Origin of the sequence: Streptomyces sp. NPDC093598, assembly GCF_044764825.1 — a bacterium.
GTDB lineage: Bacteria > Actinomycetota > Actinomycetes > Streptomycetales > Streptomycetaceae > Streptomyces.
Genome location: NZ_JBIWIV010000009.1, coordinates 113,835 through 170,303 on the forward strand (window position 1 = coordinate 113,835; position 56,469 = coordinate 170,303).

General features: G+C 70.7%; 57 protein-coding genes, 1 tRNA gene and 1 pseudogene (2 of these 59 running past the window's edge). 41 read left to right on the forward strand and 18 right to left on the reverse strand.

Annotated elements, in window-relative coordinates; translation table 11 throughout:
• Together ACIRDU_RS25035 and ACIRDU_RS25040 are read left to right on the forward strand one after the other, a co-directional pair.
• Positions 1-1,111: the 3' portion of a class I adenylate-forming enzyme family protein gene (locus ACIRDU_RS25035; RefSeq protein WP_403582877.1), read on the forward strand. 554 nt of this gene lie to the left of the window's left edge; only the last 1,111 of its 1,665 coding nucleotides appear in the window; the start codon falls outside the window, past its left edge; the stop codon is at positions 1,109-1,111.
• A gap of 28 nt (positions 1,112-1,139) precedes the next feature.
• On the forward strand, positions 1,140-1,733 hold the full coding sequence (locus ACIRDU_RS25040; protein ID WP_403582880.1) for a TetR/AcrR family transcriptional regulator: 594 nt from the start codon (positions 1,140-1,142) through the stop codon (positions 1,731-1,733).
• On the opposite strand, the gene ACIRDU_RS25045 is transcribed toward ACIRDU_RS25040, so the two are convergent.
• From ACIRDU_RS25045 to ACIRDU_RS25055, 3 genes are all read right to left on the reverse strand, one after another.
• A complete protein-coding gene (locus ACIRDU_RS25045; protein WP_403583231.1) occupies positions 1,672-1,911 on the reverse strand; it encodes a hypothetical protein in 240 nt (79 codons plus the stop codon). The genes ACIRDU_RS25040 and ACIRDU_RS25045 overlap by 62 nt on opposite strands.
• A gap of 162 nt (positions 1,912-2,073) precedes the next feature.
• Positions 2,074-3,288: an acyl-CoA dehydrogenase gene (locus tag ACIRDU_RS25050; protein ID WP_403582882.1), complete on the reverse strand. Its 1,215-nt coding sequence runs from the start codon at positions 3,286-3,288 to the stop codon at positions 2,074-2,076.
• Positions 3,289-3,293: 5 nt separating this feature from the next.
• A complete protein-coding gene (locus tag ACIRDU_RS25055; protein WP_403582885.1) occupies positions 3,294-4,328 on the reverse strand; it encodes a phosphotransferase family protein in 1,035 nt (344 codons plus the stop codon).
• 218 nt (positions 4,329-4,546) lie between these two features.
• Between ACIRDU_RS25055 and ACIRDU_RS25060 the strand changes: the two genes are divergently transcribed.
• Complete coding sequence (locus tag ACIRDU_RS25060) at positions 4,547-5,491, forward strand: NADP-dependent oxidoreductase (protein ID WP_403582888.1); 945 nt, start codon at positions 4,547-4,549, stop codon at positions 5,489-5,491.
• Between the two features lie 21 nt (positions 5,492-5,512).
• On the opposite strand, the gene ACIRDU_RS25065 is transcribed toward ACIRDU_RS25060, so the two are convergent.
• Genes ACIRDU_RS25065 through ACIRDU_RS25080 form a run of 4 tightly spaced genes read right to left on the reverse strand, consistent with a single transcriptional unit; the run spans position 5,513 to position 7,742 of the window.
• A complete protein-coding gene (locus tag ACIRDU_RS25065; RefSeq protein ID WP_403582891.1) occupies positions 5,513-5,848 on the reverse strand; it encodes a DUF202 domain-containing protein in 336 nt (111 codons plus the stop codon).
• Positions 5,845-6,237, reverse strand: a complete 393-nt coding sequence (locus ACIRDU_RS25070; protein ID WP_403582893.1) for a YidH family protein — start codon at positions 6,235-6,237, stop codon at positions 5,845-5,847. Before ACIRDU_RS25070 ends, ACIRDU_RS25065 begins: the two co-directional genes overlap by 4 nt.
• Before the next feature lie 37 nt (positions 6,238-6,274).
• Positions 6,275-6,790 carry an NUDIX hydrolase gene (locus ACIRDU_RS25075; protein ID WP_403582896.1) on the reverse strand — a complete coding sequence of 172 codons (516 nt, stop codon included), beginning with the start codon at positions 6,788-6,790 and terminating at the stop codon, positions 6,275-6,277.
• Positions 6,791-6,836: 46 nt separating this feature from the next.
• Positions 6,837-7,742, reverse strand: a complete 906-nt coding sequence (locus ACIRDU_RS25080) for a DMT family transporter (RefSeq protein WP_403582898.1) — start codon at positions 7,740-7,742, stop codon at positions 6,837-6,839.
• A 363-nt stretch (positions 7,743-8,105) separates the two neighbouring features.
• Between ACIRDU_RS25080 and ACIRDU_RS25085 the strand changes: the two genes are divergently transcribed.
• The 4 genes from ACIRDU_RS25085 to ACIRDU_RS25100 all read left to right on the forward strand — a co-directional run bounded on the left by ACIRDU_RS25085 (position 8,106) and on the right by ACIRDU_RS25100 (position 12,070).
• Complete coding sequence (locus tag ACIRDU_RS25085) at positions 8,106-9,056, forward strand: hypothetical protein (protein ID WP_403582901.1); 951 nt, start codon at positions 8,106-8,108, stop codon at positions 9,054-9,056.
• 34 nt (positions 9,057-9,090) lie between these two features.
• Entirely contained in the window at positions 9,091-10,626 is a 1,536-nt protein-coding gene (locus ACIRDU_RS25090) for an APC family permease (protein ID WP_403582904.1), read from the forward strand.
• Positions 10,627-10,737: 111 nt separating this feature from the next.
• Positions 10,738-11,463, forward strand: a complete 726-nt coding sequence (locus ACIRDU_RS25095) for a molybdopterin-dependent oxidoreductase (RefSeq protein WP_403583234.1) — start codon at positions 10,738-10,740, stop codon at positions 11,461-11,463.
• Positions 11,447-12,070: a cytochrome b/b6 domain-containing protein gene (locus ACIRDU_RS25100; RefSeq protein ID WP_403582907.1), complete on the forward strand. Its 624-nt coding sequence runs from the start codon at positions 11,447-11,449 to the stop codon at positions 12,068-12,070. Before ACIRDU_RS25095 ends, ACIRDU_RS25100 begins: the two co-directional genes overlap by 17 nt.
• Before the next feature lie 76 nt (positions 12,071-12,146).
• Here ACIRDU_RS25100 and ACIRDU_RS25105 read toward each other — a convergent pair whose 3' ends face one another.
• Genes ACIRDU_RS25105 through ACIRDU_RS25120 form a run of 4 tightly spaced genes read right to left on the reverse strand, consistent with a single transcriptional unit; the run spans position 12,147 to position 15,946 of the window.
• The gene (locus ACIRDU_RS25105) at positions 12,147-13,178 is read right to left on the reverse strand and encodes an L-idonate 5-dehydrogenase (protein WP_403582908.1); all 1,032 of its coding nucleotides are present in this window, start codon (positions 13,176-13,178) and stop codon (positions 12,147-12,149) included.
• Positions 13,179-13,197: 19 nt separating this feature from the next.
• Positions 13,198-13,962 (reverse strand): SDR family oxidoreductase, encoded by a 765-nt coding sequence (locus tag ACIRDU_RS25110; RefSeq protein WP_403582911.1) that lies wholly within the window; start codon positions 13,960-13,962, stop codon positions 13,198-13,200.
• Between the two features lie 13 nt (positions 13,963-13,975).
• On the reverse strand, positions 13,976-15,373 hold the full coding sequence (locus tag ACIRDU_RS25115) for a gluconate:H+ symporter (protein ID WP_403582913.1): 1,398 nt from the start codon (positions 15,371-15,373) through the stop codon (positions 13,976-13,978).
• Between the two features lie 54 nt (positions 15,374-15,427).
• Positions 15,428-15,946: a gluconokinase gene (locus tag ACIRDU_RS25120; RefSeq protein WP_403582915.1), complete on the reverse strand. Its 519-nt coding sequence runs from the start codon at positions 15,944-15,946 to the stop codon at positions 15,428-15,430.
• Between the two features lie 138 nt (positions 15,947-16,084).
• On the opposite strand from ACIRDU_RS25120, the gene ACIRDU_RS25125 reads away from it, so the two are divergent.
• Positions 16,085-16,786 (forward strand): FadR/GntR family transcriptional regulator, encoded by a 702-nt coding sequence (locus tag ACIRDU_RS25125; RefSeq protein ID WP_361310568.1) that lies wholly within the window; start codon positions 16,085-16,087, stop codon positions 16,784-16,786.
• Between the two features lie 9 nt (positions 16,787-16,795).
• On the opposite strand, the gene ACIRDU_RS25130 is transcribed toward ACIRDU_RS25125, so the two are convergent.
• Positions 16,796-17,170, reverse strand: a complete 375-nt coding sequence (locus ACIRDU_RS25130) for a YchJ family protein (RefSeq protein ID WP_403582918.1) — start codon at positions 17,168-17,170, stop codon at positions 16,796-16,798.
• Positions 17,171-17,232: 62 nt separating this feature from the next.
• Positions 17,233-17,317: transfer RNA gene (locus ACIRDU_RS25135), tRNA-Leu, on the reverse strand.
• 196 nt (positions 17,318-17,513) lie between these two features.
• Here ACIRDU_RS25135 and ACIRDU_RS25140 point away from each other — a divergent pair.
• The 3 genes from ACIRDU_RS25140 (at position 17,514) to ACIRDU_RS25150 (ending at position 20,194) form a co-directional block, all read left to right on the forward strand.
• Positions 17,514-18,839: a M20/M25/M40 family metallo-hydrolase gene (locus ACIRDU_RS25140; protein ID WP_403582920.1), complete on the forward strand. Its 1,326-nt coding sequence runs from the start codon at positions 17,514-17,516 to the stop codon at positions 18,837-18,839.
• Between the two features lie 149 nt (positions 18,840-18,988).
• A complete protein-coding gene (gene chpH / locus ACIRDU_RS25145) occupies positions 18,989-19,222 on the forward strand; it encodes a chaplin ChpH (protein ID WP_030608446.1) in 234 nt (77 codons plus the stop codon).
• 129 nt (positions 19,223-19,351) lie between these two features.
• A complete protein-coding gene (locus ACIRDU_RS25150) occupies positions 19,352-20,194 on the forward strand; it encodes a chaplin (RefSeq protein ID WP_403582922.1) in 843 nt (280 codons plus the stop codon).
• An 82-nt stretch (positions 20,195-20,276) separates the two neighbouring features.
• On the opposite strand, the gene ACIRDU_RS25155 is transcribed toward ACIRDU_RS25150, so the two are convergent.
• Complete coding sequence (locus ACIRDU_RS25155; RefSeq protein ID WP_403582924.1) at positions 20,277-20,465, reverse strand: DUF5703 family protein; 189 nt, start codon at positions 20,463-20,465, stop codon at positions 20,277-20,279.
• A 47-nt stretch (positions 20,466-20,512) separates the two neighbouring features.
• On the opposite strand from ACIRDU_RS25155, the gene ACIRDU_RS25160 reads away from it, so the two are divergent.
• The 5 genes from ACIRDU_RS25160 to relA all read left to right on the forward strand — a co-directional run bounded on the left by ACIRDU_RS25160 (position 20,513) and on the right by relA (position 27,690).
• The gene (locus tag ACIRDU_RS25160) at positions 20,513-21,217 is read left to right on the forward strand and encodes a hypothetical protein (RefSeq protein ID WP_403582926.1); all 705 of its coding nucleotides are present in this window, start codon (positions 20,513-20,515) and stop codon (positions 21,215-21,217) included.
• Between the two features lie 342 nt (positions 21,218-21,559).
• On the forward strand, positions 21,560-23,326 hold the full coding sequence (gene secD, locus ACIRDU_RS25165) for a protein translocase subunit SecD (RefSeq protein WP_403582929.1): 1,767 nt from the start codon (positions 21,560-21,562) through the stop codon (positions 23,324-23,326).
• Position 23,327: 1 nt separating this feature from the next.
• On the forward strand, positions 23,328-24,443 hold the full coding sequence (secF, locus tag ACIRDU_RS25170) for a protein translocase subunit SecF (RefSeq protein ID WP_403582932.1): 1,116 nt from the start codon (positions 23,328-23,330) through the stop codon (positions 24,441-24,443).
• Positions 24,440-24,979 (forward strand): adenine phosphoribosyltransferase, encoded by a 540-nt coding sequence (locus ACIRDU_RS25175; RefSeq protein WP_403582935.1) that lies wholly within the window; start codon positions 24,440-24,442, stop codon positions 24,977-24,979. Before secF ends, ACIRDU_RS25175 begins: the two co-directional genes overlap by 4 nt.
• 194 nt (positions 24,980-25,173) lie before the next feature.
• On the forward strand, positions 25,174-27,690 hold the full coding sequence (gene relA, locus ACIRDU_RS25180; RefSeq protein ID WP_403582937.1) for a GTP pyrophosphokinase: 2,517 nt from the start codon (positions 25,174-25,176) through the stop codon (positions 27,688-27,690).
• A 67-nt stretch (positions 27,691-27,757) separates the two neighbouring features.
• On the opposite strand, the gene ACIRDU_RS25185 is transcribed toward relA, so the two are convergent.
• Entirely contained in the window at positions 27,758-28,987 is a 1,230-nt protein-coding gene (locus ACIRDU_RS25185) for a DUF349 domain-containing protein (protein WP_403582939.1), read from the reverse strand.
• A 136-nt stretch (positions 28,988-29,123) separates the two neighbouring features.
• Complete coding sequence (locus tag ACIRDU_RS25190) at positions 29,124-29,969, reverse strand: peptidylprolyl isomerase (protein ID WP_403582942.1); 846 nt, start codon at positions 29,967-29,969, stop codon at positions 29,124-29,126.
• Between the two features lie 167 nt (positions 29,970-30,136).
• Here ACIRDU_RS25190 and ACIRDU_RS25195 point away from each other — a divergent pair, with 167 nt between their 5' ends.
• Together ACIRDU_RS25195 and hisS are read left to right on the forward strand one after the other, a co-directional pair.
• On the forward strand, positions 30,137-30,844 hold the full coding sequence (locus ACIRDU_RS25195) for an MBL fold metallo-hydrolase (protein ID WP_403582945.1): 708 nt from the start codon (positions 30,137-30,139) through the stop codon (positions 30,842-30,844).
• An 11-nt stretch (positions 30,845-30,855) separates the two neighbouring features.
• Positions 30,856-32,118: a histidine--tRNA ligase gene (gene hisS / locus ACIRDU_RS25200; protein ID WP_403582948.1), complete on the forward strand. Its 1,263-nt coding sequence runs from the start codon at positions 30,856-30,858 to the stop codon at positions 32,116-32,118.
• A 210-nt stretch (positions 32,119-32,328) separates the two neighbouring features.
• On the opposite strand, the pseudogene ACIRDU_RS25205 reads toward hisS, so the two are convergent.
• Positions 32,329-32,424 (reverse strand): annotated as a pseudogene (locus ACIRDU_RS25205) (ABC transporter ATP-binding protein); the annotation flags it as partial.
• Between the two features lie 297 nt (positions 32,425-32,721).
• On the opposite strand from ACIRDU_RS25205, the gene ACIRDU_RS25210 reads away from it, so the two are divergent.
• The 17 genes from ACIRDU_RS25210 to nusB all read left to right on the forward strand — a co-directional run bounded on the left by ACIRDU_RS25210 (position 32,722) and on the right by nusB (position 49,269).
• On the forward strand, positions 32,722-33,378 hold the full coding sequence (locus tag ACIRDU_RS25210) for a vitamin K epoxide reductase family protein (RefSeq protein ID WP_403582951.1): 657 nt from the start codon (positions 32,722-32,724) through the stop codon (positions 33,376-33,378).
• A 57-nt stretch (positions 33,379-33,435) separates the two neighbouring features.
• Positions 33,436-34,788, forward strand: coding sequence for a replication-associated recombination protein A (locus ACIRDU_RS25215; protein WP_403582954.1), 1,353 nt, complete (start codon positions 33,436-33,438; stop codon positions 34,786-34,788).
• A gap of 312 nt (positions 34,789-35,100) precedes the next feature.
• Positions 35,101-35,715, forward strand: a complete 615-nt coding sequence (gene rpsD / locus ACIRDU_RS25220) for a 30S ribosomal protein S4 (RefSeq protein WP_010046470.1) — start codon at positions 35,101-35,103, stop codon at positions 35,713-35,715.
• A gap of 183 nt (positions 35,716-35,898) precedes the next feature.
• The gene (locus ACIRDU_RS25225; protein WP_403582958.1) at positions 35,899-36,330 is read left to right on the forward strand and encodes a DUF948 domain-containing protein; all 432 of its coding nucleotides are present in this window, start codon (positions 35,899-35,901) and stop codon (positions 36,328-36,330) included.
• Between the two features lie 8 nt (positions 36,331-36,338).
• Complete coding sequence (locus tag ACIRDU_RS25230) at positions 36,339-36,692, forward strand: hypothetical protein (protein WP_403582960.1); 354 nt, start codon at positions 36,339-36,341, stop codon at positions 36,690-36,692.
• A complete protein-coding gene (alaS, locus tag ACIRDU_RS25235; protein WP_403582962.1) occupies positions 36,692-39,364 on the forward strand; it encodes an alanine--tRNA ligase in 2,673 nt (890 codons plus the stop codon). Before ACIRDU_RS25230 ends, alaS begins: the two co-directional genes overlap by 1 nt.
• Positions 39,365-39,382: 18 nt before the next feature.
• Positions 39,383-39,847 (forward strand): Holliday junction resolvase RuvX, encoded by a 465-nt coding sequence (gene ruvX / locus ACIRDU_RS25240; RefSeq protein WP_403582965.1) that lies wholly within the window; start codon positions 39,383-39,385, stop codon positions 39,845-39,847.
• A gap of 121 nt (positions 39,848-39,968) precedes the next feature.
• Positions 39,969-41,681 (forward strand): endolytic transglycosylase MltG, encoded by a 1,713-nt coding sequence (gene mltG / locus ACIRDU_RS25245; RefSeq protein ID WP_403582967.1) that lies wholly within the window; start codon positions 39,969-39,971, stop codon positions 41,679-41,681.
• An 11-nt stretch (positions 41,682-41,692) separates the two neighbouring features.
• A complete protein-coding gene (locus tag ACIRDU_RS25250; RefSeq protein ID WP_403582969.1) occupies positions 41,693-42,520 on the forward strand; it encodes a shikimate dehydrogenase in 828 nt (275 codons plus the stop codon).
• A gap of 51 nt (positions 42,521-42,571) precedes the next feature.
• Complete coding sequence (locus ACIRDU_RS25255) at positions 42,572-42,985, forward strand: hypothetical protein (RefSeq protein WP_403582972.1); 414 nt, start codon at positions 42,572-42,574, stop codon at positions 42,983-42,985.
• Between the two features lie 141 nt (positions 42,986-43,126).
• Positions 43,127-44,311: a chorismate synthase gene (gene aroC, locus ACIRDU_RS25260; RefSeq protein WP_403582974.1), complete on the forward strand. Its 1,185-nt coding sequence runs from the start codon at positions 43,127-43,129 to the stop codon at positions 44,309-44,311.
• Positions 44,308-44,823: a shikimate kinase gene (locus tag ACIRDU_RS25265; protein ID WP_403582977.1), complete on the forward strand. Its 516-nt coding sequence runs from the start codon at positions 44,308-44,310 to the stop codon at positions 44,821-44,823. Before aroC ends, ACIRDU_RS25265 begins: the two co-directional genes overlap by 4 nt.
• Positions 44,820-45,911, forward strand: coding sequence for a 3-dehydroquinate synthase (aroB, locus tag ACIRDU_RS25270; RefSeq protein WP_403582980.1), 1,092 nt, complete (start codon positions 44,820-44,822; stop codon positions 45,909-45,911). Before ACIRDU_RS25265 ends, aroB begins: the two co-directional genes overlap by 4 nt.
• Before the next feature lie 196 nt (positions 45,912-46,107).
• Entirely contained in the window at positions 46,108-46,971 is an 864-nt protein-coding gene (locus tag ACIRDU_RS25275; protein ID WP_403582982.1) for a Pro-rich N-terminal domain-containing protein, read from the forward strand.
• A gap of 125 nt (positions 46,972-47,096) precedes the next feature.
• A complete protein-coding gene (locus ACIRDU_RS25280) occupies positions 47,097-48,212 on the forward strand; it encodes an aminopeptidase P family protein (RefSeq protein ID WP_403582984.1) in 1,116 nt (371 codons plus the stop codon).
• 53 nt (positions 48,213-48,265) lie between these two features.
• Positions 48,266-48,832, forward strand: coding sequence for an elongation factor P (efp, locus tag ACIRDU_RS25285; RefSeq protein WP_031138970.1), 567 nt, complete (start codon positions 48,266-48,268; stop codon positions 48,830-48,832).
• Positions 48,833-48,834: 2 nt separating this feature from the next.
• The gene (nusB, locus tag ACIRDU_RS25290; RefSeq protein ID WP_402367373.1) at positions 48,835-49,269 is read left to right on the forward strand and encodes a transcription antitermination factor NusB; all 435 of its coding nucleotides are present in this window, start codon (positions 48,835-48,837) and stop codon (positions 49,267-49,269) included.
• A gap of 187 nt (positions 49,270-49,456) precedes the next feature.
• Here the strand turns inward: nusB and bldD are convergent, their stop codons facing one another.
• A complete protein-coding gene (gene bldD / locus ACIRDU_RS25295) occupies positions 49,457-49,960 on the reverse strand; it encodes a transcriptional regulator BldD (RefSeq protein WP_018570201.1) in 504 nt (167 codons plus the stop codon).
• A gap of 266 nt (positions 49,961-50,226) precedes the next feature.
• Here bldD and pyrR point away from each other — a divergent pair, with 266 nt between their 5' ends.
• The 6 genes from pyrR to carB all read left to right on the forward strand — a co-directional run.
• Positions 50,227-50,793 carry a bifunctional pyr operon transcriptional regulator/uracil phosphoribosyltransferase PyrR gene (gene pyrR / locus ACIRDU_RS25300; RefSeq protein ID WP_403582989.1) on the forward strand — a complete coding sequence of 189 codons (567 nt, stop codon included), beginning with the start codon at positions 50,227-50,229 and terminating at the stop codon, positions 50,791-50,793.
• 99 nt (positions 50,794-50,892) lie between these two features.
• Positions 50,893-51,873, forward strand: a complete 981-nt coding sequence (locus ACIRDU_RS25305; protein ID WP_403582992.1) for an aspartate carbamoyltransferase catalytic subunit — start codon at positions 50,893-50,895, stop codon at positions 51,871-51,873.
• Between the two features lie 4 nt (positions 51,874-51,877).
• Complete coding sequence (locus tag ACIRDU_RS25310; protein WP_403582994.1) at positions 51,878-53,164, forward strand: dihydroorotase; 1,287 nt, start codon at positions 51,878-51,880, stop codon at positions 53,162-53,164.
• The gene (locus ACIRDU_RS25315) at positions 53,161-53,742 is read left to right on the forward strand and encodes a hypothetical protein (protein WP_403582997.1); all 582 of its coding nucleotides are present in this window, start codon (positions 53,161-53,163) and stop codon (positions 53,740-53,742) included. The genes ACIRDU_RS25310 and ACIRDU_RS25315 overlap by 4 nt, the downstream gene beginning before the upstream one ends.
• Positions 53,739-54,881, forward strand: a complete 1,143-nt coding sequence (gene carA, locus ACIRDU_RS25320) for a glutamine-hydrolyzing carbamoyl-phosphate synthase small subunit (RefSeq protein ID WP_403583000.1) — start codon at positions 53,739-53,741, stop codon at positions 54,879-54,881. Before ACIRDU_RS25315 ends, carA begins: the two co-directional genes overlap by 4 nt.
• On the forward strand, positions 54,874-56,469 hold the 5' portion of the coding sequence (carB, locus tag ACIRDU_RS25325; RefSeq protein ID WP_403583003.1) for a carbamoyl-phosphate synthase large subunit. 1,713 nt of this gene lie beyond the right edge of the window; the window shows 1,596 of its 3,309 coding nt (coding positions 1-1,596); it begins with the start codon at positions 54,874-54,876; the stop codon falls past the right edge of the window. Before carA ends, carB begins: the two co-directional genes overlap by 8 nt.

A 56,469-nucleotide genomic window follows, 5' to 3' on the forward strand; every position in this document is an offset into this window, starting at 1 on the left:
GGCCCGGGCCGGGCACGAGCCGCCCGCCGGCCGGGACCCCCACCCCGCCGAGACCGCGCTCATCAGCTACACCTCGGGCACGAGCGGCACGCCCAAGGGCGCCACCAACACGCACGGCAACATCATGTACAACGCCGAGCGGCAGCGGACCGGCCTCGGGCTGCCCGAGCGGCCGGTGTACTTCGCGCTGGCGCCGCTGTTCCACATCACCGGCATGGTGTGCCAGTTCGGCGCCTGCCTGAACAGCGGGGGCACGCTCGTGCTGGCCTACCGCTTCGAGCCGGGCGTGGTGCTGGACGCGTTCGCCGAGCACCGCCCGCACTACACGGTCGGCCCGTCCACGGCCTTCATGGCGCTGGCCGCCCACCCCGCCGTCACCCGCGACCACTTCTCCTCCTTCCGGGTGATCTCCTCCGGCGGCGCCCCGCTGCCGCCCGCCCTGGTGGAGAGGTTCCGGGCCGGTTTCGGGCCGTACATTCGCAACGGCTACGGACTGACCGAGTGCACCGCGCCCTGCGCCTCCGTGCCGCCCGGACTGCAGGCGCCGGTCGACCCGGTGTCCGGGACCCTCGCCGTGGGACTGCCCGGCCCCGACACGGTCGTGCGGATCGTCGACGACGCCGGCGAGGAAGTGCCCTTCGGCGAGCAGGGCGAGATCGTCGTCAGCGGCCCTCAGGTCGTGCCCGGCTACTGGCGCCGCCCCGACGCCACCGCCGCGACCTTCCCCGGCGCCGAGCTGCGCACCGGCGACATCGGCTTCATGGACGAGCAGGGCTGGCTGTACGTCGTCGACCGCAAGAAGGACATGATCAACGCGTCCGGCTTCAAGGTGTGGCCGCGCGAGGTCGAGGACGTCCTCTACACGCACCCGGCGGTGCGCGAGGCCGCCGTCGTGGGGGTGCCCGACGGGTACCGCGGGGAGACCGTCAAGGCGTACATCAGCCTGCGTCCGGACGCCGACGCGGACCCGGATGCACTCGCCGCCTACTGCAAGGAGAGACTGGCCGCCTACAAATATCCGCGCCAGGTGGAGATCCTGCCGGACTTGCCGAAGACGGCCAGTGGGAAGATCCTCCGTCGGGAGCTTCGTTCCCGTACGCAAGGCAACTGACAGCAGAACGGAAAGGCAGGTGGCGGCAGTGCCCAGGACCACGGACTCGGACGGCACGCCCGTGCCTCAGCGGCTCCTGGCCGCCGCCACCCGGCTCTTCGCCGAGCAGGGCTACGACCGCACCTCGGTGCAGGAGATCGTCGAGGCGGCCGGCGTCACCAAGGGGGCGCTGTACCACTACTTCGGTTCCAAGGACGACCTGCTGCACGAGGTGTACGCGCGTGTGCTGCGCATCCAGCAGGAGCGGCTGGACGCCGTGGCGGGTGCCGACGAGCCGGTCGAGAAGCGGCTGCGGGCCGCGGCCGCGGACGTCGTGGTGACGACCATCGACAACCTCGACGACGCGATGATCTTCTGGCGGTCGATGCACCACCTCAGCCCCGAGAAGAACAAGCAGGTGCGCGCCGAGCGCCGCCGCTACCACGAACGCTTCCGCGCGCTCGTGGAGGAGGGCCAGGAGTCGGGCGTCTTCTCCAAGGCGACCCCGGCGGACCTGGTGGTCGACTACCACTTCGGCTCGGTCCACCACCTGTCGACGTGGTACCGCCCGGACGGCCCCCTCAGCCCCCAGGAGGTCGCGGACCACCTGGCCGACCTGCTGCTGCGCGCCCTGCGCCCGTAGCGGACAGCTGGGGAGTCGTCAGGTACGCGTGGGTGCCGGTGAGTTCGAACAGGCGCCTCAGCGCCGGGCCGACGCCGACCAGGTGGAAGACGATGCCGTCCCGGCAGGCGGAGCGGTGGATGTCCGGCAGGGTCGACAGCCCCAAGGGGCCGACCACGTCCGGCTCCCGGCAGTCCAGGTAGGGTCCTCGACGTTCTCACGGTGGTCGAGGGCCCTCAGTACCCGCCGGAGCAGTTCCCCGCAGGTGTCGTCGTCCAGATCCCGGGCGGCCGCTTCCCGCCCGTCGGGACGAGCGGGACGAGCGGGGCGGCGGGGCGCAACCCCCGCCGCCCGCGCCGGGTCACACGTACCGCTTCAATTCCCGCCGCGCCAGCGACCGCTGATGCACCTCGTCCGGCCCGTCCGCGATCATCAGCGTCCGCGCCCCGGCGTACAGCTCCGCCAACGGGAAGTCCTGGCTCACCCCGCCGGCACCGTGCAACTGGATCGCCCGGTCGAGGATGTCCACCACCGCCCGTGGCGTAGCGATCTTGATGGACTGGATCTCGGTGTGCGCCCCCCGGTTTCCGACCGTGTCCATCAGCCACGCCGTCTTCAGCACCAGCAGCCGCAACTGCTCCACGGTGACCCGCGCGTCCGCGATCCAGTTGTGGACGACCCCCTGCTGCGCCAGCGCCTTGCCGAACGCGGTCCGGGACACGGCCCGCCGGCACATCAGCTCGATCGCCCGCTCCGCCATGCCGATCAGCCGCATGCAGTGGTGGATCCGCCCGGGCCCGAGCCGCGCCTGCGCGATGGCGAAGCCGCCGCCCTCCTCACCGACCAGGTTCGAGGCCGGCACGCGCGCGTGGTCGAAGATCACCTCGGCGTGACCGCCGTGGTAGTGGTCCTCGTACCCGAACACCTGCATGGCCCGCTTGATGGTGACGCCCGGGGTGTCGCGCGGCACCAGCACCATCGACTGCTGACGGCGGATGTCCTCCCCGTCCGGGTCCGTCTTGCCCATGACGATGAAGATCTTGCAGTCGGGGTGCATCGCCCCGGAGATGTACCACTTGCGGCCGGTGATGACGTACTCGTCCCCGTCCCGCTGGATGTGCGTGGTGATGTTGGTGGCGTCGGAGGAGGCCACGTCCGGCTCGGTCATCGCGAACGCCGAGCGGATCTCACCCGCGAGCAGCGGCTCCAGCCACTGCTTGCGCTGCTGCTCGTCGCCGAACTGGGTGAGCACCTCCATGTTCCCGGTGTCGGGCGCCGCGCAGTTCGTCACCGTCGGCGCCAGCTGCGGGGAGCGGCCCATGATCTCGGCGAGCGGCGCGTACTGGAGGTTGGTGAGCCCGGCCCCGTACTCGGAGTCCGGCAGGAAGAGGTTCCACAGGCCCTGCCTGCGGGCCTCGGCCTTCAGTTCCTCCACCACGGGCACGGTCTCCCACGGCGAGGCGAGCCGCTCGCGCTGCTCGTGCGCGACCGCCTCGGCCGGGTAGACGTACTCGTCCATGAAGGCGAGGAGCTTGGCGCGCAGCTCTTCGGTGCGCGCGTCGAAAGCGAAGTCCATGTGGATCAGCCCTCCTGGAGGCCTTCGTGGAGCGTGGTCAGTCCGTGCCGGACGAAGACGGGGACGAGGTCGCCGATGCGGTCGAAGCCGCGGCCGACCGTCTGGCCCAGCGTGTAGCGGTAGTGGATGCCCTCGAGGATCACGGCGAGCTTGAACCAGGCGAACGCCGTGTACCAGGAGACCGCGCAGACGTCGCGCCCCGAGCGCGCGGCGTACCGCTCGATGAGTTCGGACGGTGCCGGATGCCCGGGGGCCTCGGCGGTCGTGGAGACGGGGGAGTCGGGCATGCCGAGCGGCATGCTGTACATGACCAGCAGACCGAGGTCGGTGAGCGGGTCGCCGAGCGTCGACATCTCCCAGTCGAGGATCGCCCGGATCGAGTCGTCCTCGCCGATCAGGACGTTGTCGAGCCGGTAGTCGCCGTGCACGACGGCCGGGGCGGGGGAACGGGGCAGCTCGCGGCCGAGGGCGGCGTGCAGCTCGTCGATGCCGTCCAGGTCGCGGTTGCGTGAGGCGTCCAGCTGCTTGCCCCAGCGCCGCAGCTGCCGGTCCAGGAAGCCCTCGGGCCGGCCGAAGTCCGCGAGCCCCACCTCGCCCGGGTCGACCGCGTGCAGCTCCACCAGCGTGTCGACGAGGTTCAGCACCGCGCCCCGGGTCCGCTCCGGGCCGAGCGGTGCCAGCTGGTCGGCGGTGCGGTAGGGGGTGCCGTCGACGAACTCCATGACGTAGAACGGCGAGCCGAGCACCTCCTCGTCCTCGCACAGCAGCACCGGCTCCGGGACGGGCACGGCGGTCGGGTGCAGCGCGCTGATCACCCGGTGCTCGCGCTTCATGTCGTGCGCGGTGGCCAGGACGTGACCGAGCGGGGGCCGGCGCACGACCCACCGGGAGGTGCCGTCGGAGACCGCGTAGGTGAGGTTCGACCGTCCGCCCTCGATCAGCCGGCCGGACAGTGGGCCGTTCACCAAGTCGGGCCGCTCGCGGTCGAGCAGGCCGCGCAACCGGTCGAGATCCAGTCCGGGCGGATGGTCGGGGCTCATGCGTCGCTCCTACGGGCAGGTGAACGGTTCCCGACTCATGATGCCGACCGGTCGGTATGTCGTCCAGAGCGGGGCCGAAACGTGATCGGAGCCACGATAGGCCGACGACACCTTCTGCGAGGCGCCGGGGAGGTTTCGGCCGGTTCGGGGAGGTTTGGGCCTGTTCGTTAAGACCATCCGGCTTGCGTGCCCCGCGACGAGCCCGGAAGGTCGAAGCCATGAAGGCCATCAGCTACTCACGGTACGGCGGTCCCGAGGTGCTGGCGTTCGGGGAGGTGCGCGACCCGAAGGTCGGCCCGGACGCGGTGCTGGTGAAGGTGCGGGCGGCGGCCGTGAACCCCGTCGACTGGAAGGCCCGCGAGGGCTACCTCGACGGCATCCTCGCGCCCGTCTTCCCCGTGGTGCCCGGCTGGGACGTCTCGGGCGTCGTCGTACGGCCCGGCGTGGCCGTCTCGGAGTTCGACGTCGGTGACGAGGTCATCGGGTACGTGCGCGAGGACTTCCTCTCCCGCGGCACCTTCGCCGAGTACGTGGCCGCACCCCTGCGCACCCTCGCGCGCAAGCCGCGCAACCTCTCCTTCGAGGAGGCGGCCGGGCTGCCGCTGGTCGGGCTCACCGCCTACCAGGTGCTGACCAAGGTGCTCCAGGTGAAGCGGGGCGAGACCGTCCTGGTGCACGCCGCGGCCGGCGGCGTCGGCTCCCTCGCCGTGCAGCTCGGCGTCCACCTCGGTGCCCGGGTGATCGGTACGGCGAGCGAGTCCAACCACGACTTCGTGCGCGGCCTCGGCGGAGAGCCGGCGGTGTACGGCGAGGGGCTGGGCGAGCGGGTGCGCGGACTGGCCCCGGAGGGCGTGGACGCGGTGTTCGACACCGTCGGCGGGGACGCGTTGAAGGTGTCGGCGAACCTGCTGGCCCCCGAGGGCCGCCTGGTCTCCATCGCGGACAACGACGTCGTGACCTACGGAGGCCGCTACTACTTCGTCCGCCCCGACGCGGAGGACCTCCGGAGCCTGGCCGGTCTGGCGGAGCAGGGCGTGGTGAGTGTGCACGTCGACGCGACGTTCCCGCTGGAGCGGGCGGCGGACGCGCACCGGCTGAACCAGGAGGGCCGCACCCGCGGCAAGATCGTCGTGACGGTGGACTGGGAGAGCGACGGCGAGTGACGAAGTGAGGGACGGGGTGCCCTAGAGAACGAGGGCGGCCCCGCACACCGCCATCGCCACCGTGCACAGCACCGCGGCCGCCGCGTGCCGGGGCGCGAACGCCACGGGGCTCGGCCCGGCCGCGAGGGTGCGGATCCGGCGGTGGGCGACGCCGAGGAAACCCAGCCAGAGCGCACAGCTCAGGGCGCACGCGGCGACCCCGGCCGCCGACGCCCCGCCGTGCAGCACGGTCTTCACCGCGAGCACGGCGACGACCGTGCCCGACAATGTCGTACGCCGCCACGCGAGCCGGGTCCGCTCGGGCTGGAGCCCGGGATCACGGTCGGGGTCCTGCCGCGGGGCGGCCGGTGTGCTCACCCCTCCCACCCCACGAGCACCACCAGGACCATGGCGACCGCCACGACCGCGACGACGAGGCTCAGCAGCGCCGGGAACCGGGACACCGGCAGATCCTCACCCCGGCGCATGGCCCGCTCGCACCGCACCCAGTGGTTGACGGCCCGCAGCGAGCACAGCACCCCCGCGGCCAGCAGCGCGAGCGCCAGCCCGACCCGCCAGGCCCAGCGCAGGTCCGGCAGGAACTGGTCCACGGCGAAGCCGCCGCCGATCAGCGCGAGCGCGGTGCGCAGCCAGGCCAGGAAGGTGCGTTCGTTCGCCAGCGAGAACCGGTAGTCGGGCGTCTCGCCGTCCTGCCGGACCTCCGCGGGCGCGAACCACAACCGGACGTTCCGCACGAACTCGATCACGTGCGCGACCCTACCCGGGGCCCGGACCGTCTCCGCTTCAGCCGGCCGACCGGAACGCCTTGAGCCGCTCGTACGCCGCCAGCCCGTCCGGCACCCACTCCCAGTCGCCCAGGCGCCGCTCGATCTCGGCCTCGGTCAGGAAGTCGTGCCAGGCCACCTCTTCGACCTGCGGCTTCACGGGACGTTCGCAGCGGACCTCGTAGACCGCCGACCACCAGCTCTGCCCGGAGCCGTTGTCGTAGAGGAACTTGCCGAGGTACCGCGGCTGCGGGAGGCCGGTCACGCCGAGCTCCTCCTCGGCCTCGCGCAGGGCCGCCGTGTCGTAGGACTCGCCCGCGCCGACGACTCCGCCGACGAACATGTCGTAGAGGGAGGGGAAGACCAGCTTGGTGGGGGTGCGCCGGTGCACGAAGACGCGGCCCTCGGCGTCCCGGGCCTGGATGAACACGCAGCGATGGCGCAGACCCCGGGCGTAGGCCTCGCCGCGCGGGGACTGCCCGATGACCTGGTCGTTCTCGTCGACGATGTCGAGGATCTCGTCAGCAGCGCTCATGCCCTCATCCAAGCAGGGCGCGCGCCTGCGGCGGGTGACGGGCCCGTCAGGAGGAGGCCGGGCTCACCGCGGGTGCGGCCACCCGCGCCCGCTCCGGTGCCCCCTGCGGCATCGCCGGATGCAGGCCCAGCAGCACGATCCCGGCGACCACGGCCAGCAGGCCGCCGGCCTCCCAGCTCAGGGCCACCGCGTCGGTGCGCAGCCGGTCGCCCAGGAAGCCGACGCCGCAGACGATCCCGGCGAGCGGCTGGGCCGCGGTCAGGGCGGGCAGCGACTTGCGCAGCGACGCGGTCTCGAACGCGCTCTGCACCAGGACCAGCCCCGTGACGCCCAGCACGAGCACCGCGTACGGCTCCCAGCCGGTGAGCAGCTCGGCGAAGCCGCCCGCGGCGGCCTTCTGCCCGCTGACCCGGGTCAGCGCGTCCTGCACGCCGTAGAGCAGCCCGGCGGCCAGGGCCAGAAGCACCGGACCGGAACTCAGCCGGGACCGCTTGCCGTGCGTCGTGAGCAGCAGGGCGAGCCCGATCATGACCCCGATGATCACCCACTGCCGCACCGGATCGGCCGTCGCGGCGCCGCCCTCCGGCCGGCCCGCCACGATGAACGCGGTCACCCCGCCGGCCAGCAGCAACAGGCCCGCCCAGCCCTGGCGGCCCAGCGGCTGCCGGGTCTGCCTGCGGGAGAGTGCGAGCGCGAAGAGCAGGTTCGTCGCCAGCAGCGGCTCCACGAGCGACAGCTCACCCTGCCCCAGCGCGGCGGCTCCGAGCCCCATGCCGACCACCATCAGCGCGATGCCGCCGAGCCAGCGCGGCACCTTCACGAGGTCGATCAGCAGCCGGAAGGAGAGGAAGTCGCTCAGCGGGGCCCGCTGAGCCGCGTTCTGCTGGAGGACGAATCCGAAGCCCAGACAGCAGGCGGCACCCAGGGCGAGCGCCAGAACTAGAACCGACACGCGGTGTACCTCGATCGTCAGGTCGGGTCACGGTTGCGTAGGGGCCGACTGTACCGGCCGGCTCCGCCCGGCGCGCCCGTACGTCATGCCATCGTCGGGGGCGGTGGCAGCCCACGCCATGACGTGCGTCACAAAGGGTGAAAGGGAAAAATCGGACCACGAGCCACCTGTCTCTCTCGCCCCCCAGATCACAAAACCCTCACAAGTGGCGGCAGTTGACGCGTGTAACGCTCTTGCGGCCCTTGACGGCGACCATTGGCTGAGGGTTGGCTGTCTGTGATCAGTTCATGGCAATGCGCACATACGCGCTCCCTCTGCCGCCGTGAGCCGAAACACAAGAAGAGCGCGTGAGGAAGTTCCGCGGTGTCCCCACCCCCGCCTCCCCTCGGCCGCGGCCGCAGGCGTGCCGCGCAGGCCTTCGACGAGGCCCTCGACGACGCCGACCTCGTCGCCGCCCGCGCCGCGCTGGCGCAGGGCCGTTGGCAGAGCGCCCGTTCCCTCCTGGTCCACACCGGTGACGACTGGGACCGGCGCGGCCACCGTGTCACCGTCCTCGCGCGTGAGTCCTACTGCGCCGCGTGGGCCCGGGAGTGGCTGCTCGCCGAACCCGAGTCCGCCGACGCCTCCGTCCTGCTCGCCCTCGCCGAGGTCCGGCGCGTCCTGCGCGGCAAGGCAAAGCCGGTCCGTGCCCGCGAGGCATGCCAGGCCGCCGCGGCCCGTGTCCCGGCCGACCCCACCCCCTGGCTCGGCCTGCTCCTGCTGGAGTGCGCGGTCGGCAGCGACCAGGACGTGGTCCGCACCTTCGAGGCGGTCCGCGGCCGGTACGCCGACCACCACCACGCCCACCACCTGATGGTCGCCCGGCTCGCCGGCCGCCGCACCGAGGCCGGCCCGGACCCGCTGCACGAGGTCTACGACTTCGCCACCTGGGCCGCCGAGCAGGCACCGGCCGACTCACCGCTCGCGATCCTGCCGGTCATCGCGCACGCCGAGCGCTACCGCGCGCTGGCCGCCGCCGGGCACGAATCCGCCGACCCGGCCGCCTCCGGCCACTGGACGGGCCGCCGCGCCCGGCAGGTCATGAAGGCGGCCTTCGACTGGTGGCTGGAGTGGGAGCTGGAGGGGCACCCGCGGCGGCTGGTCGACCTCAACTTCCTCGCCCACGCCAAGTTCTGCGAGGGGCGGGGCGCCGAGGCCGCCGCGCTGTTCCACCGGATCGGTCGCCACGCCACCCCGGCCCCCTGGTCGTACCCGGACCGCGACCCGCACACCGCCTTCGCCGCCGCCCGCGCGGGCGCGCTCGGCACGGCCTGACACCCCCGACCCGAAGAGTGAGGACGCTCCGCCGATGACCACGGACAGTTCGAGAACGAGCACAACCGCCTCCGGCGGCATCAGTACGTTCAAGGGGCAGGAGCGCGCCCTGCGCGCCGACCGGCTCGGGACCGGGGGACTGCTGCTCTCCGTGCTCGCCGCGACCGCCCCCCTCATGGTCGTCGCGGGTGTCATGCCCACGACATTCGCGGTCATGGGCATCGTCGGCCAGCCGCTGCTCTTCGTCGTCCTCGGCGTCGTCCTGATCCTGTTCAGCGTCGGATATGCCGAGATGAGCCGCCACGTCCACAACGCGGGCGCCTTCTACGCGTACATCTCCCGGGGCCTCGGCGGCACCGCCGGCGCGGGCGCCGCACTGGTGGCCCTGGTCGCCTACAACGCGCTCCAGGTCGGCATCTACGGCATCTTCGGCTTCGAGGTCTCCGGGCTCCTCGCCACCTACGCCGACGTGGAGATCGCCTGGTGGATACCGGCGCTCGTGGCCGCGCTCGCCGTCGGGCTGCTGGGCTGGCTCAAGATCGACGTCAACGCCCGCGTGCTCGGCGTACTCCTCGTCATCGAGGTGCTCCTGGTCGTCGTCTTCGACGTGGCCGCACTCGCCGACCCGGGCAAGGAGGGCCTGTCGCTGCACGCCTTCAACCCCGACACCCTCACCGGCGCGGGCGTCGGCACCGCGCTGTGCTTCTGCATCGCCGCGTTCCTCGGCTTCGAGCAGGCCCCCGTCTACGCCGAGGAGACCAGCCGCCCGCACGTCCTGGTGCCGCGCGTGATGTTCCTCGCCGTCGGCGGGGTCGCCGTCTTCTTCGCGCTGAGCTCCTGGGCCCTGACCGTCGCCACCGGCCCCTCCGCGATCGTCGGCACGGCCCAGAAGCAGAGCGCCGGACTGCTGTTCTTCCTCACCGAGTCCCGCCTAGGCGGCACCTTCACGGACGTCCTGCACGTGCTGTTCGTGACCGGCATGTTCGCCGCGCTGCTCAGCTTTCACAACGTCGTCGCCCGCTACGCCTTCGCCATGGGCCGCGAGGGCCTGCTGCCCGCCGCCTTCGGCCGCACCAGCGGCAGCAGCGGCGCCCCGGGCACCGGCTCACTGCTCCAGACCGTCGTGGCCGTGGTGGTCGTGGCGGCCTTCGCGATCGCCGACGACAAGCCGGTCGGCGACCCGACCGCGCCCGTCCTGCAGCTGTTCACCTGGTTCGGCAACATCGGCGCCCTCGGCGTGATCGTGCTGATGGCGGCGGCCTCCCTGTCCGTCGTCGTCTTCTTCGTCCGCCGCGGCGCCGCCGGCACCCAGGCCTGGCGGCTGGTCACGTCCGTGCTGGCGGGCATCGCCCTGCTGGTGATCGCCGGCTACACCGTGAAGGACTTCGAGGTGCTGGTCGGCGCCGGCCCCGGTTCCGCGCTGAGCTGGGTGCTGCCCGGCACCATCGGCCTCGCCGCGCTCGCCGGCGTCGTCCTGGGCCTGGTGCTGCGCGCCCGCGCCCCCGAGAAGCACGCCCGGATCGGCCTCGGCAACGAGGCGTTCCAGCTGGACAAGGCGGCCTCCTCCTGAGGCGGCCCACGTAAGAAGTGGTTACGGAAGTCTGACGAGCACCCGCGATCCCTGTCGTACCGGGGCCGCGGGTGTTCGAATGAGTATGTGAACGAGGACGTACATCAGGGTGTGAACGACGAGCACCCCGAGGAGCGGGGGACCCCGATCGGCCGCCGCGTCTTTCTCGGCACCCTCGCGCTGGGCGCCGCAGGCGTGGTCGCCGCGCCGCCGCTGCAACGCGGCCTGGAGGGCTTCCTCGGCGGCGCGGCCGACAAGGACCCCACCGGACTGACCGGCCTGCTCCCGAACGGCGGCGGCTTCCGCTACTACTCGGTCGCCTCGTCCGTCCCGCGCAAGAACGCCGCCGACTACCGCCTCACCGTGGACGGCCTGGTCGACCGCCCCACCACCTACACCCTCGACGACCTCAAGGCCCTGCCCCAGACCCGACTGGTCCGCGACGTCCAGTGCGTCACGGGCTGGCGCGTCCCCGACACCCCCTTCGAAGGTGTACGCCTGTCCCGGCTCCTGGATGCCGCCCGGGTCCGTCCCACGGCCAAGGCCGTCCGCTTCACCTGCTTCGACGGCACGTACACCGAGAGCCTCACCCTCGACCAGGCCCGACGCGCGGACGTCCTGGTCGCCCTGCGCATGCAGGACAAGGACCTCGGTCACTCCCACGGCGGCCCGGTCCGCCTCTACGTGGCGCCCATGTACTTCTACAAGTCCGCCAAGTGGCTCTCCGGCATCACCGTCACCGACGAGGTCCGGCCGGGCTACTGGGAGAAGCGCGGATACGACGTCGACGCCTGGGTGGGCCGCTCGAACGGACGGGACGATGACCCTACGAGCTGACACACCGCCGGCCACGGTCGACGTGCGCCGCTTCACCACCGCCCAGCGCTGGATCCACCGCACCACGGCCGCGCTGATGGGTCTCTGCGTCCTCACGGCGGCCTGCCTCTACATCCCCCAGCTCGCCGAAATCGTCGGCCGCCGCGCCCTGGTCGTCACCCTGCACCAGTGGTCGGGCCTCGCCCTGCCCGTCCCCGTCCTGGCCGGTCTCGCCTCCCGTGCCTTCCGCGCCGACCTCGGCCGCCTCAACCGCTTCGGCCCGCACGACCGCACCTGGCTGCGCGCCGCCCTGCGCCGCGACAAACGCCACGCGGCCCGCCCCGCGGCCAAGTTCAACGCCGGGCAGAAGCTCTACGCGGCCTGGATCGCCGGCGCCACGCTGGTCATGCTCGCCACGGGCCTGATGATGTGGTTCACCCACCTCACCCCCCTGCTCTGGCGCACCAGCGCCACCTTCGTCCACGACTGGCTGGCCCTCACCATCGGCATCGTCCTGGCCGGGCACATCGGCATGGCCCTGGCGGACCCGGAATCCAGAAGGGGCATGCGCACGGGCAAGGTGAGCAGAGCCTGGGCAGACCAAGAGCACCCCTTGTGGCGCCCATAGGCATCATTCCCTCAGGGGCGCGGGGAACTGCGCGATCAACCACAACGCACCCGCACCCGCCCGACGGCACACAGCCCTACGGCGCCGGGGCGAAATCCAACAGCACCTTGCAGGACCGACTCCGATCGGCGGCCAGCGCAAACGCGGACTCGGCCTCCCTCACGGGAACCACCGCACTGATCAGACCGTCGAACGCCGGCTCCCCGGCCAGCAACACCAGCGCGTCATCGAACTCACGGTCGAAGCGAAACGCCCCGCGCAGCTCGATCTCCCGGCTCACCACCAGGTTCCCCGCGAACGGGCTGTGCCCCGCCGGCAGCATCCCCAGCTGCACGACGACCCCACCCCGCCGCACCCGTCGCAGGCAGGTGTCGAGCCCCGCCGCGACCCCGGACGCCTCGACGGCCACATCGACCTCGTCCGGCCACCCGCGGTCATCAGGATCATCGGCTCGCACGACCGTCCCGGCCCCGGCGATCCGCGCGTACTCCAGCGCCTCGGGCAGCAGATCCGAGACGGTGACGTGCGCGGCCCCGGCCGCCTTCGCCGCCGCGACCACCAGACACCCGATGGGCCCGGCGCCCGTCACCAGCACATGCCGCCCCGCCACGTCCCCGGCCCGCCGCACCGCGTGCAGAGCGACCGACAAGGGCTCGGTCAGCGCCGCCCGCCGCGGCTCCAGCCCGTCCGGCAGCGCCCGCAGCTGTCCGCACGGCACGACCACCTGAGCCGCGAAACCCCCCTGCACATGCGGAAACCGCGCCGCACTCCCGAGATACCGCGTGTCCCGGCACACGTTGCGCCGTCCGTCCGCGCAGTCAGGGCACACCCCGCACGGGCCGGCCGGATGCACGGCGACAGCCGTACCCGGGGCCGGGCCCGACGCCCCGGCGCCGTACTCGACGACGGTCCCCACGACCTCGTGCCCGAGCACCATCGGCTCCCGCAGCCGGAAGTCACCGACCCCGCCGTGCCGCCAGTAGTGCAGATCGGACCCGCACACCCCGCCGTACCGGACGGTGACCAGCGCCTGCCCCGGCCCGGGCTGCGGCACCGGCAACTCCGCCACCCGCAGATCGCCCTGACCGTGAATCACACAACCCAGCATCACAGCCGCCTCCCGGCAGTCACAGCACGCTCGTCATACCGCCGTCGACATACAGCACCTGCCCGCTGACGAAGTCCGCCGCGGGGGAGGCGAGGAACAGCACCCCGCCCACCAGGTCCTGCGTACGGCCCCAGCGTCCGGCCGGGGTGCGCCGCCGCACCCAGGAGCTGAACTCCTCGTCCTCCACCAGCGGCCGGGTCAGCTCGGTCTCGATGTAGCCCGGCCCGAGCCCGTTCACCTGCACACCGCTCGGACCCCAGTCCGCGCACATGCCTTTGGTGAGCATCTTCAGCGCGCCCTTGGTGGCGGCGTACGGCGCGATGCCGGGCCGTACCACCTCGCTCTGCAGCGAGCAGATGTTGATGATCTTTCCGTGGCGACGTTCCGTCATCCGGCGCGCCGCCTCACGCCCGACCAGGAAGGCACTGGTCAGGTTGGTGTCCAGGATCCGGTGCCAGTCGGACTCGCCGAACTCCAGCAGCGGAGCGCGCAGTTGCATGCCCGCGTTGTTGACCAGGATGTCGAGCGGGCCCACCCGCTCCTCGACCTCGGCGACCCCCGAGGCCACCGAGGATCCGTCGGTCACGTCGAACGCGGCCGTGTGCACCCGGTCACCGGGCAGCCCGGCGGCGGCCTCGGCGAGCCGGTCCTTGTCACGTCCGTTCAGGACGACCGTGCAGCCGGCCTCCGCCAGACCGCGCGCGAGGGCGAGTCCGATGCCCCGGCTGGAGCCGGTGACCAGGGCCGTGCGGCCGCCGATGTCGAAGAGTGGATGAGCCGTCATCGCCGCGGCACTCCTAGATCACGAGGGACAACAGCAGGACGATGCCGCCCGCGACCACCGAGATGATCGTCTCCATGACGGACCAGGTCTTGATGTTCTGGCCGACGCTGAGGCCGAAGTACTCCTTCACCATCCAGAACCCGGCGTCGTTGACGTGGCTGAAGAACAGCGAGCCGGCGCCGATGGCCAGGACGAGGAGGGCCGCGTGCGTGCTCGACATGTCGGCCGCGAGCGGGGCGACCAGACCGGCGGCCGAGACCGTGGCCACCGTCGCCGAACCGGTCGCGAGGCGGATCACCACCGCGATCAGCCAGGCCAGCAGCAGCGCGGGGATCGCCCAGTCCTCGGAGATGTCCAGGACCATCCGGCCCACGCCGGTGTCGATCAGCGTCTGCTTGAAGCCGCCGCCCGCGCCGACGATCAGCAGGATGCCAGCGATGGGCATGAGGCTCTTCTCGACGAGCGGCGAGATCCGCTCCTTGGAGAACCCGGCGGGCCGCAGCAGCGTGAAGATGCCGACCAGCACCGAGGCGAGCAGGGCGATCATCGGGGCGCCGATGACGTCGAAGACGCGCTGCACCGGGTTCTCGGGGTCGTCCACGACGATGTCGACCAGTGCCTTGGCGAGCATCAGAATCACCGGGAGCAGCACGGTGAAGAGCGTCGCGCCGAAGCCGGGGCGCTTGTCGAGCTCCTCGGAGGCGCGCTGCGGGATCATCTTCTCGGGGGCGGGGACGTCGACCCAGCGGGCCGCGTACTTCGAGAACACCGGACCGGCGATGATCACGGTCGGGATGGCGACGAGGACACCGAGCGCCAGCGTGATGCCGAGGTCGGCGCCGACCGCGTCGATCGCGACCAGCGGACCGGGGTGCGGCGGCACCAGGCCGTGCATCACGGACAGGCCCGCGAGCGCCGGGATGCCGATGCGCATCAGCGAGTAGTTGCCGCGCTTGGCGACCATCAGCACGACCGGGATCAGCAGCACTATGCCGACCTCGAAGAACAGCGGCAGCCCGATCACGGAGGCGATCAGCACCATCGCCCACGGCATCGACCGTCCGCCGGCCCGGTCGAGGATGGTGTCGACGATCTGGTCGGCGCCGCCGGAGTCGGCGAGCATCTTGCCGAGGATCGCCCCGAGGGCGATCAGCACGCCGACGCCCGCGACGGTGGTGCCGAGGCCGGCGCTGAAGCTGGTGAGCACCTTGTCCAGCGGCGCCCCGGCGATCGCGCCGAGCGTCAGTGACCCGATGGTCAGTGCCAGGAAGGCGTGCAGCTTGAACTTCGTGATGAGCAGGACGATGACGGCGATGCCCGCCAGGACGGCGATGCCCAGCTGAGCGTGGCCGGCCGAGGTGATCGGCTCGGGTGCGTCCGCTGCCAGCATCTCGACGCTGAGTCTGGTCACGGTGGGTTCCCTTGCGTTGGGGAGAAGGGGAGGGGGAGGGGAAACCGCCAGGGGCTACTGGACGGGCTCGGGGAGGTCCCGCAGGGCGTGCGCCGCCCGCTCGGTGATCTCCTCCGGGCCGCCCGCGACGTCCACCCCGACCCCCGCCTCGTCCGCCGCGAGGGGCTGGAGCGTGGCGAACTGGGAGTCGAGCAGCGCCGTGGGCATGAAGTGACCCTGCCGGTGCGACATCCGGTCCTCGATCAGCGCGCGGTCACCCGTGAGGTGCACGAAGACCACGCCGGGCGCGGCGGCCCGCAGCCGGTCGCGGTACGACCGCTTCAGCGCCGAGCAGCTGACCACCCCGCCGAGCCCGGCCCGCCCGTGCGCCCACTCGCCGATGGCATCGAGCCAGGGCAGGCGGTCCTCGTCGGTGAGCGGGATACCGGCCGACATCTTGGCGATGTTGGCCGGCGGGTGGAAGTCGTCGCCCTCGGCGTACGGAACGCCGAGCCGGGCCGCGAGCAGGGGACCGATGGTGGTCTTGCCGGTGCCCGCTACGCCCATGACCACGACGACATGGGGGGTGTTCATCGCTGCCTCACTGTCTGCTGTCCGAGGTCGACACGTGATGTCGACGCAACTGAAACCCATTAGGTACGACGAATTCAAGAGGCCGTGATGATTAAGTCTGACTTTTTGTCTCCGTGATCTACCCCGTACGCTGAGTGCATGAGCACACCGGGCCGGGGGCTGCACGGCCATGTACTGGACACCCTCGGCCCCGAGATCACGGCGGGTGAGTACCCGCCGGGCAGCGTCCTGCGCACGGACGAACTGGCCCAGCGTTTCGATGTGTCGCGCTCCGTGATGCGTGAGGCGGTCCGCGTACTGGAGTCCATGTACCTGGTCGAGTCCCGCCGCCGCGTCGGTGTGACCGTCCGCCCGAAGTCCGAGTGGAACGTCTACGACCCGCAGGTCATCCGCTGGCGTCTGGCCGGCGCCGACCGCCCCCGGCAGTTGCGGTCCCTCACGGTGCTGCGCTCGGCGATCGAACCGGTCGCGGCCGGTCTCGCCGCCCGGCACGCCACATCGGAGCAGTGCGCGGAACTCACCGAGTGCGCCCTCGGCATGGTCGCCCACTCACGCGGTCACAAGCTGGAGGGGTACCTCCTGCACGACGTCGCCTTCCACCGCGTCATCCTGGCCGCCTCCGGCAACGAGATGTTCGCCCGCCTCGGGGACGTCGTCGCCGAGGTCCTCACCGGCCGCACCCAGCACGATGTGATGTTCGAGGACCCCGACCCGGCCGCCGTCACCCTGCACGTCCAGGTCGCCGAAGCGGTCCGGGCCGGCGACGCCACTCGCGCGGAGGAGCTGACCCGCGAGATCACGGTCGGCGCCCTCCAGGAACTCGACATCCTGGCGCCGTAGCACCCCCCCCTACGGCAGAAACTCGCCGTCGACGTACACCCAGGCCCCGTCGACCCGCTCGAACCGGCTCGATTCGTGCAGCGAACCACCCCGGTACGACGCCCGGAACTCCACGGTCCCGGTGGAGTGGAACGCGGTCCCGTCGCTCGTGCCCAGGATCTCCAGCCCGGTCCACCGCATCCCCGGATCCAGCTCCAGCCGCCCCGGCCGCGTCCGCGGATGCCAGGTCCGCAGGAGATACCCGGCGTCGCCCTTCACGAAAGCGCAGTACCGCGACCGCATCAACGCCTCGGCGGTCGGCGCGGCAGCGGCCCCGGAGTGGAACCGGCCGCAGCACGCCTCGTAGACCTCGGGGAGCCCGCACGGGCAGGAACGCCTGGTCATGGTCACCCTCCCTGGGCACGCCTGAGGGCCGTGACCTCGCGGTCACGGCCCTCAGCCTCATGTGTCCGAGGGGGGACTTGAACCCCCACGCCCGATAAAGGGCACTAGCACCTCAAGCTAGCGCGTCTGCCATTCCGCCACCCGGACAAGGTGTCTGTCGCGTGGGTTCTCCCCGCGGCGACGACGTAAACATTACCAGGCTTTCCGGGGTGGCCGATCACCCCCCGTCCGCCTCCCGGCGAGGCGTGAACGGCGTGTGACGGGCCGGGAGTGCTCTTGGGGTGCGAGCGCGGGAGAGGGAGGATGAGGGGGACCCACCAGCAGTGACAGCGGGAGGAAGCACGTGAGCGAGACGGACACGGCCAGGAGCGTCACCGGCGAGGACGAGGTCGTGGACCTCTGCCGCGAGCTGATCCAGATCGACACCAGCAACTACGGAGACCACTCGGGTCCGGGCGAGCGCAAGGCGGCCGAGTACGTCGCCGAGAAGCTCGCCGAGGTCGGGCTCGATCCGCAGATCTTCGAGTCCCACCCCGGCCGCGCCTCCACCGTGGCGCGGATCGAGGGCGAGGACCCCTCCCGGCCCGCGCTCCTCATCCACGGCCACACCGACGTCGTACCGGCCAACGCGGACGACTGGACCCACCACCCCTTCTCCGGCGAGGTCGCCGACGGCTGCGTGTGGGGCCGCGGGGCCGTCGACATGAAGGACATGGACGCGATGACCCTCGCGGTCGTCCGCGACCGGCTGCGCAGCGGGCGCAAGCCCCCGCGCGACATCGTCCTCGCGTTCCTCGCCGACGAGGAGGCCGGCGGCACGTACGGCGCCAAGCACCTCGTCCGCAACCACCCGGACCTGTTCGAGGGCGTCACCGAGGCGATCAGCGAGGTGGGCGGCTTCTCGTTCACCGTGAGCGAGCAGCGCCGGCTCTACCTGATCCAGACGGCCGAGAAGGGCATGCACTGGATGAAGCTCACCGTGGCCGGCACGGCGGGGCACGGGTCGATGATCCACCGGGACAACGCGATCACCGAGCTGTCGGAAGCCGTCGCGCGACTGGGGCGGCACAAGTTCCCGGTGCGGGTCACCAAGACCACCCGCGCCTTCCTCGACGAACTCGGGGACGCCTTCGGTACGGAGCTCGACCCCGAGGACATGGAGTCCACCCTCGCCAAGCTCGGCGGCATCGCCAAGCTCATCGGCGCGACCCTGAGCAACACGGCCAACCCCACCCAGCTCGGTGCCGGCTACAAGGTCAACGTCATCCCGGGCGAGGCGACCGCCCACGTCGACGGACGGTTCCTGCCCGGATACGAGGAGGAGTTCCTCACCGACCTCGACCGGATCCTCGGCCCGAAGGTGCGGCGCGAGGACGTCCATGCCGACAAGGCCGTCGAGACCACCTTCGACGGGGCGCTCGTGGCGGCGATGCAGTCCGCGCTGCTGGCCGAGGACCCGACCGCCAAGGCGATTCCCTACATGCTCTCCGGCGGCACGGACGCGAAGTCCTTCGACGACCTGGGCATCCGCGGCTTCGGCTTCGTACCGCTGAAGCTGCCGCCGGAGCTGGACTTCGCCGGCATGTTCCACGGCGTGGACGAGCGGGTGCCGGTGGACGGCCTCAAGTTCGGCGTACGGGTGCTCGACCGGTTCATCGACGCGTCCTGAAACAGCCCTGCGAAACGGTGGTATTCGGTCGCGCGTACGGAATCGACTGGGAAGAGTGAATGCGACGATAAGCTCGTAGCCTCATTACTCCCTCCTCGTTACAGGTAATGCGATCGCAAGATGGGTCGCTTTGCCAACTAGGAGGAATAATGATCAAGAAGGTCGTCGCTGCTGCGGCTGCCACCGGTGGGCTGGTTCTCGCGGGCGCGGGCCTCGCCGTCGCCGACTCGGGTGCTCAGGGTGCCGCCGTGCACTCCCCGGGCGTCCTGTCCGGCAACGTTGTTCAGGTGCCCGTTCACGTCCCGGTGAACGTCTGCGGCAACACGGTCTCCGTGATCGGGCTGCTGAACCCCGCCTTCGGCAACACCTGCATCAACAAGTGATGCTTTCCCCTCACTGAGGGGAGTCCATAGCCATCGGTCCCGGAGCGCGAGCCATGCGCTCCGGGACCGAACGCTTCTTTCGGGGAATTCGAGAAGAATTCGAGACAGGTCGAAGGCAGGTATTCAGCAATGCGACAGGCTACCCGCAAGGGTCTGATGACCGTGGCGGCCGCGACCGGCGTGATCGCCGCCGCGGGCGGCTCCGCGCACGCCGACTCGGGCGCCCAGGGCTCCGCTTCGGGCTCGCCGGGCGTGCTCTCCGGAAACTCGGTGCAGGCGCCGGTGCACGCGCCGGTCAACGTCTGCGGGAACACGGTCAACGTCATCGGTGTGCTCAACCCGTCGGTGGGCAACTCGTGTGAAAACAAGGGCGGTGGCTCGTCGGCGGGGGGACACGGCGAACACGGCGGCAAGGGCGGCTCGCACGCGGGCGGGCACGCCTCCGACTCGCCCGGAGTCGGCTCCGGCAACCACGTCCAGGCGCCGGTCCACGTGCCGGTGAACGTCTGCGGCAACAGTGTCGACGTCATCGGTGTCGGCAACTCCAGCACGGGCAACGACTGCGCGAACGGTGGCGGCGGCCACCACGGCAACCCGCCCGGCGGCGGCCACGAGACCCCGGGCCGGCCGGGCGACCCGGGGAACCCCGGCAATCCAGGGAACCCCGGAAACCCGGGTGATCCCGGCCACCCCGGCCACCCTGGTGAGCCCGGCAACCCGGGTCACCCCGGCAGCCCCGGTGAGCCCGGCCACCCCGGTACCCCGGGCACCCCGCCCGCCACCGGCGGCGACACCCCGGGCGGCTCCTCGCACGGAAACCAGCCGGGCGGCCAGTTCGTCACCCAGCCGAAGGGCGACTCCCAGCTCGCCAGCACCGGCAGCGACCTGCCGCTCGGCTTCGCCCTCCCGGCCGGCGCGGGCGCACTGCTGGCGGGCGCGATCCTCTACCGCAAGGCGCGCGCCTCGGCCTGACACGCCCCCCCCGCAAACGGAGCGGGCCCCGCCGATGCGGGGCCCGCTCCGTCATGTGCCTCTTCCCGTGGCCCGTCTCAGCTCACCACGTGGCCCGCACCTGGCGGATGATCCTCCGACGCAACCGCACCTTGCGGCTGCCGTCGCGCAGCAGGGCCAGACGGTCCAACTCCCAGTGTCCGTACTCCGCATGGTCGGTCAGCAGACGTGCCGCCTCCTTGCGGGACACCCCGCGCGGTACGTACACGTCGACAAATTCGTATTCCGGCATCGCATCTATTGTGCGGGCTGGGCCCCGGTACGGATAGCGTCTGCACTATGTCTGATGCTGCGCAGCCCACCGCTGCCGAGGTACGCGCCGCCGCCGAGGCGGTCAAGACCGCGCTCGACCGCCACCTGGCCGCGGTCGAACGCAGGTCGGGGGAGGACGACCCGGCCGTCTACGAGGCGTTCAACCAGTTGGCCGCGGCCGCAGAGGTGTACGACGAACTGCTCTACGACCGCTACGACGAGGTCACGCCCTTCGAGATCCCCGAGGCGGAGGACGCGCTGCCCCCGTACGCCGGCCCCGAGGAACCGAACGCGCTGAGCGTACTGATCCGCCGTGACTACGCCGTCGCCGAACCACAGCGGCTGCTGGCGCAGGCACAGCGGATCGAGTCGGCGGAGGGCGAGGACGGTGCCCCGGCCTCCGGGACGGTGCACGGCGCGCTCGGGCTGCTGTTCGGCGAGTTCGAACCCGACGAGATCGCCTCCCGGCACAAGGAGTTCGGGCTGGAGGAGGGCGACTCCACGCTCTGGGTGACGGCGGCGGACGAGCCGGCCGAACCCGGCGAGTGGCTGGAGGCGCCGTTCGAGCAGGTCGACCCGCAGCAGGTGGTCTGCCGCTTCGACGTCAGCGCCGTCTTCGACGACGAGATCGACGACGAGGACGACGAGGAAGGGGAAGACCTCGAGGACGAGCTCGACGGCGACCTGGACGAGGACCAGGACCTGGAACCGCTGGACGCGGACCGCCGCTGAGCGCACACGCCGGCGACCACGGGGGTGGGGGGGGGGGGGGCCGCGCGGCGGCCCCCCCCCCCCCCCCCCCCCCCCCCGGGGGGGGGCGCCCCCCCCCCCCGCCCCCCGGGCGCCCCCCCCCCCCCCCCCCCCCCCCCCCCCCCCCCCCCCCCCCCCCCCCCCCCCCCACACCCCCCCCCCCCCCCCCCCCCCCCCCCCCCGCCCCGGGGGGGCGGGGGGGGGGGGGGGGGCCCGCCCCCCCCCACCCCGGGACGCGCCCAGCTCGCACGGAATCCCGACACCATGTCATGGCCGCCCGTCCGCCGATCCGGAGCGAGGTGGCCCGAGAGGGAGTACGAGAAGGTGGCCACACCTAAAAAGGGCAGGAACGCGAGCGCCCAGAGCAAGCCGGGGCGCTCGCTGGCCCTGATCCTGATCGCCATCGCGGCGCTCACCGGTGGGATGTTCGCCTCGGGGCACACGAAGCCGCGTCTCGGCATCGACCTGGCCGGTGGTACGAGCATCACGCTCCGCGCGGTCCCCGAGGCCGGCAACGAGGCGGCGATCAACAAGACCAACATGGACACCGCCGTCTCCATCATGGAGCGCCGTGTCAATGGTCTGGGCGTCTCCGAGTCCGAGGTCCAGACGCAGGGCCGGGAAAACATCATCGTCAACATTCCCAAGGGCACCAACTCGGAGCAGGCCCGCAAGCAGGTCGGCACCACCGCCAAGCTCTACTTCCGCCCGGTCCTCGCCACCGAGGTCTCCGGCGGCAAGGGCACCGCCAGCCCCTCCCCGAGCCCCACCGGCAGCCCCACGGGCAAGCCGTCCGGCGCGGCCACCGACAAGCCCGAGGCCACCGACAAGGGATCCGCGTCCCCGTCCGCCTCTCCCACCACGCAGGGCCGTGCGGTCACGGACGCGCTGAAGGCCGACGCGACGCCGTCCGCGAGCGCCTCGGACAAGGCCAAGGCCAGCCCCTCCCCGTCGGCGAGCGGCGGCACCGCCGAGGCCGACGCGAGCGCGCTGCAGGCGAAGTACGCCAAGCTCGACTGCACCGACGAGAAGATCCGCTCGACCGTGGGCGACGGCGTCAAGGCCTCCGCCCCGACGCTGGCCTGCGGCCAGAACGCGCAGGGCCAGTGGCAGAAGTACATCCTCGGCCCCGCCGAGGTCGACGGCACGGACGTCGACAAGGCCCAGGCCGTCCTGAACACGCAGACCGGTGCCGGCTGGACGGTCACGATGGACTTCACGGACGGCGGCGCCAAGAAGTTCGCGAACATCACCGGCAAGCTGGCGCAGAACCAGTCGCCGCAGAACCAGTTCGCGATCGTCCTCGACGGCGACGTGGTCTCCGACCCGTACGTACGGCAGGCTCTGACCGGTGGAAACGCCGAGATCTCGGGCAACTTCAACCAGCAGTCCGCCCAGGACCTCGCCAACATGCTGTCGTACGGCGCGCTGCCGCTCACCTTCAAGGTGGACAGCATGACGACCGTGACCGCCGCGCTGGGCGGTGACCAGCTGAAGGCCGGTCTGATCGCCGGCGCGATCGGTCTGGCGCTGGTCGTCATCTATCTGCTGGCCTACTACCGCGGCCTGTCGTTCATCGCGATCCTCTCGCTGCTGGTCTCGGCCGCCCTCACCTACACGCTCATGGCCCTGCTCGGCCCGGCCATCGGCTTCGCGCTGAACCTGCCGGCCGTCTGCGGTGCCATCGTCGCCATCGGCATCACGGCGGACTCGTTCATCGTGTACTTCGAACGCGTCCGCGACGAGATCCGGGAGGGCCGCTCGCTGCGCCCCGCCGTCGAGCGGGCCTGGCCGCGCGCCCGGCGCACCATCCTGGTCTCCGACTTCGTGTCCTTCCTCGCCGCCGCGGTGCTCTTCATCGTCACCGTCGGCAAGGTCCAGGGCTTCGCGTTCACGCTCGGCCTGACCACCCTGCTCGACGTGGTCGTCGTGTTCCTCTTCACCAAGCCGCTGCTGACGCTGATGGCCCGCCGCCCGTTCTTCGCGAACGGCCACAAGTGGTCCGGCCTCGACCCGAAGAGCCTGGGTGCGCAGCCGCCGCTGCGCCGCACCCGCCGCCCCGCCGCCCCCGTCGACCCCAAGGAGGCCTGAGATGTCGAAACTCGGCAACCTCGGCGCCCGGCTGCACCGTGGCGAGGTCGGCTACGACTTCGTCAAGAACCGCAAGATCTGGTACGGCCTGTCCATCCTGATCACCATCACGGCCATCGTCGGCCTGACGGTCCGCGGCCTGAACATGGGCATCGAGTTCCAGGGCGGCGCCGTCTTCAACACCCCGAAGAACACCGCCGCCTCGGTGTCCCAGGCCGAGGAGTACGCGGAAGAGGCCTCCGGCCACGACGCGATCGTCCAGAAGCTCGGCGACGGCAGCCTGCGCATCCAGGTCGCCGGCATCGACACCGGCGCGGCCAACGAGATCAAGAACACGCTCGCCGACGACCTCAAGATCGACTCGGAGCAGATCAACGCCGAGCTGGTCGGCCCCAGTTGGGGTGAGCAGATCGCGAACAAGGCGTGGCAGGGCCTCGGCATCTTCCTGGTCCTCGTGGTGATCTACCTGGCGATCGCCTTCGAGTGGCGCATGGCCCTGGCCGCGTTCGTGGCACTGATCCACGACATCACCATCACGGTCGGCATCTACGCCCTCGTCGGCTTCGAGGTCACCCCGGGCACGGTGATCGGTCTGCTGACCATCCTCGGCTACTCGCTCTACGACACGGTCGTGGTCTTCGACAGCCTCAAGGAACAGACGAGGGACCTCACCAAGCAGACCCGCTGGACCTACAGCGACGTCGCCAACCGCTCGATCAACAGCACCCTGGTCCGCTCCATCAACACCACGGTGGTCGCGCTGCTGCCGGTCGCGGGCCTGCTGTTCATCGGTGGCGGCGTCCTCGGCGCCGGCATGCTGAACGACATCTCGCTGTCGCTGTTCGTCGGCCTCGCCGCCGGTGCGTACTCCTCGATCTTCATCGCCACGCCGCTCGTCGCCGACCTCAAGGAGCGCGAGCCGGCGATGAAGGCCCTGAAGAAGCGCGTCCTGGCCAAGCGGGCCCAGTCCGCCGCCAAGGGCGAGACGCAGGACCAGGACGGCCACGAGTCGTACGGCGACGAGCCCGAGGACGTCGCACCCGCGGTCGTCGGCCCGCGCAACCAGCCCGCCTCCCGCAACCGCGGCCGCGGCCGTCCCTCGGGGAAGCGCCGATGACCGACATCAAGGAGCTGCTCCTCAGCCGCATCCGCGATGTGGCGGACTACCCGGAGCCGGGCGTGATGTTCAAGGACATCACCCCGCTCCTGGCGGACCCGGCGGCCTTCACGGCGCTCACCGACGCCCTCGCCGAGATCGCCGAGCGCACCGGAGCCACCAAGGTCGTCGGCCTGGAGGCCCGCGGCTTCATCCTCGGCGCCCCGGTCGCCGTCCGCGCCGGCCTCGGCTTCATCCCCGTACGCAAGGCGGGCAAGCTCCCCGGAGCCACCCTCGCCCAGGCCTACGACCTGGAGTACGGCTCGGCGGAGATCGAGGTGCACGCCGAGGACCTCACGGCCGGTGACCGCGTCCTGATCGTCGACGACGTCCTCGCCACCGGCGGCACCGCCGAGGCCTCGGTCCAGCTCATCCGCCGGGCCGGCGCCGAGGTGGCGGGTCTCGCCGTCCTCATGGAGCTCGGCTTCCTGAGCGGCCGCGGCCGCCTGGAGCCGGCGCTGAACGGTGCCCCGCTGGAGGCGCTGCTCACGGTCTAGCGACCGCGTGGCGGCCCGGTGGACACCGGCACGACACCGCGCGAGGCGGGCCCGGAGGATCCGGTGCCCGCCTCGTGCGTTTCCCGGGTAGACGGTCCTCACATTGGCCTGAAGGCGATCCTGGAGCTCAGGATCGCTACCATGGGTGCTCCGGAGCCTGACCGGGGGACCCGGATCGCGCACGAGGAGCCCTCTTGCCAGACGAGGCCCAGCACCTGACCGCCGCCAAGCCCGAGTCCGCCTCGGCTGCCGCGGCGAAGCCCGCGCCGAACGCGCCCCACGCGAAGAACGACACCCGCGGGCCGGTCGAGCACGCCCAGGCGGCGCCGGTCGACAAGCCCGCCGAGCAGGCGCGCCCCAAGCCTTCCCCGCCGGTGCGGCAGGCGTCCGGTCAGCCCGCCCGCAGTGGCTCCTCCAACCGCGTGCGCGCCCGTCTGGCCCGGCTCGGTGTGCAGCGCGCGAATCCGTACAACCCGGTGCTGGAGCCGCTGCTGCGGATAGTGCGCAGCAACGATCCGAAGATCGAGACGGCCACGCTCCGCCAGATCGAGCGCGCCTACCAGGTCGCCGAGCGCTGGCACCGCGGCCAGAAGCGCAAGAGCGGCGACCCGTACATCACGCACCCCCTCGCCGTGACGACCATCCTCGCCGAGCTGGGCATGGATCCGGCCACGCTGATGGCGGGCCTGCTGCACGACACGGTCGAGGACACCGAGTACGGCCTCGACGACCTGCGCCGCGACTTCGGCGACGTGGTCACCCTGCTCGTCGACGGCGTCACCAAGCTGGACAAGGTCAAGTTCGGCGAGGCCGCGCAGGCGGAGACCGTGCGCAAGATGGTCGTCGCCATGGCCAAGGACCCGCGCGTCCTGGTCATCAAGCTCGCCGACCGCCTGCACAACATGCGCACCATGCGCTACCTCAAGCGTGAGAAGCAGGAGAAGAAGGCGCGCGAGACCCTCGAGATCTACGCGCCGCTCGCCCACCGCCTGGGCATGAACACCATCAAGTGGGAGCTGGAGGACCTCGCCTTCGCGATCCTCTACCCCAAGATGTACGACGAGATCGTACGGCTGGTGGCCGAGCGGGCACCGAAGCGTGACGAGTACCTGGCCATCGTCACCGACGAGGTCCAGCAGGACCTGCGCGCGGCCCGCATCAAGGCGACGGTCACCGGACGCCCGAAGCACTACTACAGCGTCTACCAGAAGATGATCGTCCGCGGCCGGGACTTCGCGGAGATCTACGACCTGGTGGGCATCCGCGTCCTCGTGGACACCGTCCGCGACTGTTACGCGGCCCTCGGCACGGTGCACGCGCGATGGAACCCGGTCCCCGGCCGGTTCAAGGACTACATCGCGATGCCCAAGTTCAACATGTACCAGTCGCTGCACACGACGGTCATCGGTCCCGGCGGCAAGCCGGTCGAGCTGCAGATCCGCACCTTCGACATGCACCGCCGCGCGGAGTACGGCATCGCCGCGCACTGGAAGTACAAGCAGGAGGCCGTCGCCGGCGCCTCCAAGGTGCGCAGCGACGCCCCCAAGTCGTCCGGCAAGGGCAAGGACGACCACCTCAACGACATGGCGTGGCTGCGCCAGCTCCTGGACTGGCAGAAGGAGACCGAGGACCCTGGCGAGTTCCTGGAGTCCCTGCGCTTCGACCTCTCGCGCAACGAGGTCTTCGTCTTCACCCCCAAGGGCGACGTCATAGCGCTCCCGGCCGGTGCGACCCCGGTCGACTTCGCCTACGCGGTGCACACCGAGGTGGGCCACCGCACGATCGGCGCCCGCGTCAACGGCCGGCTGGTCCCGCTGGAGTCCACCCTCGACAACGGCGACCTGGTGGAGGTCTTCACCTCCAAGGCGGCCGGCGCCGGCCCCTCCCGCGACTGGCTCGGCTTCGTCAAGTCACCACGGGCCCGCAACAAGATCCGCGCCTGGTTCTCCAAGGAGCGCCGCGACGAGGCGATCGAGCAGGGCAAGGACTCCATCGTCCGCGCCATGCGCAAGCAGAACCTGCCGATCCAGCGCATCCTGACCGGCGACTCCCTGGTGACCCTCGCGCACGAGATGCGCTACGCCGACATCTCCGCGCTGTACGCGGCGATCGGCGAGGGCCATGTCTCCGCGCAGAACATCGTGCAGAAGCTGGTCCAGGCCCTCGGCGGCGAGGAGGCCGCCACCGAGGAGATCGACGAGTCGGTCCCGCCGGCCCGCGGCCGCAGCCGCAAGCGCCGCTCCAGCGCCGACCCGGGCGTCGTCGTCAAGGGCGTCGAGGACGTGTGGGTCAAGCTGGCCCGCTGCTGTACGCCCGTCCCGGGCGACCCCATCATCGGCTTCGTCACCCGCGGCAGTGGCGTATCGGTTCACCGCAGCGACTGCGTGAACGTCGACTCACTGTCCCGTGAGCCCGAGCGCATCCTCGACGTCGAGTGGGCGCCCACCCAGTCCTCGGTCTTCCTGGTCGCCATCCAGGTCGAGGCCCTGGACCGCTCCCGGCTCCTGTCGGATGTCACCCGCGTGCTGTCCGACCAGCACGTCAACATCCTGTCCGCGGCCGTGCAGACCTCCCGGGACCGGGTCGCCACCTCCCGCTTCACCTTCGAGATGGGCGACCCGAAGCACCTCGGCCATGTCCTCAAGGCGGTCCGGGGCGTGGAGGGCGTCTACGACGTGTACCGGGTGACGTCGGCGCGCAGCAGGTCGTAACCGGTCGTCGCACGACCACACGAAAGGGGCTCCCGTACGTGTACGGGAGCCCCTTTCGATCGACTGCTCAGCCTCCGAACTCCTGAAGGCCCTTCAGCGCCTGGTCCAGCAGCGCCTGGCGACCGTCGAGCTCACGCTGCAGCTTGTCAGCCTTGGCGTTGTTGCCCTGCGCCCGGGCCTGCTCGATCTGGCCCCGCAGCTTGTCCACGGCGGCCTGGAGCTGGCCGGTCAGGCCCTCGGCACGCGCGCGTGCCTCCGGGTTCGTCCGGCGCCACTCGGCCTCCTCGGCCTCCTGGATGGCCCGCTCGACCGCGTGCATCCGGCCTTCGACCTTCGGCCGGGCGTCGCGCGGCACATGGCCGATGGCCTCCCAGCGCTCGTTCACGTTCCGGAACGCGGCGCGAGCCGCCTTCAGGTCCGTGATCGGCAGGAGCTTCTCGGCCTCCTCGGCCAGCTCCTCCTTGAGCTTGAGGTTCTCCGACTGCTCGGCGTCACGCTCGGCGAAGACCGAGCCGCGGGCCGCGAAGAAGACGTCCTGGGCGCCGCGGAAGCGGTTCCACAGGTCGTCCTCGTGCTCGCGCTGGGCGCGGCCCGCGGCCTTCCACTCGGACATCAGCTCGCGGTAACGCGCCGCCGTCACGCCCCAGTCCGTCGAGTTCGACAGCGCCTCGGCCTCGGAGACCAGCCGCTCCTTGGTCTTGCGGGCCTCCTCGCGCTGCGCGTCCAGCTGCGCGAAGTGCTGCTTGCGCCGCTTGGAGAACGCCGACCGCGCGTGCGAGAACCGGTGCCACAGCTCGTCGTCGGACTTGCGGTCCAGACGCGGCAGACCCTTCCAGGTGTCCACCAGGGCCCGCAGCCGCTCACCGGCCGCCCGCCACTGGTCCGACCGCGACAGCTCCTCCGCCTCGGCGACCAGCGCCTCCTTGGCGTGGCGGGCCTCGTCGGACTGCTTCGCCCGCTGGGCCTTGCGCTCCTCGCGGCGCGCCTCCACCAGCTCCACGAGCTTGTCCAGCCGGACCCGCAGGGCGTCCAGGTCGCCCACCGCGTGATGCGCGTCGACCTGCTCCCGGATGTGGTCGATGGCGGCCTGGGCGTCCTTCGCCGACAGGTCGGTGGTCTTCACTCGCTTCTCGAGGAGGCCGATCTCGACAACCAGGCCCTCGTACTTGCGCTCGAAATAGGCCAGCGCCTCCTCGGGGGAGCCCGCCTGCCAGGAACCGACGACCTGCTCGCCGTCGGCCGTACGCACGTACACGGTCCCCGTCTCGTCGACGCGGCCCCACGGGTCGCTGCTCACAGCGCCTCCTCCACATGATGCCTGCGGGGGGCCTGTAGCTCCCCCGGGCATCGTCCACAGTTTCGTCACGGCCAACATAGGCGACCGGCGGGGGGCGTGTCCGCATCCCGCGCGACCGAAATTTCGCAGTTGGGGGTCAGGTTCGCGTGATCGTGGCCTTGTTGATCACGACCGTCGCGTTGGGCGCCGTATTGCCCGTCTGGGGGTCGGGGGCCTGCGCTCCGGCGTCGGCGATCTTCTTCAGAACCTTCATGCCCGCCTCGGACACCGTACCGAACGGTGTGTAGTCGGGCGGAAGCTGACTGTCCTGGTAGACGAGGAAGAACTGGCTGCCGCCGCTGTTGCGGCCCTGCTTCGTCTGCGCGTTGTACTGGTTCGCCATCGCGACCGTGCCCGCCGGGTACGTCCCGCCCTTGAGGCTCTTGTCCTTGAGGTTCTCGTCCGGGATGGTGTAGCCCGGTCCGCCCATGCCGGTGCCCTGCGGGTCGCCGCACTGCAGGACGTAGATGCCCTGGTCCGTGAGCCGGTGGCACTTGCTGTGGTCCAGGTAACCCTTGCCGAGAAGGAAGTTGAACGAGTTGACGGTGTGCGGCGCCGCCGACGCCTTCAGCGCGACGTCTATCTCGCCGCAGGTCGTGTCCAGCTTCATCGTGTACTTCGCGGACTTGTCGATGGTCATCGCCGGTTCCTTCTTCCAGGTCTCCGACTTGACCTTGCCCGGGGCCGGCTTCTCGCACGGGTCCGGGGCCTTGCTGGGCGTGGCGCTCGGCGTGACGTCCGCGTTCGCGTTCTCCGTCTTGCCGTTGTCCTCGAACGGCTTGGTCAGGAAGACCGTCACCGAGAGCACCACGATCACGCCGAGAGCCGAGGCGATCACGGAGTTGCGGATACGGGCCTTGCGTCGCGCGTCCGTGCGTCGCATCTGCTGCCGCAAGAACTTCTCCCGGGCGAGCTGACGCCGCCGCTGTTCCTGGCTGACCACCGGGTTCTCTCCTCATGGGTCTCGAACGTCGACCGGTACGCGTGCGTCCTGTGTGCCGACCGCCTGCGTGTGCCCCGTACCGTATATGGGTTCGCTGAGGAATCGGCAGCGCCGGTAGGCTCTGTGAGCAGCCGCAGCCGCCCGTATCGACACAACGAAGGACGATCGTGCTCATTGCCGGGTTCCCCGCCGGGGCCTGGGGGACGAACTGCTACCTCGTCGCCCCCGCCGCCGGTGAGGAGTGCGTGATCATCGACCCCGGCCATCAGGCCGCCGACGGCGTCGCGGAAGCGATCGCCAAGCATCGGCTCAAGCCCGTCGCCGTCGTCCTCACCCATGGCCACATCGACCACGTGGCCTCGGTCGTCCCGGTGTGCGGCGCGCACGACGTGCCGGCCTGGATCCACCCCGACGACCGGTACATGATGAGCGACCCCGAGAAGGCGCTCGGGCGTTCCATCGGGATGCCGCTGATGGGCGAGCTGACCGTGGGGGAGCCGGATGACGTCAAGGAGCTGTCCGACGGGGCGAAGCTGGAGCTGGCGGGCCTGGAGCTGTCCGTCGCGCACGCGCCCGGCCATACCAAGGGGTCGGTGACCTTCGGTATGCCCGAGGCGGCGGACATCCCGCCGATCCTCTTCTCGGGCGACCTGCTGTTCGCCGGCTCCATCGGACGCACCGACCTGCCCGGCGGTGACATGGCCGAGATGCTCGAATCGCTGGCCCGCGTGTGCCTGCCGCTCGACGACTCGACCGTGGTGCTGTCCGGCCACGGCCCCCAGACGACCATCGGCCAGGAGCGCTCCACCAACCCGTATCTGCGGCAGGTGGCGACCGGCCAGGGAGCATCTCAGGCTCCCCGACGAGGAATGTGACGAGACCTTCCGTGAGCACCTTCAAGGCCCCCAAGGGCACGTACGACCTGATCCCGCCGGACAGTGCCAAGTACCTGGCGGTCCGTGAGGCGATCGCCGCGCCGCTGCGCAACTCCGGCTACGGCTACATCGAGACGCCGGGCTTCGAGAACGTCGAACTCTTCGCGCGCGGAGTCGGTGAGTCCACCGACATCGTGACCAAGGAGATGTACGCCTTCGAGACCAAGGGCGGCGACCGGCTCGCCCTGCGCCCCGAGGGCACGGCCTCGGTCCTGCGCGCCGCGCTGGAGGCCAACCTGCACAAGGCCGGCAACCTCCCGGTCAAGCTCTGGTACTCCGGCTCGTACTACCGCTACGAGCGTCCGCAGAAGGGCCGTTACCGTCACTTCTCGCAGGTCGGCGCCGAGGCGATCGGCGCGGAGGACCCGGCGCTGGACGCCGAGCTGCTCATCCTGGCCGACCAGGCCTACCGGTCGCTGGGCCTGAGCAACTTCCGGATCCTGCTGAACAGCCTGGGCGACCAGGAGTGCCGCCCCGTCTACCGGTCGGCGCTGCAGGAGTTCCTGCGCGGCCTGGACCTGGACGAGGACACCCTGCGCCGTGCGGAGATCAACCCGCTGCGCGTCCTGGACGACAAGCGTGAGTCGGTCCAGAAGCAGCTGGGGGACGCGCCGCTGCTGCGTGACTACCTGTGCGACGCGTGCAAGGCGTACCACGAGGAGGTCCGCGAGCTGATCACGGCGGCGGGCGTCGCCTTCGAGGACGACCCGAAGCTGGTCCGCGGCCTGGACTACTACACCCGCACCACCTTCGAGTTCGTCCACGACGGCCTCGGCTCGCAGTCCGCCGTGGGCGGCGGCGGCCGCTACGACGGTCTGTCCGAGATGATCGGCGGCCCCGCGCTGCCGTCCGTCGGCTGGGCCCTCGGCGTCGACCGCACGGTCCTCGCACTGGAGGCGGAGGGCGTCGAGCTCCAACTGCCCGCCACCACCAGCGTGTTCGCCGTCCCGCTCGGCGAGGAGGCCCGCCGGGTCCTGTTCGCCAAGGTCACGGAGCTGCGCAAGAACGGCATCGCGGCCGACTTCTCCTACGGCGGCAAGGGCCTCAAGGGCGCGATGAAGAACGCCAACCGCAGCGGCGCCCGCTACACGGTCGTCGCCGGCGAACGCGACCTCGCCGAGGGCGTCGTCCAGCTCAAGGACATGGAGTCGGGCGAGCAGACGGCGGTGGGCGTGAACGAGATCGTGGCAGAGCTGGAAGCCCGCCTGGGGTAGCGCCTGTCGTTTGGATCAGCTCGCAGGGAATCGGCGGTGCTTCTCGACGCCGGTGAGCGGGGCCTGGCGCGCGGAGCTGCAAGGCGGAGGAGGGAGTCGAGAGCTCGGGGGAGTCGGCGACCGACGACAACGCCGCAGATGCGCGTGCCAGGCCCCGCCTTGCGGACACCCCCTAGGGGCGTCCGCAAACGGATCAGCGACCAGAACTGCGAGGACACCGAGCGCCACGTCCAGACGCCGCCGCTGTCCGCCCGACAGCGCCATGATCCGGCTGTCCGCCCTCGCCTCCAGACCCACCAGGCCGACGTCAACTCGCCGGCGCCGATTCGTCCAGCCAGACGATCCCGACGCGTGAACGCCCCGCCGGATGCCGAGAGCGATGCCAGCGACGGCGGTCACACCCCCGTAGCGCTCGCGCAGCGCCGCGCGTCCACGGCGAGTTCGAACCCCTGTGCTGTCATGCGACGAGCGTCGGCCGGAACCTGCTCCTCAGGGACGACGTTCCGGACACGCTTATGTCCACTGAACGGTGGACACCGGTCCTCGTGCGGCACAATGGCCCTGACCGAAGTTGTCCGGGTCTCAAGCGACGGAATCGGCGGGATGAGCAAGACGACAGTCAAGGACGTCTCCACGGAGCCCGAGACGGAGCGTGCCGAGATCGCGCCCCGCGCGGAGGGCGGCAGCCGGGCCCTCGCCCTGCTGCTGGTGATCACCGGCGCGGCCGGACTGCTCGCCTCGTGGGTCATCACGATCGACAAGTTCAAGATCCTCGAGGCCAAGGTCGAGGGCAAGACGTTCACGCCGGGCTGCAGCCTCAACCCCGTCGTCTCCTGCGGCAGCGTCATGGAGAGCAAGCAGGCCGCGGTCTTCGGTTTCCCGAATCCGATGCTCGGCCTCGTCGCCTACGGCATCGTCATCTGCGTCGGCATGAGCCTGCTCGCCCGCGCCCGCTTCCCGCGCTGGTACTGGCTCACCTTCAACGCCGGCTGCCTCTTCGGCGTGAGCTTCTGCGCCTGGCTGATGTTCCAGTCCCTGTACCGGATCAACGCGCTGTGCCTGTGGTGCAGCCTGGCCTGGGTCGCCACGATCCTGATGTTCTGGTACGTGACGTCGTTCAACATCCGCAAGGGCTTCCTGCCGGCCCCGAGCTGGCTCAAGGGCTTCTTCGCCGAGTTCACGTGGGTCATGCCCGTGCTGCACATCGGCATCATCGGCATGCTGGTCCTGACCCGCTGGTGGGACTTCTGGCTCAGCTGAGCGGGGCCGTTCCGGTCACTGGGTGGACTGTCAGTGCCGTGAATTAGGGTTTCTGACGTGGAGCCCGACCTGTTCACCGCCGCAGCCGAAGAACGCCAGGAGAAGGAGCCGTCCAGCAGCCCCCTGGCCGTGCGGATGCGCCCGCGCACCCTCGACGAGGTCGTGGGCCAGCAGCATCTGCTGAAGCCGGGCTCACCCCTGCGCAGACTGGTCGGGGAGGCCTCCGGCCCGGCCGGACCCTCCTCGGTGATCCTGTGGGGCCCGCCCGGCACCGGCAAGACCACCCTGGCCTACGTCGTCTCCAAGGCGACCGACGCCCGCTTCGTGGAGCTGTCGGCGATCACGGCCGGCGTCAAGGAGGTCCGCGCGGTCATCGACGGCGCCCGCCGCGCCTCCGGCGGGTACGGCAAGGAGACCGTCCTCTTCCTCGACGAGATCCACCGCTTCAGCAAGGCCCAGCAGGACTCCCTGCTCCCCGCCGTCGAGAACCGCTGGGTGACGCTCATCGCGGCGACGACGGAGAACCCCTACTTCTCGGTGATCTCGCCCCTGCTGTCGCGCTCCCTGCTGCTCACCCTCGAACCGCTCACGGACGACGACGTCAAGGACCTCATCCGCCGGGCCCTCACCGACGAGCGCGGCCTCAAGGGCGCCGTCACGCTCCCCGAGGAGACCGAGAGCCACCTCCTGCGCATCGCCGGCGGCGACGCCCGCCGCGCCCTGACCGCCCTGGAGGCGGCCGCCGGGGCCGCCCTCGACAAGGGGGAGGCGGAGATCGGCCTGACCACCCTGGAGGAGACGGTCGACCGGGCCGCCGTGAAGTACGACCGCGACGGCGACCAGCACTACGACGTGGCCAGCGCCCTGATCAAGTCCATCCGCGGCTCCGACGTCGACGCCGCCCTGCACTACCTGGCCCGGATGATCGAGGCCGGCGAGGACCCCCGCTTCATCGCCCGGCGTCTGATGATCTCCGCCAGCGAGGACATCGGCCTGGCCGACCCGACCGCTCTGCAGACGGCGGTCGCCGCCGCCCAGGCCGTCGCATTGATCGGCTTCCCCGAAGCCGCCCTCACCCTCAGCCACGCCACGATCGCCCTCGCCCTGGCGCCCAAGTCGAACGCCGCGACCACCGCGATCGGCGCCGCCCTGGCGGACGTACGCAAGGGGCTGACCGGGCCCGTGCCCGCCCACCTGCGCGACAGCCACTACAAGGGCGCGACCAAGCTCGGCCACGGCCAGGGCTACGTCTACCCGCACGATCTGCCCGAGGGCATCGCGGCCCAGCAGTACGCCCCGGACGAGTTGAAGGACCGCGAGTACTACGAGCCGACCCGGCACGGCGCGGAGGCCCGCTATGCGGACGCGGTGGAGTGGACCCGGAAGAACCTCGGTCGAAAGCGGTCCTGAGCACCCTGTAAACTCGTCCGGAGTGCTGCGTCCCGTGCAGTCAGAACGGGACAGTCAGCCGGAGCCAGTCAGGGGCACAGCCCCCGGATCGGCTCCAGGAGCGTCGCGCACCGTCGAACGGTGTCGCGGGCAGCCCACCACCACTCGTCGCACGACGGGACCGGTCGGTGGGCCACTCGCGTGCTGCACGTATGTGCCCAGACCAGGGGAGCGGCTGCCCACCGAAGCCCACACGGGCCGAGGCGGGTTTCCCCGGCTGCGGATGCGACCTCCCACAACCCTGACAAGCCGATACAAGGAAAGCGGAAAACAGTGGCGAACCAGTCCCGCCCCAAGGTCAAGAAGTCGCGTGCCCTCGGCATCGCGCTGACCCCGAAGGCCGTCAAGTACTTCGAGGCCCGTCCCTACCCGCCGGGTGAGCACGGCCGCGGCCGCAAGCAGAACTCGGACTACAAGGTCCGTCTGCTCGAGAAGCAGCGTCTGCGCGCGCAGTACGACGTGTCCGAGCGCCAGCTCGTCCGCGCCTACGAGCGTGCCTCCAAGGTCCAGGGCAAGACCGGTGAGGCCCTGATCATCGAGCTGGAGCGCCGTCTCGACGCCCTGGTTCTGCGTTCGGGCATCGCCCGCACGATCTACCAGGCCCGCCAGATGGTCGTGCACGGCCACATCGCCGTCAACGGCAAGAAGGTCGACAAGCCCTCCTTCCGTGTCCGTCCGGACGACGTCGTGCAGGTCCGCGAGCGCTCCAAGGAGAAGACCCTCTTCACGATCGCTCGTGAGGGTGGCTTCGCCCCCGACGGTGAGACCCCGCGCTACCTCCAGGTGAACCTCAAGGCCCTGGCGTTCCGCCTGGACCGCGAGCCGAACCGCAAGGAGATCCCGGTGATCTGCGACGAGCAGCTCGTCGTCGAGTACTACGCCCGCTGATCCTCGGCAGGCACGCGGTATCTCAGCCCGTCGTCTCCCCACCCCCCGGGTGGGAGAGGCGGCGGGCTTTCGCGATTCCCCTCTCCCCGCGCGGGAATCCGGTATGGAGCGCAACCTCCGGCGCGATAGGCTCGTCGCACGACTTTTTGATGTTCAGGCACGTTTCAGGGAGCGGGTGCAACAGTGTCCGGTGGAGAGGTTGCCGGGATTCTGGTGGCCGTCTTCTGGGCGATCCTGGTCTCCTTCCTCGCCGTCGCGCTGGCGAGGGTGGCCCAGACGCTCAAGGCGACCACCAAGCTCGTGGCGGACGTGACGGATCAGGCCGTCCCGCTGCTGGCCGACGCCTCCGCGGCGGTGCGCTCAGCGCAGACCCAGATCGACCGGGTCGACTCGATCGCCTCCGACGTCCAGGAGGTCACGTCGAACGCCTCGGCGCTGTCGACCACCGTCGCCTCCACCTTCGGCGGCCCCCTGGTCAAGGTCGCCGCCTTCGGCTACGGCGTGCGCCGGGCCCTCGGCGGCCGCAAGGAGGACGTGCCCGCCAACGCGTCCAGGCGTACCGTGATCGTGGGCCGTACGGTCACTCGGCGCAGCGCCCGAGGGAAGAGGGACTGAGAGCAGCGATGTTCCGCCGTACCTTCTGGTTCAGCACGGGCGTCGCCGCCGGTGTGTGGGCCACCACCAAGGTCAATCGCAAGCTGAAGCAGCTGACCCCCGAGAGCCTCGCCAGAACCGCCGGGAACAAGGCGATCGAGGCCGGTCACCGCATCAAGGACCGTGCTGTGGGCTTCGCGCTCGACGTCCGGGACAACATGGCCGTGCGGGAGGCCGAGCTGGGCGATGCCCTCGGGATCAACGAGAATCCCGAGCTCCCCGCACCCCGGCGTCACACCGCCATCGAGAACCGCAACCACCCGAAGTACGTCGAGGGTTCGACGTACCAGACGTACCCGTACAACCGGAATGAGGACCACTGATGGAGTCGGCTGAGATTCGCCGCCGCTGGTTGAGCTTCTTCGAGGAGCGCGGTCACACCGTCGTCCCTTCGGCGTCGCTCATCGCGGACGACCCGACTCTGCTCCTCGTCCCGGCCGGAATGGTGCCCTTCAAGCCCTACTTCCTGGGTGAGGTCAAGCCGCCCTTCAGCCGCGCCACCAGCGTGCAGAAGTGCGTGCGCACGCCGGACATCGAAGAGGTCGGCAAGACCACCCGGCACGGCACGTTCTTCCAGATGTGCGGCAACTTCTCCTTCGGCGACTACTTCAAGGAAGGCGCCATCAAGCTCGCCTGGGAGCTGCTCACCAGCGCCCAGGACAAGGGCGGTTACGGCCTCGACCCCGAGCGCCTGTGGATCACCGTCTACAAGGACGACGACGAGGCCGAGCGCATCTGGCACGAGGTCGTCGGTGTGCCGAAGGAGCGCATCCAGCGCCTCGGCATGAAGGACAACTACTGGTCCATGGGCGTCCCCGGCCCCTGCGGACCGTGTTCCGAGATCAACTACGACCGCGGCCCCGAGTTCGGCGCCGAGGGCGGCCCCGCCGTCAACGACGAGCGGTACGTGGAGATCTGGAACCTGGTCTTCATGCAGTACGAGCGGGGCGAGGGCATCGGCAAGGACAACTTCGAGATCCTCGGCGACCTGCCCAGCAAGAACATCGACACCGGCCTCGGTCTCGAACGCCTCGCCATGATTCTGCAGGGCGTGCAGAACATGTACGAGATCGACACCTCGATGGCCGTCATCAACAAGGCCACCGAGCTGACCGGCGTCCGCTACGGCGACGCCCACGGCTCGGACGTCTCCCTGCGCGTGGTCACCGACCACATGCGCACCTCCGTGATGCTCATCGGCGACGGCGTCACCCCCGGCAACGAGGGCCGCGGCTACGTGCTGCGCCGCATCATGCGCCGTGCCATCCGCAACATGCGCCTGCTCGGCGCCACCGGTCCGGTCGTGAAGGACCTGGTCGACACCGTGATCGAGATGATGGGCCAGCAGTACCCCGAGCTCATCACCGACCGCGAGCGCATCGAGAAGGTCGCCCTCGCCGAGGAGAACGCCTTCCTCAAGACGCTGAAGGCCGGCACCAACATCCTCGACACGGCCGTCAGCGACACCAAGGCCGCGGGCGGCAGCGTCCTGCCGGGCGACAAGGCCTTCCTGCTCCACGACACCTGGGGCTTCCCGATCGACCTCACCCTGGAGATGGCCGCCGAGCAGGGGCTCTCCGTGGACGAGGACGGCTTCCGGCGCCTGATGAAGGAGCAGCGGGAGCGCGCCAAGGCCGACGCCCAGGCCAAGAAGACCGGGCACGCCGGTGCCGGCGCCTACCGCGAGATCGCCGACCAGGCCGGTGCCACCGACTTCATCGGTTACACCGACACCGAGAGCGAGTCCACGATCGTCGGCATCCTGGTCGACGGCGCCTCCTCCCCGGCCGCCACCGAGGGCGACGAGGTCGAGATCGTCCTGGACCGCACCCCGTTCTACGCCGAGGGCGGCGGCCAGATCGGCGACACCGGCCGCATCAAGGTCGACACCGGCGCCGTCATCGAGATCCGCGACTGCCAGAAGCCCGTCCCCGGCGTCTACGTCCACAAGGGCGTCGTCCAGGTCGGCGAGGTCACCGTCGGTGCCAAGGCCCACGCCTCGATCGACGACCGCCGCCGCAAGGCCATCGCCCGCGCCCACTCGGCCACGCACCTGACCCACCAGGCCCTGCGCGACGCCCTCGGCCCGACGGCCGCCCAGGCCGGTTCCGAGAACCAGCCCGGCCGCTTCCGCTTCGACTTCGGCTCCCCGTCCGCCGTTCCGACGGCCGTGATGACCGACGTCGAGCAGAAGATCAACGAGGTGCTCGCCCGCGACCTCGACGTCCGCGCCGACGTCATGGGCATCGACGAGGCCAAGAAGCAGGGCGCCATCGCCGAGTTCGGCGAGAAGTACGGCGAGCGCGTGCGCGTCGTGACCATCGGCGACTTCTCCAAGGAGCTGTGCGGCGGCACGCACGTGCACAACACCGCCCAGCTGGGCCTGGTGAAGCTGCTCGGCGAGTCCTCCATCGGCTCGGGTGTGCGCCGTATCGAGGCCCTGGTCGGCGTGGACGCCTACAACTTCCTCGCCAGGGAGCACACGGTCGTCGCCCAGCTCCAGGAGCTGATCAAGGGCCGTGCGGAGGAGCTCCCGGAGAAGGTCTCCGCCATGCTCGGCAAGCTGAAGGACGCCGAGAAGGAGATCGAGAAGTTCCGCGCCGAGAAGGTCCTCCAGGCCGCCGCGGGTCTCGCCGAGTCCGCCAAGGACATCCGCGGCATTGCTGTCGTGACCGGTCAGGTCCCGGATGGCACGACCGCCGACGACCTGCGCAAGCTCGTCCTTGACGTGCGCGGACGCATCCAGGGCGGCCGGGCCGCCGTCGTGGCCCTCTTCACGGTGGCGAACGGCAAGCCGCTGACGGTCATCGCCACCAACGAGGCCGCCCGCGAGCGCGGTCTGAAGGCCGGCGACCTGGTCCGCACGGCCGCCAAGACCCTCGGCGGCGGCGGTGGCGGCAAGCCGGACGTCGCCCAGGGAGGCGGCCAGAACCCGGCCGCCGTCGGCGACGCCGTGGACGCCGTCGAGCGCCTGGTCACCGAGACCGCCAAGTAAGAGACGGGTCGGAAAAGCATGCGCAGAGGACGTCGACTCGCGATCGACGTCGGGGACGCCCGCATCGGGGTCGCCTCGTGCGACCCCGACGGGATCCTCGCCACCCCGGTGGAGACGGTCCCGGGGCGTGACGTCCCCGCAGCCCAGCGGCGGTTGAAGCAACTTGTCGAGGAGTACGAGCCCATCGAGGTGGTGGTCGGGCTGCCCCGCTCACTCAAGGGGGGCGAGGGCCCGGCCGCCGTCAAGGTCCGGGGCTTCGCCCAGGAACTGGCCCGCATGATCTCCCCGATTCCGGTGAGACTTGTGGACGAACGCATGACGACGGTGACGGCCGGTCAGGGACTGCGCGCCTCGGGCGTGAAATCCAAGAAGGGCCGGTCCGTCATCGACCAGGCAGCAGCCGTGATCATCCTGCAACAGGCCCTCGAATCCGAACGGGTGTCAGGTAAAGCACCCGGCGAAGGCGTCGAAGTGGTCATCTGATCGCGATACGGTAACGTTCCGCGCGATGCGACGGCATTCGAACAGCCGCCGCACAGCAAGAGGCGGGACGGGAGCCGGGCCGGAAGCCGCGCGACCGCCGCCTCGCGGCTCTAGGGGATCGATGACTGAGTATGGCCGGGGCCAAGGCTCCGAACCGTGGCATCCGGAGGACCCGTTGTACGGGGACGGCGGATGGGACGGACAGCAGGCCCACCCGGGTCAGCAGTCCCCCTACGGCGGCCAGCCGCAGCACTATCCGGAGCAGCCGCAGTACGGCGACTGGGGCACCGGTGACCAGGCCGGATACGGTCAGGCGCAGCAGCAGTACCAGTACGACCAGCAGTACGCGGCACAGGCCCAAGGGCACCAGCAGTACCCCGGGCAGCAGGACCACGGACACCAGCAGGGTCAGGGCTACCACCAGCAGCAGTACGACACCGGCGGCTGGGCCAACGACCCGCAGCAGCAGGTCTCCTACCCCGGTGATCCCCAGGATCCGTACGGGCAGCAGCCCGGTACGTACGGCGGGGGCCAGCAGGACTACTACGGCACGCCCGACGCGTATCCGCCTCCCGAGCCGCCCGGTCGGCGAGGGGGCGAGCCCGCGCCGGAGCCGGAGCCGGAGACGTGGGACCCCGGCCCCGACCAGGGCGAACACGCCTTCTTCGCGGGCGGGGACGACGATGCCGACGCTGACGAGCCGGGAGAGCGCCGCGGGCGCGAGGACAAGCGGGGGCGGGGTGGCGGTAAACCGAAGAAGCGCCGCAACGGCATGGCCTGCCTGCTGGTCGTCGTGATCCTCGGCGGCGGCCTGGCAGGCGTCAGCTACTTCGGCTACCAGTTCTACCAGGATCGTTTCGGCGACGCCCCCGACTTCGCGGGCGACGGCAGCGGCCAGGAAGTGTCCGTCGAGATCCCCGAGGGCGCGGACGGCTACGCGATCGGGCGGGCGCTGAAGTCCGCCGGTGTCGTCAAGAGCGTCGACGCCTTCGTCTCGGCCCAGGCCGGCAACCCCGAGGGCCGGACCATCCAGGCCGGCGTGTACACCCTGCAGAAGCAAATGTCGGCCGAGAGTGCGGTCGAACTGATGCTCAGTCCCAAGAGCCGCGACAACCTGATCATCGCCGAGGGCAAGCGCAACGCCGACATCTACCGGCTCATCGACAAGCGCCTCAAGGTCAAGGACGGCACCACCGCCGCGGTCGCCAAGAAGGACTACAAGAAGCTCGGTCTGCCCGCCTGGGCGCAGAACCATGCCGACGTCAAGGACCCGTTGGAGGGCTTCCTCTACCCCTCCAGCTACGGCGTGAGCGAGGGGCAGAAACCCGAGGCCGTCCTGAAGCAGATGGTCCAGCGGGCCAGCGCGACCTACGAGAAGCTCGGGATCGAGAAGAAGGCCGAGAGCCTCGGACTCGACGACCCGTGGCAACTGGTCACCGTGGCCAGCCTCGTCCAGGCCGAGGGCACCAGCCACGACGACTTCCGCAAGATGGCCGAGGTCGTCTACAACCGGATGAAGCCCGGGAATCCGCAGACCAACGGCATGCTGGAGTTCGACTCCACGTACAACTACATCAAGAACCAGAGCAAGATCGACCTGAGCCTGAGCGAACTGCGGAACTACGACAACCCGTACAACACGTACTTCCACAAGGGCCTGCCGCCCGGTCCGATCGACAACCCGGGCGAGGATGCCATCAAGGGCGCCCTCAACCCGACGGACGACGGCTGGTACTACTTCATCTCGCTCGACGGCAAGACCAGCAAGTTCACGAAGACGAACGCCGAACACCAGAAGCTGGTCGACCAGTTCAACGCCTCGCGGAACAACTGAGGAAGACCCTGATGGCCGCACCACGCCGGGCCGCCGTACTCGGCTCCCCGATCGCCCACTCGCTCTCCCCGGTCCTGCACCGCACCGCCTACCAGGAGTTGGGCCTGGCCGGGTGGACGTACGACAGGTTCGAGGTCGACGAGGCCGGGCTGCCCGCGTTCTTCGAGACGCTCGGCCCCGAGTGGGCCGGGCTCTCGCTGACCATGCCGCTGAAGCGGGCCGTCATCCCCCTGCTGGACGAAGTCAGCGAGACCGCCGCCTCGGTCGACGCCGTCAACACCGTCGTCCGCACCGAGGACGGTCGCCGGATCGGCGACAACACCGACATCCCCGGCATGGTGGCCGCGCTGCGTGAGCACGGCATCGACAAGGTCGACGCCGCCGCCGTCCTCGGCGCCGGCGCCACCGCCTCCTCCGCGCTGGCCGCGCTGTCCCGGATCTGCCCGGGCGAGATCGCCGTGTACGTGCGCAGCGAAGCCCGCGCCGCCGAGATGCGGCAGTGGGCCGAGCGGCTCGACGTCGCCGTCCGCATCGCCGACTGGGCGGACGCCGAGCAGGCCCTGCACGCCCCCCTGGTGATCAGCACCACGCCGGCCGGTGTCACCGACGCCCTCGCCCGGTCCGTGCCGGAGCGTCCGGCGGCCCTCTTCGACGTCCTCTACGACCCCTGGCCGACCGACCTCGCCGCCCGCTGGTCGGGGTACGGCGGTGCCGTGGTCAGCGGCCTCGACCTGCTGGTGCACCAGGCCGTCCTTCAGGTCGAGCTGATGACGGGGCTGGCTCCGGCGCCCCTGGACGCCATGCGAAAAGCGGGCGAGCGGGCTCTCGCGGCCCGATAAGATCCGCTCTCGGTTCCGCAGGGGGCGGAACAGGGGAGGGGAACGTCCGTCATGTCCGCAGGCCTGCCTCAGGCGTCCGTCAAGTCCCAGATATTCGAGTCCCTGCTGGGGTTCCTGCCCGACTGGGTGCAGATCACGGTGCTCGCCCTGATCGTGCTCGCCGTCGTGGCGTCGTGGGTCGTCAAGATCAAGCGCAAGATCGCCTACCGGCGTGCCGTGCGCAACGGACAGCCGGTCCACGCGGCGGCCCAGTACGGACAGGGGCGCGGTGCGGACCACCTGGGGGAGTACGCGCCGCAGCAGACGCAGTCGGCACAGCAGCAGGGCAGCGGGGCCGGCCACCTGGGGGCGTACGCCCCGCAGCAGGTCCAGCCCGCGCAGCAGCCGAGCGGTGCCGACTTCCTCGGGGCGTACGCGCCCCAGCAGCGTCAGGGCGACGGTCCGTCCGCGAACGCGTCCGCTTGATGGACCGGCCGCCGGGCGAACGGCTCCGGCGTGGGAGGATCGGAGATGGCGGACCGGGCCGCGCACCCGGTCACGCCATCGCCGTACGCGACGAGGCGCGTACGCAGGGCAGTACCAGAGCGCGAGCACTGAGGAGCACCGTTGAGCAGGTTGCGCTGGCTGACCGCGGGGGAGTCCCACGGTCCCGCACTCGTGGCGACGCTGGAGGGCCTTCCCGCCGGCGTGCCGATCACCACGGACATGGTGGCGGACCATCTCGCGAGGCGGCGCCTGGGCTATGGGCGCGGTGCCCGGATGAAGTTCGAACGGGACGAGGTCACCTTCCTCGGGGGTGTCCGGCACGGCCTCACCCTCGGCTCGCCGGTCGCGATCATGGTGGGCAACACCGAGTGGCCGAAGTGGGAACAGGTCATGGCCGCCGACCCGGTCGACCCGGAGATCCTCGACGGGCTCGCCCGCAACGCCCCGCTGACCCGCCCGCGGCCCGGCCACGCCGACCTCGCCGGCATGCAGAAGTACGGCTTCGACGAGGCCCGGCCGATCCTGGAGCGCGCCTCCGCGCGTGAGACGGCCGCTCGCGTCGCGCTGGGCGCGGTGGCCCGGTCGTACCTCAAGGAGACGACCGGCGTCGAGATCGTCAGCCACGTCGTGGAGCTGGCCGCCGCGAAGGCGCCGCGGGGTGTCTACCCGACCCCGGCCGACGTCGAGAAGCTGGACGCGGACCCCGTGCGCTGCCTGGACGCGGACGCCTCGAAGGCGATGGTCGCCGAGATCGACCAGGCCCACAAGGACGGTGACACCCTCGGCGGCGTCGTGGAGATCCTGGCCTACGGCGTGCCGGTCGGCCTGGGTTCGCATGTGCACTGGGACCGCAAGCTGGACGCCCGGCTCGCCGGTGCGCTCATGGGCATCCAGGCCATCAAGGGCGTCGAGGTCGGCGACGGCTTCGAGCTCGCGCGGGTGCCCGGCTCCAAGGCGCACGACGAGATCGTGAAGACCGACGACGGCATCCGGCGCACCACCGGCCGCTCCGGCGGCACCGAGGGCGGCCTGACCACCGGTGAGCTGCTGCGGGTCCGCGCCGCGATGAAGCCGATCGCGACCGTGCCGCGCGCCCTGCAGACCGTGGACGTCACCACCGGAGAGGCCGCGCAGGCCCACCACCAGCGTTCCGACGTGTCCGCGGTCCCGGCCGCCGGCATCGTCGCCGAGGCCATGGTGGCGCTGGTGCTGGCGGACGCGGTGGCGGAGAAGTTCGGCGGCGACTCGGTGGCCGAGACCCGCCGCAACGTCACCTCGTACCTCGACAACCTCGCCATCCGATGAACGGCCCCCTGGTCGTCCTGGTCGGCCCGATGGGCGTGGGCAAGTCCACCGTCGGGCAACTGCTGGCCGAACGGCTCGGCGTCTCCTACCGGGACACCGACGACGACATCGTCGCCGAGCAGGGCAGGACCATCGCCGAGATCTTCGTCGACGAGGGCGAGTCCGCCTTCCGGGCGATCGAGAAGCAGGCGGTGCGCCGGGCGCTCGCCGAGCACGACGGAATCCTGGCCCTGGGCGGCGGCGCGATCCTCGACGCCGACACGCGTGCCCTGCTCGCCGGGCAGCGGGTGGCGTACCTGTCCATGGACGTCGAGGAGGCGGTCAAGCGCACCGGCCTCAACGCGGCCCGGCCCCTGCTCGCGGTCAACCCGCGCAAGCAGTGGCGCGAGCTGATGGAGGCCCGTCGCCACCTGTACGAGGAGGTGGCCACAGCCGTGGTCGCCACCGACGGACGTACCTCCGAAGAGGTCACCGAAGCCGCCCTGGACGCACTGGAGTTGAAGGAAGCATGAGCGAGGCAGTGACGCGGATCCAGGTCGGTGGCACGGCGGGCACCGAGCCGTACGAGGTCCTGGTGGGCCGGCAACTGCTCGGCGAACTGGCCGGGTTGATCGGCGACAGGGCCAAGCGGGTCGCGATCCTCCACCCCGAGGCGCTGGCCGAGACCGGAGACGCGCTGCGCGCCGACCTGGCCGGGCAGGGCTACGAGGCGGTCGCCATCCAGGTGCCCAACGCGGAGGAGGCCAAGACCGCCGAGGTCGCCGCCTACTGCTGGAAGGCGCTGGGCCAGTCCGGGTTCACGCGCACGGACGTCATCGTCGGCGTCGGCGGCGGCGCGACCACGGACCTCGCCGGGTTCGTGGCCGCCACCTGGCTGCGCGGGGTCCGCTGGATCGCCGTCCCGACGACCGTGCTCGCCATGGTCGACGCGGCCGTCGGCGGCAAGACCGGCATCAACACCGCCGAGGGCAAGAACCTCGTCGGTGCCTTCCACCCGCCCGCCGGCGTCCTCTGCGACCTGGCCGCGCTGGACTCCCTGCCGGTCAACGACTACGTCTCCGGGCTCGCCGAGGTCATCAAGGCCGGCTTCATCGCCGACCCGGTGATCCTGGACCTCATCGAGTCCGACCCGGAGGCCGCCCGCACCCCGGCCGGCCCGCACACCGCCGAGCTCATCGAGCGCTCCATCCGGGTCAAGGCCGACGTCGTGTCGTCGGACCTGAAGGAGTCGGGCCTGCGCGAGATCCTCAACTACGGCCACACGCTCGGCCACGCCATCGAGAAGAACGAGCGCTACAAGTGGCGCCACGGCGCGGCGGTCTCGGTCGGTATGCACTTCGCCGCCGAACTGGGCCGCCTGGCGGGCCGGCTGGACGACGCGACGGCCGACCGCCACCGCACGATCCTCGAAGCGGTCGGACTGCCCCTGTACTACCGGCACGACCAGTGGCCCAAGCTGCTGGAGACCATGAAGGTCGACAAGAAGTCCCGCGGCGACCTGCTGCGCTTCATCGTCCTCGATGGTCTGGCCAAGCCCACCGTCCTCGAGGGACCCGACCCGGCCGTGCTGCTCGCCGCGTACGGCGAAGTGGGCCAGTAAGTCCTCCGGCGCGCCTTCCGCCCGAAATCACCTTACGGGGACGGGCACTTCGGGCCACCCCCGGCCGTTCACACATCGACGACCGGGGGCGGTACCGTTCGGACGGGGGTCCACCCACGCCCTTTAGGGTGTGGGGAAAGCGGGTTCCGCCCCCGCTGTCAGCGCCCATCGCCTGTACGAGACGGAGTGGCACCGGATGCAGCACGCAGTGGGTTCTCCGCTGCCACCGCCCCATCAGCCGGGGCACGGACCGGCCACCGGCTGGTCGCCGGCCGCACAACACCCGGTTCCGCCGAACGCGGGCGCGCACCAGGGCTCCGTGCCCGGGCCCCCGCCGCCCCCGGCACCGGGATACCCGGCGCCCCCGCCCGGACCGGCCGCGGCCCCGCCCCCGGCTTCCGGCCCGCCGGCGCCGGAGACCACCGGCCATGTGCCGCTGCCGCCCGGCGGCCCGGTCGCCATGCCGATGGCCCCGCCCGCCGCGGCGACTCCCGACCCCGCCGGTACGACGCTCGCGGTGCTGCTCATCGGCCCCGCGGGTGCGGGCAAGACCAGCGTCGCCAAACACTGGGCGGACCATCGCCGGGTCCCCACGGCCCACATCAGCCTCGACGACGTACGCGAGTGGGTGCGCTCCGGCTTCGCCGACCCCCAGTCCGGGTGGAACGACAACTCCGAGGCCCAGTACCGCCTGGCCCGCCGCACCTGCGGCTTCGCCGCACGGAACTTCCTGGCCAACGGCATCTCGTGCATCCTCGACGACGCGGTCTTCCCCGACCGTCCGGTCGTCGGCCTCGGCGGCTGGAAGCGCCACGTGGGCCCCGGCCTGCTGCCGGTCGTCCTCCTTCCCGGCCTGGACATCGTCCTGGAACGCAACGCGGAGCGCTCGGGGAACCGGCGGCTGTCCGACGAGGAGGTCGCCCGCATCCACGGCCGCATGGCGGGGTGGTACGGGTCCGGCTTGCCGATCATCGACAACTCGCAGCTGGACGTACCGGAGACGGCGCGCGTCCTGGACGACGTGCTGGCCAGGTCGATCGCCAGTCCGCCGCAGTGGTAGCCGCCCCGTAGGAGCGGGGGAGCTTCGCCACCGACCCGCACCGGCTCCCGGACGACGCACACCCGGCTGCCCCACTCGGCCTCTCCCGAACGGCGCCGAACCCGCGAAGCTCATACGCTCGGGTCATGTCAGAGGTGTACGCGGCCCGCCGGACGCGTCTGAGGGAATACTGCAACGCGGGCGGCAGCGCGGCGGCGCTGGTCTCCCGCCCCGCCAACGTGCGCTATCTCGCGGGCGCCGCCCCGCACGGCGCCGTTCTCCTGCTGGGCAGGACCGAGGAACAGGACCTCCTGGTGTGTGCCGGCCCGACCGCTGACCGCCCCGCACAGGAGCGCCCCGACGAGGCCCTGCGCGTGCAGACCCTGCCCGGAGTCGGCGGCGCAGACCCGGCCGTCGCTGCCGCAGGCCTCGCCGCCGGCCAGGGCGCCGACTGTCTCGCCGTCGAGGAGCACCACCTCACCGTGGCCCGGCACCGCGCCCTCGGCTCGGTCGCCCCCCGGCTGCGCCTGGCGGGCCTCGGCAGCGCCGTCGAGCAGCTCAGGGTCGTCAAGGACGAGGAGGAGATCTCCTGCCTGCGCATCGGCGCCGAGATCGTCGACCAGGCCCTCGGCGAACTGCTGGAGTCGATCCTCGTCGGCCGGACCGAGCGCCACCTCGCGCTCGAACTCGAAAGACGTCTCGTCGACCACGGGGCGGACGGGCCGGCCTTCCCCACGTCCGTCGCCACCGGCCCCCACGCCGGCCGTCCCGGCCACCGGCCCACCGATCGCCGCGTCGAAGAGGGCGACTTCCTCTCCGTCTGCCTCGGCGCGACGTACCGCGGATACCGCTGCGAGATCGGCCGCACCTTCGTGATCGGCACCGCTCCCGCGGACTGGCAGGTCGAGTTGTACGACCTGGTCTTCGCCGCCCAGCGGGCCGGGCGTGAGAGCCTCGTACCGGGCACCGCCTGCCGGGACGTCGACCGCGCCGCCCGCCAGGTTCTGGACTCCGCGGGGTACACGGAGGGCCTCACGGTCCTGACCGGACACGGCGTCGGGCTCGAAATCGACGAGGACCCTCAATTGAGTCCCGCGGCCATGGGTAAACTGGACGCTTGCGTGCCGGTCACGGTCGAACCGGGGGTCCACCTCCCGGGCCGGGGCGGTGTCCGGATCGATGACACGCTCGTCGTCCGCCCCGAGGCGGACGGCGGACCCGAGCTACTCACCATCACGACCAAGGAGCTGCTCGCCCTGTAGGTAGGCAGGTGCGTGCACCGGGGTCGTACGTCAGTCCAGGAGATTCCGCAACCGTGGCTTCCACGAACGACCTCAAGAACGGCATGGTGCTCAAGCTCGAAGGCGGCCAGCTCTGGTCCGTCGTCGAGTTCCAGCACGTCAAGCCCGGCAAGGGCCCGGCCTTCGTGCGCACCAAGCTCAAGAACGTGCTCTCCGGCAAGGTCGTCGACAAGACCTTCAACGCCGGCGTCAAGGTCGAAACGGCCACCGTCGACAAGCGCGACATGCAGTTCTCCTACATGGACGGCGAGTACTTCGTCTTCATGGACATGGAGACCTACGACCAGCTGCACGTCGACCGCAAGGCCGTCGGCGACGCCGCGAACTTCCTGATCGAGGGCTTCACCGCCACCGTCGCGCAGCACGAGGGCGAGGTGCTCTTCGTCGAGCTGCCCGCGGCCGTCGAGCTCGTCATCCAGGAGACCGAGCCGGGCGTCCAGGGCGACCGCTCCACCGGCGGCACCAAGCCCGCCATCCTGGAGACCGGCCACCAGATCAACGTGCCGCTCTTCATCACCACCGGTGAGAAGATCAAGGTCGACACCCGCACCAGCGACTACCTCGGCCGGGTGAACAGCTAACCGTGGCTGCCCGCAACACGGCCCGTAAGCGCGCCTTCCAGATCCTCTTCGAGGGGGACCAGCGCGGCGCCGAGGTGCTGACCGTCCTCGCGGACTGGGTCCGGCTCTCCCGGGCGGACACCCGGCAGCCGCCGGTCAGCGAGTACACGATGGAGCTGGTCGAGGGCTACGCAAAGCACGCGAAGCGTATCGACGAGCTGATCGCGCAGTACTCCGTCGGCTGGACGCTCGACCGGATGCCCGTCGTCGACCGCAACATCCTGCGGCTCGGGGCCTACGAGCTGATCTGGGTCGACGCGACCCCGGACGCCGTCGTCCTCGACGAGATGGTGCAGCTGGCGAAGGAGTTCTCCACGGACGAGTCGCCCTCGTTCGTGAACGGCCTGCTCGGCCGGCTCAAGGACCTCAAGCCCTCGCTCCGCCGCGACGAGGTCTGAGAAGACAGACCACATGCCGGAGGGCCCGCAGCGTCACCGCTGCGGGCCCTCCGGCTTTTTCGTCGGGGTCAGGCTCGTCTCCTGCGCGGGCGAGCTCCCTCAGGCCCGCACAACGCCGCCGGGGTGGCCGAGAACCATACGGTTCCGGCCACCCCGGCGGCACGTTTCTGCTGGACCCGCGGAGCGGTCAGGCCTCCTCGTGGGAGGCCACGGCGCGGCGCGCGTCCGCGTCCAGGACACCCCAGCTGATCAGCTGCTCCGTGAGGACGGAGGGGGACTGGTCGTAGATGACGGCAAGGGTGCGCAGGTCGTCCTGGCGGATCGACAGCACCTTGCCGTTGTAGTCACCGCGCTGCGACTGGATCGTGGCCGCGTAGCGCTGAAGGGGGCCTGCCTTCTCGGCCGGCACCGTGGCCAGCCGCTCCAGGTCCAGGACCAGCTTCGGCGGCGGCTCGGCGGCGCCGCCCGGGGTCGTGCCCGGAAGCAGCTCCTGCACCGGAACGCCGTAGAAATCCGCCAGCTCGGCAAGGCGCTGTACGGTCACGGCACGGTCGCCGCGCTCGTACGAACCGACCACGACCGCCTTCCAGCGTCCCTGGGACTTCTCCTCGACACCGTGGAGGGAAAGGCCCTGCTGGGTGCGGATCGCCCGGAGCTTGGCCCCGAGCTGTTTGGCGTATTCGCTGGACATATAGCTCCCCGGCACTGTGTCGACGCGTCTGGCGTGGGTGCCAGGCCGCGCGGCTGGTAACTCACTGTGAGGTTACGCAGCGTTACTCTGCTGCGTCAAGCCGAATGGTCCGCACCGACTCTTCCGTGGTATCGGCGTTCCGTTAGGCCGGATGGGTGATCCGAGGGGGCCATCGGAGCGACCGCGGGGACCTGCTACCGTGTATGGCGCAATCCCGACGTCCTTTAAGGTCCGTCCCGTGAGGCGGAGAAGGAGGTCCGTTTCATATGGACACGCACGACTCGCAGTCCGATGCCCGGCCCGTTCTCGAAGGGCCCGACATCGCGCGGGTACTGACCCGCATCGCCCACGAGATCGTCGAACGCGCCAAGGGCGCCGACGACGTGGTGCTCCTCGGCATTCCCACCCGGGGCGTCTTCCTCGCCCGGCGGATCGCCGACAAGCTCGAGCAGATCACCGAGCGCAAGGTTCCGTGCGGCTCGCTCGACATCACCATGTACCGCGACGACCTGCGCATGCACCCGCCGCGTGCGCTGGCCCGCACCGAGATCCCCGGTGACGGCCTCGACGGCAAGCTCGTCGTCCTCGTCGACGACGTGCTCTTCTCCGGCCGCACCATCCGCGCCGCCCTCGACGCCCTGAACGACATCGGGCGCCCGCGCGCGGTGCAGCTCGCCGTCCTCGTCGACCGCGGACACCGCGAACTGCCCATCCGCGCCGACTACGTCGGCAAGAACCTCCCCACGTCGCTGCGGGAGACGGTCAAGGTCCAGCTCGCCGAGGAGGACGGTCGCGACACCGTGCTGCTCGGTGCCAAGCCGACCCCTCAGTAGCGCTCCAGGCGTACGCCGCCGTCGTACGCCCGCTCAGTGCGCCTCGCGCGCCCGTCTGCCCCAAATCTCCCGAATGAACTGCCTTACGGAGCCTGACAGATGCAGCGTCATCTCATCTCGGCCGCCGACCTCACCCGCGACGACGCCGTCCTGATCCTCGACACCGCCGAGGAGATGGCCCGGGTCGCCGACCGGCCGATCAAGAAGCTGCCGACCCTGCGCGGCCGCACGATCGTCAACCTCTTCTTCGAGGACTCCACCCGGACCCGGATCTCCTTCGAGGCCGCCGAGAAGCGGCTGTCCGCGGACGTCATCAACTTCTCCGCCAAGGGCTCCAGCGTCTCCAAGGGCGAGTCCCTGAAGGACACCGCCCAGACCCTGGAGGCCATGGGCGTCGACGCCGTCGTCATCCGGCACGGCGCCTCCGGAGCCCCGTACCGCCTGGCGAACTCCGGCTGGATCGACGCGGCCGTCGTGAACGCCGGCGACGGCACCCACCAGCACCCCACCCAGGCCCTGCTGGACGCCTTCACCATGCGCCGCCGTCTGGTCGGCCCGGACGCCGGACTCGGCCGGGACCTCGAAGGCAAGCGCATCACCATCGTCGGCGACGTCCTGCACAGCCGGGTCGCCCGCTCCAACGTCGACCTGCTGAACACCCTCGGCGCCCAGGTCACCCTCGTCGCGCCGCCCACGCTGGTGCCGGTCGGTGTCGAGAACTGGCCCTGCGAGGTGTCGTACGACCTCGACAGCACGCTGCCCAAATCCGACGCGGTGATGATGCTGCGCGTCCAGCGCGAGCGGATGAACGCCGCGTTCTTCCCGACCGAGCGCGAGTACTCCCGGCGCTACGGCCTCGACGGCGACCGCATGGCGCGCATGCCCGAGCACGCCGTCGTGATGCACCCCGGCCCGATGGTCCGCGGCATGGAGATCACCGCCGAGGTCGCCGACTCCGACCGCTGCACCGTCGTCGAGCAGGTCGCGAACGGAGTGTCCATCCGGATGGCCGTGCTGTACCTGCTGCTGGGCGGCAACGAACCCGCCGGCACCCACAAGACCCGTACCGAGGAGAAGTAGACCGATGAGCAAGATCCTGATCCGTGGTGCGAAGGTGCTGGGCGGCGAGCCGCAGGACGTGCTGATCGACGGTGGGACCATCGCCGAGGTGGGTGCCGGCCTGAGCACCGAGGGCGCGGAGGTCGTCGAGGCCGAGGGCAAGGTGCTGCTGCCGGGCCTGGTCGACCTGCACACCCATCTGCGCGAGCCCGGCCGCGAGGACTCCGAGACCGTCCTCACCGGCACGCGCGCCGCCGCCTCCGGCGGCTACACCACCGTCTTCGCCATGGCCAACACCTTCCCCGTCGCCGACACCGCCGGTGTCGTCGAGCAGGTCTGGCGGCTCGGCAAGGAGCACGGCTACTGCGACGTCCAGCCGATCGGCGCCGTCACCGTCGGCCTGGAGGGCAGGAAGCTCGCCGAGCTGGGCGCCATGCACGAGTCGGCCGCCGGCGTCACCGTCTTCTCCGACGACGGCAAGTGCGTCCACGACGCCGTGATCATGCGCAGGGCCCTGGAGTATGTGAAGGCCTTCGGCGGTGTCGTCGCGCAGCACGCGCAGGAGCCGCGGCTGACCGAGGGCGCCGAGATGAACGAGGGCGTAGTCTCCGCCGAGCTGGGCCTCGGGGGCTGGCCCGCGGTGGCCGAAGAATCGATCATCGCCCGGGATGTCCTGCTCGCCGACCACGTCGGCTCCCGCGTGCACATCTGCCACCTGTCGACCGCCGGTTCCGTCGAGATCGTCCGCTGGGCCAAGTCCCGCGGCATCCAGGTGACCGCCGAGGTCACCCCGCACCACCTGCTCCTCACCGACGAACTGGTCCGCACGTACAACCCCGTCTACAAGGTCAACCCGCCGCTGCGCACCGAGCGCGACGTCATGGCGCTGCGCGAGGCGCTCGCCGACGGCACGATCGACATCGTCGCCACCGACCACGCCCCGCACCCGCACGAGGACAAGGACTGCGAGTGGGCCGCGGCCGCCATGGGCATGGTCGGCCTGGAGACCGCGCTGTCGGTGGTGCAGGAGACCATGGTCGACACGGGCCTGCTGGACTGGGCCGGCGTCGCCGACCGGATGTCCGTCAAGCCCGCGCAGATCGGACAGGCCACGGGCCACGGCCGTCCCGTCTCGGCAGGTGAGCCCGCCAACCTCACCCTGGTCGACACGGCATACCGTGGGCTCGTGGAACCCGCGGGCTTCGCCTCGCGCAGCCGCAACACCCCCTACGAGGGACGTGAGCTGCCGGGCCGTGTGACGCACACGTGGCTGCGGGGCAAGGCCACGCTCGTCGACGGGAAGCTCACGTGACACCTGTACTCCTGCTGGCCGCCGAGAAGGAATCGGCGCAAGTGACCGACTGGGCCGCCCGCATCGGCTGGGTCGTCGGCCTCGCCCTGTTCGTCGCGCTCGTCTACTGGCTGATGCGCGAGGGCTGGAAGTGGCGCGGCACCCTCCAGGGCGACCTGCCCGAGTTGCCCACCACCCCGGACGACCCGGGGCCGGTGCGCCTGACCATGAGCGGCCGCTACCACGGCTCCACCACCGCAGGTCAGTGGCTCGACCGCATCGTGGCCCAGGGCCTGGGTGCCCGCAGCCGCGCCGAGCTCACCCTCACGGACGCCGGACTGGACGTCGTACGCCCCGGGGCGAGCGACTTCTTCGTCCCGGCCGCACAGCTCCGCGAGGCCCGGCTCGACAAGGGCATCGCCGGCAAGGTGCTCACCGAGGGCGGCCTGCTCGTCGTCACCTGGGAGCACGGCGACCGGCTGATCGACTCCGGGTTCCGGTCCGACCACGCGGCCGAGCACAACGAGTGGGTCGAAGCACTCAACGCCATGATCGAAACGAACACCGAAACGAACACCAGGGAAGGCGCCGAACGATGACCACCTCCACCAGGGGAGCCGCCAAAACTCCCGCCGTACTCGTCCTGGAGGACGGCCGGATCTTCCGCGGCCGTGCTTACGGGGCCGTGGGGGAGACCTTCGGCGAAGCGGTGTTCTCCACCGGCATGACCGGCTACCAGGAGACCCTGACCGACCCCTCGTACCACCGCCAGGTCGTGGTGATGACCGCCCCGCACGTCGGCAACACCGGTGTGAACGACGAGGACATGGAGTCCAGGAAGATCTGGGTCTCCGGGTACGTCGTGCGCGACCCCGCGCGCGTGCCGTCCAGCTGGCGCTCCCGGCGCACGCTGGACGAGGAGCTGGACGCCCAGGGCGTCGTCGGCATCAGCGGCATCGACACCCGCGCCCTCACCCGCCACCTGCGCGAGCGCGGCGCGATGCGCGTCGGCATCTTCAGCGGCGACGCCGTCCGGGACGACGCCGCGCTGCTGGCCCGCGTCCAGGAGGCCCCGCAGATGAAGGGCGCGAACCTCTCCGCCGAGGTCGCCACCACCGAGCCGTACGTCGTCCCGGCCCTCGGTGAGAAGAAGTTCACCGTCGCCGCCGTCGACCTCGGCATCAAGGGCATGACCCCGCACCGCATGGCCGAGCGCGGCATCGAGGTGCACGTGCTCCCGGCGACCGCGACCGTCGACGACGTGTACGCGGTGAACCCGGACGGCGTGTTCTTCTCCAACGGCCCGGGCGACCCGGCCACCGCCGACCACCCCGTCTCCGTGATGCGGGGCGTCCTGGAGCGCGGCACGCCGCTGTTCGGCATCTGCTTCGGCAACCAGATCCTCGGCCGCGCGCTCGGCTTCGGCACCTACAAGCTGAAGTACGGCCACCGCGGCATCAACCAGCCGGTGCAGGACCGTACGACCGGCAAGGTCGAGGTCACCGCGCACAACCACGGCTTCGCCGTCGACGCCCCGCTCGACCAGGTCTCCGAGACCCCGTTCGGCCGCGCCGAGGTGTCCCACGTCTGCCTGAACGACAACGTGGTGGAGGGGCTCCAGCTCCTCGACCGCCCCGCCTTCAGTGTCCAGTACCACCCCGAAGCGGCAGCCGGCCCGCACGACGCCGCCTACCTGTTCGACCGCTTCGTTTCCCTGATGGAGGGCCAGCGTGCCTAAGCGCACCGATATCCAGTCCGTCCTGGTCATCGGCTCCGGCCCGATCGTCATCGGCCAGGCCGCCGAGTTCGACTACTCCGGCACCCAGGCGTGCCGCGTCCTGAAGGCCGAGGGCCTCAGGGTCGTCCTGGTGAACTCCAACCCGGCGACGATCATGACCGACCCGGAGATCGCCGACGCCACCTACGTCGAGCCGATCACCCCCGAGTTCGTCGAGAAGATCATCGCCAAGGAGCGCCCCGACGCGCTGCTGCCCACCCTGGGCGGTCAGACGGCCCTCAACACCGCGATCTCGCTGCACGAGGCGGGCACGCTGGAGAAGTACGGCGTCGAGCTGATCGGCGCCAACGTCGAGGCCATCAACAAGGGCGAGGACCGCGACCTCTTCAAGGAGGTCGTCGAGGCCGTACGGCAGAAGATCGGCCACGGCGAGTCCGCCCGCTCGGTGATCTGCCACTCCATGGAGGACGTCCTCGCCGGCGTCGAGACGCTCGGCGGCTACCCGGTCGTCGTGCGCCCCTCCTTCACCATGGGCGGCGCCGGCTCCGGCTTCGCGCACGACGAGGAGGAGCTGCGCCGCATCGCCGGGCAGGGCCTCACGCTCTCCCCGACCACCGAGGTGCTCCTGGAGGAGTCCATCCTCGGCTGGAAGGAGTACGAGCTGGAGCTGATGCGCGACAAGCACGACAACGTCGTGGTCGTCTGCTCCATCGAGAACTTCGACCCCATGGGCGTGCACACCGGCGACTCGATCACGGTCGCGCCCGCGATGACGCTCACCGACCGCGAGTACCAGACCCTGCGCGATGTCGGCATCGCCGTCATCCGCGAGGTCGGCGTCGACACCGGCGGCTGCAACATCCAGTTCGCCGTGAACCCCGAAGACGGCCGCGTCATCGTCATCGAGATGAACCCGCGCGTGTCCCGCTCCTCGGCGCTCGCCTCCAAGGCGACCGGCTTCCCGATCGCCAAGATCGCCGCCAAGCTGGCCGTCGGCTACACGCTGGACGAGATCCCGAACGACATCACGCAGGAGACCCCGGCCTCCTTCGAGCCGACGCTCGACTACGTCGTCGTGAAGGCCCCGCGGTTCGCCTTCGAGAAGTTCCCGAGCGCGGACGCCACCCTCACCACCACCATGAAGTCCGTCGGCGAGGCCATGGCCATCGGCCGCAACTTCACCGAGGCGTTCCAGAAGGCGCTGCGCTCGCTGGAGAAGAAGGGCAGCCAGTTCACCTTCGTCGGCGACCCGGGCGACAAGACGCAGCTCCTGGAGCAGGCCGTCCGCCCCACCGACGGCCGCATCAACACCGTCATGCAGGCCATCCGCGCGGGAGCCACGCCCCAGGAGGTCTTCGACTACACGAAGATCGACCCCTGGTTCGTCGACCAGCTCTTCCTGATCAAGGAGATCGCGGACGAGCTGGCCGAGGCACCCGAGCTCACCACCGACCTGCTCGCCGAAGCCAAGCGGCACGGCTTCTCCGACCAGCAGATCGGCGAGATCCGCGGCCTGCGCGAGGACGTCGTCCGCGAGGTCCGGCACGCGCTGGGCGTCCGCCCCGTCTACAAGACGGTCGACACCTGC

Bases quoted from the DNA above. Each gene is read 5' to 3' on its own strand.
- ACIRDU_RS25050 (WP_403582882.1), bottom strand. From the start codon at position 3,288: ATGGACTTCGCTTTCGACGCGCGCACCGAAGAGCTGCGCGCCAAGCTC.
- ACIRDU_RS25055 (WP_403582885.1), bottom strand. From the start codon at position 4,328: ATGAGCCCCGACCATCCGCCCGGACTGGATCTCGACCGGTTGCGCGGC.
- ACIRDU_RS25060 (WP_403582888.1), top strand. From the start codon at position 4,547: ATGAAGGCCATCAGCTACTCACGGTACGGCGGTCCCGAGGTGCTGGCG.
- ACIRDU_RS25075 (WP_403582896.1), bottom strand. From the start codon at position 6,790: ATGAGCGCTGCTGACGAGATCCTCGACATCGTCGACGAGAACGACCAG.
- ACIRDU_RS25090 (WP_403582904.1), top strand. From the start codon at position 9,091: ATGACCACGGACAGTTCGAGAACGAGCACAACCGCCTCCGGCGGCATC.
- ACIRDU_RS25100 (WP_403582907.1), top strand. From the start codon at position 11,447: ATGACCCTACGAGCTGACACACCGCCGGCCACGGTCGACGTGCGCCGC.
- ACIRDU_RS25105 (WP_403582908.1), bottom strand. From the start codon at position 13,178: ATGCTGGGTTGTGTGATTCACGGTCAGGGCGATCTGCGGGTGGCGGAG.
- ACIRDU_RS25110 (WP_403582911.1), bottom strand. From the start codon at position 13,962: ATGACGGCTCATCCACTCTTCGACATCGGCGGCCGCACGGCCCTGGTC.
- ACIRDU_RS25120 (WP_403582915.1), bottom strand. From the start codon at position 15,946: ATGAACACCCCCCATGTCGTCGTGGTCATGGGCGTAGCGGGCACCGGC.
- ACIRDU_RS25125 (WP_361310568.1), top strand. From the start codon at position 16,085: ATGAGCACACCGGGCCGGGGGCTGCACGGCCATGTACTGGACACCCTC.
- ACIRDU_RS25130 (WP_403582918.1), bottom strand. From the start codon at position 17,170: ATGACCAGGCGTTCCTGCCCGTGCGGGCTCCCCGAGGTCTACGAGGCG.
- chpH (WP_030608446.1), top strand. From the start codon at position 18,989: ATGATCAAGAAGGTCGTCGCTGCTGCGGCTGCCACCGGTGGGCTGGTT.
- ACIRDU_RS25150 (WP_403582922.1), top strand. From the start codon at position 19,352: ATGCGACAGGCTACCCGCAAGGGTCTGATGACCGTGGCGGCCGCGACC.
- ACIRDU_RS25155 (WP_403582924.1), bottom strand. From the start codon at position 20,465: ATGCCGGAATACGAATTTGTCGACGTGTACGTACCGCGCGGGGTGTCC.
- ACIRDU_RS25160 (WP_403582926.1), top strand. From the start codon at position 20,513: ATGTCTGATGCTGCGCAGCCCACCGCTGCCGAGGTACGCGCCGCCGCC.
- secF (WP_403582932.1), top strand. From the start codon at position 23,328: ATGTCGAAACTCGGCAACCTCGGCGCCCGGCTGCACCGTGGCGAGGTC.
- ACIRDU_RS25175 (WP_403582935.1), top strand. From the start codon at position 24,440: ATGACCGACATCAAGGAGCTGCTCCTCAGCCGCATCCGCGATGTGGCG.
- ACIRDU_RS25210 (WP_403582951.1), top strand. From the start codon at position 32,722: ATGAGCAAGACGACAGTCAAGGACGTCTCCACGGAGCCCGAGACGGAG.
- ACIRDU_RS25230 (WP_403582960.1), top strand. From the start codon at position 36,339: ATGTTCCGCCGTACCTTCTGGTTCAGCACGGGCGTCGCCGCCGGTGTG.
- alaS (WP_403582962.1), top strand. From the start codon at position 36,692: ATGGAGTCGGCTGAGATTCGCCGCCGCTGGTTGAGCTTCTTCGAGGAG.
- ruvX (WP_403582965.1), top strand. From the start codon at position 39,383: ATGCGCAGAGGACGTCGACTCGCGATCGACGTCGGGGACGCCCGCATC.
- mltG (WP_403582967.1), top strand. From the start codon at position 39,969: ATGACTGAGTATGGCCGGGGCCAAGGCTCCGAACCGTGGCATCCGGAG.
- ACIRDU_RS25250 (WP_403582969.1), top strand. From the start codon at position 41,693: ATGGCCGCACCACGCCGGGCCGCCGTACTCGGCTCCCCGATCGCCCAC.
- ACIRDU_RS25255 (WP_403582972.1), top strand. From the start codon at position 42,572: ATGTCCGCAGGCCTGCCTCAGGCGTCCGTCAAGTCCCAGATATTCGAG.
- ACIRDU_RS25265 (WP_403582977.1), top strand. From the start codon at position 44,308: ATGAACGGCCCCCTGGTCGTCCTGGTCGGCCCGATGGGCGTGGGCAAG.
- aroB (WP_403582980.1), top strand. From the start codon at position 44,820: ATGAGCGAGGCAGTGACGCGGATCCAGGTCGGTGGCACGGCGGGCACC.
- ACIRDU_RS25275 (WP_403582982.1), top strand. From the start codon at position 46,108: ATGCAGCACGCAGTGGGTTCTCCGCTGCCACCGCCCCATCAGCCGGGG.
- ACIRDU_RS25280 (WP_403582984.1), top strand. From the start codon at position 47,097: ATGTCAGAGGTGTACGCGGCCCGCCGGACGCGTCTGAGGGAATACTGC.
- bldD (WP_018570201.1), bottom strand. From the start codon at position 49,960: ATGTCCAGCGAATACGCCAAACAGCTCGGGGCCAAGCTCCGGGCGATC.
- pyrR (WP_403582989.1), top strand. From the start codon at position 50,227: ATGGACACGCACGACTCGCAGTCCGATGCCCGGCCCGTTCTCGAAGGG.
- ACIRDU_RS25305 (WP_403582992.1), top strand. From the start codon at position 50,893: ATGCAGCGTCATCTCATCTCGGCCGCCGACCTCACCCGCGACGACGCC.
- ACIRDU_RS25310 (WP_403582994.1), top strand. From the start codon at position 51,878: ATGAGCAAGATCCTGATCCGTGGTGCGAAGGTGCTGGGCGGCGAGCCG.
- carA (WP_403583000.1), top strand. From the start codon at position 53,739: ATGACCACCTCCACCAGGGGAGCCGCCAAAACTCCCGCCGTACTCGTC.